The 56503-nt window shown below is 60.1% G+C and carries 53 protein-coding genes, 1 tRNA gene and 1 pseudogene (1 of these 55 only partly in view); 30 read left to right on the plus strand and 25 right to left on the minus strand.

The window, feature by feature from the left end; translation table 11 throughout:
* Both ELH03_RS02310 and ELH03_RS02315 read right to left on the minus strand, forming a co-directional pair.
* On the minus strand, window positions 1-756 hold a 756-nt coding region (locus tag ELH03_RS02310), incomplete at its 3' end, for a tyrosine-type recombinase/integrase (protein WP_130766701.1).
* Complete coding sequence (locus ELH03_RS02315; protein WP_027664907.1) at window positions 753-1994, minus strand: site-specific integrase; 1242 nt, start codon at window positions 1992-1994, stop codon at window positions 753-755. The genes ELH03_RS02315 and ELH03_RS02310, both read right to left, overlap by 4 nt.
* 124 nt (window positions 1995-2118) lie before the next feature.
* Between ELH03_RS02315 and ELH03_RS02320 the strand changes: the two are divergent.
* Window positions 2119-2238, plus strand: a pseudogene (locus ELH03_RS02320) (transposase domain-containing protein); the annotation flags it as partial.
* Window positions 2239-2409: 171 nt separating this feature from the next.
* Here the strand turns inward: ELH03_RS02320 and ELH03_RS02325 are convergent.
* Genes ELH03_RS02325 through ELH03_RS02335 form a run of 3 tightly spaced genes read right to left on the minus strand, consistent with a single transcriptional unit; the run spans window position 2410 to window position 6194 of the window.
* Complete coding sequence (locus ELH03_RS02325) at window positions 2410-4020, minus strand: TylF/MycF/NovP-related O-methyltransferase (protein WP_130765960.1); 1611 nt, start codon at window positions 4018-4020, stop codon at window positions 2410-2412.
* A gap of 14 nt (window positions 4021-4034) precedes the next feature.
* Window positions 4035-5333, minus strand: a complete 1299-nt coding sequence (locus tag ELH03_RS02330) for an ABC transporter ATP-binding protein (protein ID WP_130765961.1) — start codon at window positions 5331-5333, stop codon at window positions 4035-4037.
* Window positions 5334-6194, minus strand: a complete 861-nt coding sequence (locus tag ELH03_RS02335; protein ID WP_130765962.1) for an ABC transporter permease — start codon at window positions 6192-6194, stop codon at window positions 5334-5336. It lies immediately after the preceding gene.
* A gap of 204 nt (window positions 6195-6398) precedes the next feature.
* Here ELH03_RS02335 and ELH03_RS02340 point away from each other — a divergent pair, with 204 nt between their 5' ends.
* From ELH03_RS02340 to ELH03_RS02365, 6 genes are all read left to right on the plus strand, one after another.
* Window positions 6399-7532 (plus strand): glycosyltransferase family protein, encoded by a 1134-nt coding sequence (locus tag ELH03_RS02340; RefSeq protein WP_130765963.1) that lies wholly within the window; start codon window positions 6399-6401, stop codon window positions 7530-7532.
* 58 nt (window positions 7533-7590) lie between these two features.
* The gene (locus ELH03_RS02345) at window positions 7591-10038 is read left to right on the plus strand and encodes a hypothetical protein (RefSeq protein ID WP_130765964.1); all 2448 of its coding nucleotides are present in this window, start codon (window positions 7591-7593) and stop codon (window positions 10036-10038) included.
* Between the two features lie 136 nt (window positions 10039-10174).
* A complete protein-coding gene (locus ELH03_RS02350; protein ID WP_130765965.1) occupies window positions 10175-11137 on the plus strand; it encodes a glycosyltransferase in 963 nt (320 codons plus the stop codon).
* Between the two features lie 38 nt (window positions 11138-11175).
* Window positions 11176-12258: an NAD-dependent epimerase/dehydratase family protein gene (locus tag ELH03_RS02355; RefSeq protein ID WP_197729975.1), complete on the plus strand. Its 1083-nt coding sequence runs from the start codon at window positions 11176-11178 to the stop codon at window positions 12256-12258.
* A 9-nt stretch (window positions 12259-12267) separates the two neighbouring features.
* Complete coding sequence (locus ELH03_RS02360) at window positions 12268-13107, plus strand: glycosyltransferase (RefSeq protein WP_130765966.1); 840 nt, start codon at window positions 12268-12270, stop codon at window positions 13105-13107.
* Window positions 13108-13348: 241 nt separating this feature from the next.
* The gene (locus ELH03_RS02365) at window positions 13349-14344 is read left to right on the plus strand and encodes a KpsF/GutQ family sugar-phosphate isomerase (RefSeq protein WP_128403052.1); all 996 of its coding nucleotides are present in this window, start codon (window positions 13349-13351) and stop codon (window positions 14342-14344) included.
* 115 nt (window positions 14345-14459) lie between these two features.
* Here ELH03_RS02365 and ELH03_RS02370 read toward each other — a convergent pair.
* Window positions 14460-14533 (minus strand) — tRNA-Gln (locus ELH03_RS02370).
* A gap of 242 nt (window positions 14534-14775) precedes the next feature.
* Between ELH03_RS02370 and ELH03_RS02375 the strand changes: the two genes are divergently transcribed.
* From ELH03_RS02375 to ELH03_RS02385, 3 genes are all read left to right on the plus strand, one after another.
* Entirely contained in the window at window positions 14776-16344 is a 1569-nt protein-coding gene (locus ELH03_RS02375; RefSeq protein ID WP_130765967.1) for a Ppx/GppA phosphatase family protein, read from the plus strand.
* A gap of 9 nt (window positions 16345-16353) precedes the next feature.
* The gene (locus ELH03_RS02380; RefSeq protein ID WP_130765968.1) at window positions 16354-17073 is read left to right on the plus strand and encodes an RlmE family RNA methyltransferase; all 720 of its coding nucleotides are present in this window, start codon (window positions 16354-16356) and stop codon (window positions 17071-17073) included.
* 156 nt (window positions 17074-17229) lie between these two features.
* Window positions 17230-17613 (plus strand): VOC family protein, encoded by a 384-nt coding sequence (locus ELH03_RS02385; RefSeq protein ID WP_130658438.1) that lies wholly within the window; start codon window positions 17230-17232, stop codon window positions 17611-17613.
* A 111-nt stretch (window positions 17614-17724) separates the two neighbouring features.
* Here ELH03_RS02385 and ELH03_RS02390 read toward each other — a convergent pair whose 3' ends face one another.
* Entirely contained in the window at window positions 17725-19149 is a 1425-nt protein-coding gene (locus ELH03_RS02390) for a DHA2 family efflux MFS transporter permease subunit (protein ID WP_130765969.1), read from the minus strand.
* Window positions 19150-19399: 250 nt separating this feature from the next.
* Between ELH03_RS02390 and ELH03_RS02395 the strand changes: the two genes are divergently transcribed.
* The 5 genes from ELH03_RS02395 (at window position 19400) to ELH03_RS02415 (ending at window position 24159) form a co-directional block, all read left to right on the plus strand.
* Window positions 19400-20392 (plus strand): MBL fold metallo-hydrolase, encoded by a 993-nt coding sequence (locus ELH03_RS02395; RefSeq protein ID WP_130765970.1) that lies wholly within the window; start codon window positions 19400-19402, stop codon window positions 20390-20392.
* Between the two features lie 278 nt (window positions 20393-20670).
* Window positions 20671-22155: an IMP dehydrogenase gene (guaB, locus tag ELH03_RS02400; protein WP_130765971.1), complete on the plus strand. Its 1485-nt coding sequence runs from the start codon at window positions 20671-20673 to the stop codon at window positions 22153-22155.
* Between the two features lie 2 nt (window positions 22156-22157).
* Complete coding sequence (locus tag ELH03_RS02405; protein ID WP_130765972.1) at window positions 22158-22712, plus strand: hypothetical protein; 555 nt, start codon at window positions 22158-22160, stop codon at window positions 22710-22712.
* Window positions 22713-22875: 163 nt separating this feature from the next.
* Window positions 22876-23292: an MAPEG family protein gene (locus ELH03_RS02410; RefSeq protein WP_130765973.1), complete on the plus strand. Its 417-nt coding sequence runs from the start codon at window positions 22876-22878 to the stop codon at window positions 23290-23292.
* 225 nt (window positions 23293-23517) lie between these two features.
* Complete coding sequence (locus ELH03_RS02415; RefSeq protein WP_075224352.1) at window positions 23518-24159, plus strand: TetR/AcrR family transcriptional regulator; 642 nt, start codon at window positions 23518-23520, stop codon at window positions 24157-24159.
* A 6-nt stretch (window positions 24160-24165) separates the two neighbouring features.
* Here ELH03_RS02415 and ELH03_RS02420 read toward each other — a convergent pair whose 3' ends face one another.
* A complete protein-coding gene (locus ELH03_RS02420) occupies window positions 24166-25122 on the minus strand; it encodes a LysR substrate-binding domain-containing protein (protein WP_032989108.1) in 957 nt (318 codons plus the stop codon).
* Between the two features lie 215 nt (window positions 25123-25337).
* Here ELH03_RS02420 and ELH03_RS02425 point away from each other — a divergent pair, with 215 nt between their 5' ends.
* Window positions 25338-25637, plus strand: coding sequence for a YjiS-like domain-containing protein (locus ELH03_RS02425; RefSeq protein ID WP_128403061.1), 300 nt, complete (start codon window positions 25338-25340; stop codon window positions 25635-25637).
* A gap of 218 nt (window positions 25638-25855) precedes the next feature.
* Here the strand turns inward: ELH03_RS02425 and ELH03_RS02430 are convergent, their stop codons facing one another.
* The 5 genes from ELH03_RS02430 to ELH03_RS02450 all read right to left on the minus strand — a co-directional run bounded on the left by ELH03_RS02430 (window position 25856) and on the right by ELH03_RS02450 (window position 31525).
* Entirely contained in the window at window positions 25856-26722 is an 867-nt protein-coding gene (locus tag ELH03_RS02430; RefSeq protein WP_128403062.1) for a DUF937 domain-containing protein, read from the minus strand.
* A 313-nt stretch (window positions 26723-27035) separates the two neighbouring features.
* Entirely contained in the window at window positions 27036-28409 is a 1374-nt protein-coding gene (locus tag ELH03_RS02435; protein ID WP_130765974.1) for a glutamate--cysteine ligase, read from the minus strand.
* 147 nt (window positions 28410-28556) lie between these two features.
* Window positions 28557-29294: a 16S rRNA (uracil(1498)-N(3))-methyltransferase gene (locus tag ELH03_RS02440; RefSeq protein WP_130765975.1), complete on the minus strand. Its 738-nt coding sequence runs from the start codon at window positions 29292-29294 to the stop codon at window positions 28557-28559.
* 120 nt (window positions 29295-29414) lie between these two features.
* A complete protein-coding gene (locus ELH03_RS02445) occupies window positions 29415-30914 on the minus strand; it encodes an inorganic phosphate transporter (protein WP_130765976.1) in 1500 nt (499 codons plus the stop codon).
* Between the two features lie 62 nt (window positions 30915-30976).
* Window positions 30977-31525: an NUDIX hydrolase gene (locus ELH03_RS02450; protein WP_128403066.1), complete on the minus strand. Its 549-nt coding sequence runs from the start codon at window positions 31523-31525 to the stop codon at window positions 30977-30979.
* Between the two features lie 234 nt (window positions 31526-31759).
* Between ELH03_RS02450 and ELH03_RS02455 the strand changes: the two genes are divergently transcribed.
* Both ELH03_RS02455 and ELH03_RS02460 read left to right on the plus strand, forming a co-directional pair.
* Window positions 31760-32671, plus strand: a complete 912-nt coding sequence (locus ELH03_RS02455) for a LysR substrate-binding domain-containing protein (RefSeq protein WP_130765977.1) — start codon at window positions 31760-31762, stop codon at window positions 32669-32671.
* A gap of 151 nt (window positions 32672-32822) precedes the next feature.
* Complete coding sequence (locus tag ELH03_RS02460; RefSeq protein WP_281035095.1) at window positions 32823-33983, plus strand: adenosylhomocysteinase; 1161 nt, start codon at window positions 32823-32825, stop codon at window positions 33981-33983.
* Window positions 33984-34002: 19 nt separating this feature from the next.
* Here the strand turns inward: ELH03_RS02460 and ELH03_RS02465 are convergent, their stop codons facing one another.
* Window positions 34003-34998, minus strand: a complete 996-nt coding sequence (locus ELH03_RS02465; RefSeq protein ID WP_130765979.1) for a zinc-dependent alcohol dehydrogenase family protein — start codon at window positions 34996-34998, stop codon at window positions 34003-34005.
* 136 nt (window positions 34999-35134) lie between these two features.
* Between ELH03_RS02465 and ELH03_RS02470 the strand changes: the two genes are divergently transcribed.
* On the plus strand, window positions 35135-35986 hold the full coding sequence (locus tag ELH03_RS02470; protein ID WP_130765980.1) for a LysR family transcriptional regulator: 852 nt from the start codon (window positions 35135-35137) through the stop codon (window positions 35984-35986).
* A gap of 13 nt (window positions 35987-35999) precedes the next feature.
* Here the strand turns inward: ELH03_RS02470 and ELH03_RS02475 are convergent, their stop codons facing one another.
* The gene (locus tag ELH03_RS02475) at window positions 36000-36896 is read right to left on the minus strand and encodes a LysR family transcriptional regulator (protein WP_047621919.1); all 897 of its coding nucleotides are present in this window, start codon (window positions 36894-36896) and stop codon (window positions 36000-36002) included.
* A 161-nt stretch (window positions 36897-37057) separates the two neighbouring features.
* On the opposite strand from ELH03_RS02475, the gene ELH03_RS02480 reads away from it, so the two are divergent.
* The 4 genes from ELH03_RS02480 (at window position 37058) to ELH03_RS02495 (ending at window position 41555) form a co-directional block, all read left to right on the plus strand.
* Complete coding sequence (locus ELH03_RS02480; RefSeq protein WP_130765981.1) at window positions 37058-38497, plus strand: FAD-linked oxidase C-terminal domain-containing protein; 1440 nt, start codon at window positions 37058-37060, stop codon at window positions 38495-38497.
* Window positions 38494-39693 carry a glycolate oxidase subunit GlcE gene (gene glcE / locus ELH03_RS02485; RefSeq protein ID WP_130765982.1) on the plus strand — a complete coding sequence of 400 codons (1200 nt, stop codon included), beginning with the start codon at window positions 38494-38496 and terminating at the stop codon, window positions 39691-39693. Before ELH03_RS02480 ends, glcE begins: the two co-directional genes overlap by 4 nt.
* Before the next feature lie 68 nt (window positions 39694-39761).
* The gene (gene glcF, locus ELH03_RS02490) at window positions 39762-41072 is read left to right on the plus strand and encodes a glycolate oxidase subunit GlcF (RefSeq protein ID WP_130765983.1); all 1311 of its coding nucleotides are present in this window, start codon (window positions 39762-39764) and stop codon (window positions 41070-41072) included.
* Window positions 41073-41114: 42 nt separating this feature from the next.
* Entirely contained in the window at window positions 41115-41555 is a 441-nt protein-coding gene (locus tag ELH03_RS02495; protein ID WP_128403074.1) for a hypothetical protein, read from the plus strand.
* A gap of 19 nt (window positions 41556-41574) precedes the next feature.
* Here ELH03_RS02495 and ELH03_RS02500 read toward each other — a convergent pair whose 3' ends face one another.
* The 3 genes from ELH03_RS02500 to ELH03_RS02510 all read right to left on the minus strand — a co-directional run bounded on the left by ELH03_RS02500 (window position 41575) and on the right by ELH03_RS02510 (window position 44051).
* A complete protein-coding gene (locus tag ELH03_RS02500) occupies window positions 41575-42249 on the minus strand; it encodes an outer membrane protein (protein WP_113547258.1) in 675 nt (224 codons plus the stop codon).
* Between the two features lie 120 nt (window positions 42250-42369).
* The gene (locus tag ELH03_RS02505; protein WP_130765984.1) at window positions 42370-43062 is read right to left on the minus strand and encodes a L,D-transpeptidase; all 693 of its coding nucleotides are present in this window, start codon (window positions 43060-43062) and stop codon (window positions 42370-42372) included.
* Window positions 43063-43301: 239 nt separating this feature from the next.
* Window positions 43302-44051: a L,D-transpeptidase gene (locus ELH03_RS02510; RefSeq protein WP_130765985.1), complete on the minus strand. Its 750-nt coding sequence runs from the start codon at window positions 44049-44051 to the stop codon at window positions 43302-43304.
* 230 nt (window positions 44052-44281) lie between these two features.
* On the opposite strand from ELH03_RS02510, the gene ELH03_RS02515 reads away from it, so the two are divergent.
* Both ELH03_RS02515 and ELH03_RS02520 read left to right on the plus strand, forming a co-directional pair.
* Window positions 44282-44911, plus strand: coding sequence for a DNA-3-methyladenine glycosylase I (locus tag ELH03_RS02515; RefSeq protein WP_130765986.1), 630 nt, complete (start codon window positions 44282-44284; stop codon window positions 44909-44911).
* Complete coding sequence (locus ELH03_RS02520; RefSeq protein ID WP_128403078.1) at window positions 44908-45411, plus strand: hypothetical protein; 504 nt, start codon at window positions 44908-44910, stop codon at window positions 45409-45411. The genes ELH03_RS02515 and ELH03_RS02520 overlap by 4 nt, the downstream gene beginning before the upstream one ends.
* Window positions 45412-45432: 21 nt before the next feature.
* Here ELH03_RS02520 and ELH03_RS02525 read toward each other — a convergent pair whose 3' ends face one another.
* Window positions 45433-46137: an HAD family hydrolase gene (locus ELH03_RS02525; RefSeq protein ID WP_027685848.1), complete on the minus strand. Its 705-nt coding sequence runs from the start codon at window positions 46135-46137 to the stop codon at window positions 45433-45435.
* A 351-nt stretch (window positions 46138-46488) separates the two neighbouring features.
* Here ELH03_RS02525 and ELH03_RS02535 point away from each other — a divergent pair, with 351 nt between their 5' ends.
* Window positions 46489-47538, plus strand: a complete 1050-nt coding sequence (locus ELH03_RS02535) for an aldo/keto reductase (RefSeq protein ID WP_130765987.1) — start codon at window positions 46489-46491, stop codon at window positions 47536-47538.
* Between the two features lie 66 nt (window positions 47539-47604).
* Here the strand turns inward: ELH03_RS02535 and copM are convergent, their stop codons facing one another.
* The 3 genes from copM to ELH03_RS02550 form a co-directional block, all read right to left on the minus strand.
* Window positions 47605-47964 carry a CopM family metallochaperone gene (gene copM / locus ELH03_RS02540; protein ID WP_128403081.1) on the minus strand — a complete coding sequence of 120 codons (360 nt, stop codon included), beginning with the start codon at window positions 47962-47964 and terminating at the stop codon, window positions 47605-47607.
* Between the two features lie 73 nt (window positions 47965-48037).
* Window positions 48038-48406, minus strand: a complete 369-nt coding sequence (locus ELH03_RS02545; RefSeq protein ID WP_130765988.1) for a hypothetical protein — start codon at window positions 48404-48406, stop codon at window positions 48038-48040.
* Window positions 48407-48463: 57 nt separating this feature from the next.
* Window positions 48464-49225, minus strand: a complete 762-nt coding sequence (locus tag ELH03_RS02550; RefSeq protein WP_197727698.1) for a hypothetical protein — start codon at window positions 49223-49225, stop codon at window positions 48464-48466.
* 130 nt (window positions 49226-49355) lie between these two features.
* On the opposite strand from ELH03_RS02550, the gene hisS reads away from it, so the two are divergent.
* The 3 genes from hisS (at window position 49356) to hisG (ending at window position 52867) form a co-directional block, all read left to right on the plus strand.
* Window positions 49356-50876, plus strand: coding sequence for a histidine--tRNA ligase (gene hisS / locus ELH03_RS02555; RefSeq protein ID WP_128403083.1), 1521 nt, complete (start codon window positions 49356-49358; stop codon window positions 50874-50876).
* Window positions 50877-51053: 177 nt separating this feature from the next.
* Window positions 51054-52175, plus strand: coding sequence for an ATP phosphoribosyltransferase regulatory subunit (locus ELH03_RS02560; protein WP_128403084.1), 1122 nt, complete (start codon window positions 51054-51056; stop codon window positions 52173-52175).
* A complete protein-coding gene (hisG, locus tag ELH03_RS02565; RefSeq protein WP_003556816.1) occupies window positions 52172-52867 on the plus strand; it encodes an ATP phosphoribosyltransferase in 696 nt (231 codons plus the stop codon). Before ELH03_RS02560 ends, hisG begins: the two co-directional genes overlap by 4 nt.
* A gap of 79 nt (window positions 52868-52946) precedes the next feature.
* Here hisG and ELH03_RS02570 read toward each other — a convergent pair whose 3' ends face one another.
* Window positions 52947-53363, minus strand: coding sequence for a DoxX family protein (locus ELH03_RS02570; protein ID WP_003545783.1), 417 nt, complete (start codon window positions 53361-53363; stop codon window positions 52947-52949).
* 311 nt (window positions 53364-53674) lie between these two features.
* On the opposite strand from ELH03_RS02570, the gene ELH03_RS02575 reads away from it, so the two are divergent.
* Entirely contained in the window at window positions 53675-54385 is a 711-nt protein-coding gene (locus ELH03_RS02575) for a glutathione binding-like protein (protein WP_128403085.1), read from the plus strand.
* Window positions 54386-54487: 102 nt separating this feature from the next.
* On the opposite strand, the gene ELH03_RS02580 is transcribed toward ELH03_RS02575, so the two are convergent.
* Together ELH03_RS02580 and groL are read right to left on the minus strand one after the other, a co-directional pair.
* Window positions 54488-54964 carry a hypothetical protein gene (locus ELH03_RS02580; RefSeq protein ID WP_128403086.1) on the minus strand — a complete coding sequence of 159 codons (477 nt, stop codon included), beginning with the start codon at window positions 54962-54964 and terminating at the stop codon, window positions 54488-54490.
* 637 nt (window positions 54965-55601) lie between these two features.
* On the minus strand, window positions 55602-56503 hold the 3' portion of the coding sequence (gene groL, locus ELH03_RS02590; protein ID WP_130806649.1) for a chaperonin GroEL. 742 nt of this gene lie beyond the right edge of the window; the window shows 902 of its 1644 coding nt (coding positions 743-1644); the start codon falls outside the window, past its right edge; the stop codon is at window positions 55602-55604.

Below are 56503 nucleotides of genomic sequence, written 5' to 3' on the forward strand. Positions count from 1 at the left end.
CAGGGTCTGGACGGCGAAACGGTGACGAAGATCATGAATCCGTGGGCCATCTCGATTCCCCTCCTGTCGTAATCCGATTTGCCGGGATAGTCGCCAGAACACGCGATGCACGTATTGATGCAGCAATCTGCCGCCTTGTTCGGCGACGAAGAAATAGGGACTGCGCGGCGTACCAAGGTGTGCATCGCGTCGGGCGGCGTAGCCCGAAAGGACAGCAATTGTCGTGGCATGCAGCGGGACCAGCCGTGACTTGCCAAACTTTGTCTCTCGGATGGTGAGGACGCCCTGGTCGAGATCGACATCGGCCCGGAGCAGGCTGAGCGCTTCGGAATGGCGCAGTCCGGCCACTGCTATCAGCCCGAACAGGCAGTGATATGTCCAGCGCCGCAGAGCGTTGGCCGGCGGCAACGACAGTGCCGCCGCCAAAAGTGTCTGAATCTCGATCTCGCTATAGATGTAGGGCTTTGTCCGCCGTGCCGGTGCTACAGCGTCGCTTGGTAGCACTTCTGTCAAAGGATCGAAATAACTGAGGTGCTGTGCAAAGCAGCGCACATCAGACAGGCGGATGGACCAGCTTGGCTGCCGGCCCATCGAGGTGACCCACTCCATTGCCAGATCATTCGTGATGGTCTCGGCGCCGCGGGATTCCATGAAAGCGACGAACTCCGACAATCGTTTTGCCGGACCGTCATATTTGTATCCCAGCCCTTGGCGCATGCCGATGTAGCGCTCAAACGCGGTGCCAAGCCGGCTCATTGGACACCTCCCGGCCAGGGTAGGCTCAGTTCACGCAGCTTATCAATATCGAGCTTGGCATAGATTCTTGTACTGTCGATGCTTCGATGGCGGAGCAGTTGGCCGATCTCAGCAAAGCTGGCGCCCGATCGCAAAAGGTCAGTCGCAAGGCTGTGGCGGAAAAGATGGGCGCCGTGATGCGCATAGCCTTCAATGTCGGCCTGTTCGAGTGCTTGCTTAGCGATCCACGTGATGGCGCTGCCAGATGTAAAACCCACGTGCGGGGCGAGTGTTCGTAGGAAAAGTCGTCGACATGCCGAGGCTGGACGCCCATGTCGGATATAAGCGACGAGTGCTGTTCCGACGTCGTGACGCAGCGGCATAGTCGCTTGGCGTCGTCCCTTTCCGTGTACGAGGATCGTGCCCGACTGCCAGTCGATATCGTCAAGATTGAGGTTGGAAACTTCGCTGGCGCGCAAACCGAGCTTGGCGAGGATCATCAGAACCGCGTAGTCCCGACGACCCATTGCCGTCGTCCGATCACAGGCATCGAGAACCTTCTGGACTTTCTCGGGCGGGAGAAATGTTGGAAGGCCGGCAAGTCGCCAGCGGCGGATGGACGGCACACAGCCAGCGAGCGGCATCGAGATGAAACCCTTCAGATGCAAATAGCGCAGGAAGGCACGCACAACCCCGCACATGGCTTTGCCACTGTCGGCGGAACCATCGAGCGCATGTCGCTCGACATAACCGATCACGGTCTGCGGGGTGAGCGCTGCAAACCCGTCTACGCCTAAAGGGCACACCTCCCGGAGAAATCGAAGCGACAGAAGCTTGTGGCTCCCCATAGTCGCGGCGGCGAGCCCTCTCTCAGTCGAGAGATATTGCCCGAATACATCGACGATCTTCTCGTGCTCACTGCGCAGAATCGGAAGTGCGGCTGGTATTAAGCCTTTCTCCCGTAACGCCAAAAGCAAGCGGCGGAGTGCCGATCGATCGCCCGAGTCGGGCTTCCAGTGCTTGAAACGATGCTCAAGAAAGCGGTCGACGTGAACCTCGCTTAAATCCTGCGGAGCATGTCCATTGCCAACATGCCAGTCCATCAGATCCCGAAACAGGCTCAGCGAGCGCCACGTGCAATGCCGACCCAAACCTTCGTTCGACATTTTGGCGGCGTAAACGCCCGCAAACTCCCGATACGGACCATAGACCAGCTTCCGGTATAGGGCGCTGCGATTCAAATAGTCAGTTGCGTTCATGTGTCCTCTCCTTCGCGTCAACTGCGACGGAGAGACCCTAAACTATGCCGACTAGCTGCCCGCTATGATGCCGGAAACGTTGGCAAAAAGTTGATTAATCGGCATAGTTCGACGGTCGGCATAAACAGCAAAGATGAACAACGTCGATCCGCAGGCCTGGCTCACCCAGACCCTCGAGCGCATAGCCAACAGCTGGCCCAGCAGCGAAATCGATGCACTCATGCCGTGGAACTACACAGGCTGAACGGCCTCGGCTTGCCGCTTACCTGCCACCAGCCTTCCGGCGACGATCTTGTTGTCTTCATGCATCGGCATCGTTGTCGACTGTTCACGCAGCGCAGATGACCGCGCGTACGGTGAGAAGAGGCGAGGCAGACGCCAACATCGGCAACCTCGGAGGATTGGCAGAGATTCGTTAGCGTTTTCGCTGAACGGCAATCGAGCGCTTGATCATCACCGGCTCAAACTCAGGTGATTGCGCGAGCCACTGATCCACTGCCTTCCTACATCCGGAATAAGACGAATAGTCGTCAAATATAATGTAACCGCCCTTTACGATATGTGGCGCAATGCGATCGATGCAAGTCTTCACCGAATCGTACCAATCGCCGTCGATATGAGCGATCACGACTGGTTCTGTCAGGTTCATCGTATCCTGGAACAATCCCTTGATGAAATGGATATTGTGCTCCGATGCAGAAAAGCCGAAAGTCTTGAGGTTGTCGGCGACAAGCTGCTTTGTGTCGCCCAGGTAACCGTAATATTGATCCTGGCCAAGGCCGTGGGACTGCCCAGACTCGATTTGAGCATAGCGCTCATGTGCATCTAGCCCGTCTTCCGGCCCAGGAGCTGGGATCTGGTCGTAAACGTCATACAGGTCTAGTGGCCTGTCGTGAGACTTATAATGGCACATGAAGATGGCCGAACCGCCAAGGGCGACCCCCGCCTCAACGAACCGCCCTTCCAGTTTGTTCCGTTCCACATCAACAATACAATCGTGAAGGATGGCCAGTTTGTCATAGCCGCAGTATGTCAAATTGCGAGCGCGCAACTCATCCGAAAGCGTCTTGATTTCGGTGCGTATTTGCTCGCCTTCGTCAGGAGCTTTTCTCTCCGTCGCTATCGCGCCGTTGCTCTCCGGCTGTTGTTCGCCACGTCGGGATTCAGCGTGTCGAATCCGCTCCAGCCGCCAAATTTTAAAGAGCGCCCAGGGCAGAAACGGATAGGCAAGGAATGCAGAGGGCCTAAAGGGCATGGCACGTGCGACCGTGAAATACGGCCCCATATAATGCTTGAGATTACCTTTGAAGTGATACAGCCGACACTTCGTCGCCGGCTTGAGGATGTCATGATCGCTCAATTTCGGGGTAAAATTATATTGTTCGCAGTCCAGCAGAAGGATGTGTCCCAGCCAGTTTTCGATCACTTGAAGGTTACGCATTTTGCTGTGATGTAGGCCCACAAGATCACGGAGCGCGAGCTGGTCGCCGAACCATGTCTTTTCCTCCTCGCTCATAGACGTGTAGCTATCAATCATCTGAGACATCATGCTCACTACGCGCTTGCGCGCTTCGTCACCGCTATTGACGATCAACAAGCCGCCGTTGATCGGTGAGTTGTGGGAGCGTCGGAAAGTCAACGCGAGATCAAAGGTACCGGTCTTCTGTTCAAATAAGTGGGCGAAACTTCTGAGGCAGAGCATGTCGGAGTCGAGCAGGAATACCGGGTGTTCGCTACCGAGGCGCGTGAGTGCATCGCGTTGCCAGACCATGCGCTCATACATTATTCGATCGATGTCGATTTCGCGACGCCAGATCGTAGCACCCGGCAATTTAAATCGGCTGTCTGTATCCGTAAGAATGGTGAGGGTCGTGCCCGGGTGGTAGCGTCGGAATGACGCCCACATGAGGGCAATCATTTTGTGATAATCCCGCGCGCGGAAGTCTCCATATTTGGTTCGATCGATAACAGCGGCGCCTTTATCGACATGAAACACAACAAGTTGCACTGACCTTTCATTCAGCATGCCCGGACGCCTCGTCAAAGATCTTCTGCTCCTTCAAAATCCACGTCCTCCGGATCCGGCGCAGTAACAGCCAAGCCTGCGAGGTCGATGTGCAGCGGCGGTATATAGTGCGAACGAATTATCTTTCCCTCGGGTCGCAGTACTCGGACACTCTTCTCTTCCACGTGACACAGTATGTCCATCATCGATCCCTGCGAGATGTTGACTCTGATCGAGTAAAGGCCAGGCAAATAGATGACAGGATCAAATTTCATGCGAACCGTGTGCCTGCCTTTGGTAATTTGTACCCATCCCAATTCATCTCGTGTCGAGGAGGGATGATAGACCACTGGTTCGACCACCGGCTTAAACATGACGTTGAAAGCACACTCGTCAAGGTCTTCATGAGCTGTCACGGCTACTTCGACGGTCAAATCCTCGCCAGGAAAAATCTGCTCAATTTCGTGGCCGGCATTGTCAAGCAATCGGACGTGGTCGATGGTTATTTTCTTGCCTGTCTCAATTGATGTCGCAGAGGTTGACGGCTTGTCCCGACTGTTTAGCTTTTCTCTTGTTGCTCTGGTTTGATCGGCTTCATAGGCATCGAGAACGGATTTCGAATCTCCCTCTGCCAGCACTTGGCCCTTCTGTAGATAGATTGCTCTGTCCGTCAGGTATTCTATCGAAAGCCGGGAATGGGAGACGAGAATGAGAGATGCCCCTCCCTTGCGGATATCGTTGATTTTGTTGCGGCACTTTACGCGGAAGCTCGCATCCCCGACTGCCAGTACCTCGTCGACGATGAGAAGTTGCGGGTCGGTGTGGACGGCGCATGCAAATCCAAGCCTCATCCTCATGCCCGTAGAATAGGTGCCAAGCGGCGCGTCGATGCTTTCGCCGATCTCCGCAAAATCGACGACCGCGTCGTAGCTCGATCGTATCTCATCCGTCGTCATACCAAGAAGCGACATATTGAGGTAGACGTTCTGAGAGCCACTGAGGCTGGGTTCAAAGCCTGCGCCGAGAGCCAGCATGGGTGCGATCTTGCCACGGGTCTCGATCGTTCCGGAAGTCGGGTTTATGACCCCGGCTATCAGGCGAAGCAGGGTGGTCTTGCCGCTGCCATTGACCCCGACAAGGCCAAGTGACTCGCCTTTCCTAAGCTCCAGATTTATGTTTCGAAGCGCCCAAAATTCGCCAGCCTTCAGCTTGCTGGGGTTCTCTTTAAAGGCACCTCCAATCAGCGTACGAATGCCGGAGGTAAAGGAACCTTTCAGATCGCGATTGAATTTTTTGTTCAAACCGTTGACACGGACGACGGCATTATCTGACATTCATCGCCCTCCCAACAGCATGCGCTCGACGATCAGCGGCTTAGCCTTGATGAAGAAGCGTAGCGCAACAATCAATAGACCCAACACAATGAGACCGAACACAATCGACAGTGGAACGTCAATCGGCGTACCCGCCATCGCCTTGCGAGCTGGTAAAGCTATCGGGGCAATCGGATGAAAATATAAAACAGTCTCCAATGTTGTGCCGGGCCGCGGCTGAAAGAACACCGGGCTAACTAAGAGACCGAACGACAAAAATAGCTGGAAGATACGCTTAACGTCCTCCACCAATAGCGCAAAGGGAGCAATAAAGGCGCCGAGCATTACCCCAAATACCGTCCCGAACAGGATAATCCCGCAGCTAAGTATGACTCTCAACGGGCCAATTCCAAAGGCAAGCGACATCAGGGCGACGAAAAGAATACGGATCAGGCCGTCGACCAGGATTGCAAACAACTGGCTGAGCACGATGCTGAGCATTGGAAAACGGACACGCGCGATGAACGATCGGGAGGCTTCAACCGATCGCACCCCTAACATAAGAGCCTCACCAAAATTCAGCCACGCCACCACTCCAATCATATAGAATATGAAAAACGGGAGATTGATGTCTGGCGCGAACATGATTCCAGATTGATGGGCTCCGTGCGCTGCCACCGTTAGGACAACTATAGGGAAAATGATCCAGAAATAGCCAAGGAATGATCGGCTGAATTTGGCCTTGAGCTGTGGTCGGAACAATTGATAGGCAAGCGCGATACTATGCCGGACCTGTTTGGCCGGCGAAGGCGTGCCATCGAAATCAATGTTTTCAGTCTGCATGCTGAGAAACAAACGTCCTATCTTGGTGGTAAATTGCATGGTCAGCGGGGCACCGATATTCAGCTTTTGGCCGGTGCGCCAGCGAAAACTTCTCCCGCACGCCGTTTTGAGGCGTCTTGCCCCGGCTCCGAACGAACACGATACCTCGGGTTGGGATAATGTTTGCGATTGGGTTTCTCCTGCTATATCTAAAGCGGCAACTCAAGACCTTTACGAGTATTGCTACCGATGAAGTGCCGTTGAATGCTGCGCCGTATCGCCCGTATGTTCCGCCCCACCCCTCAGGGCCAATCGACCTCGAAGATTTCTCCGCTCATATTCGATCGTCATTTTTCCGACGCTCGGCATAGGGTGGTGATAATGGCTGATGGAGCTGGTGCAACTCAGCGAATAAGCTTTGATTTGCCGCTGGCGTTACGCCGGCAGACCGGGGAAGTTGCGCTCGCTCTGTTTGAGGAGTCGGTCTTTTCGACCCCTCAAGATATGCGTGCACTTCTGTCGTCTTTGCATCCGACCGTAGTGGTGGCGAGCCGCTATGGAGGTGTCGGTTCGAAGGAAGTCGTTGCTTACTGTCACAGCGCGGGAATTTCGCTCGTGAGCCATTTCGACGATGACTTGTTTGACGTTCCGCTCTCGCTGGGTAAGGCAAAGTACGATCGGTACCATGATCCTATCCGCCTGCAGAGCATGCGAGCGCTCTGCGAAGGCGCTAGCCTTATTTACCTGTCCACCGAAGAGCTGAAGAGGCGTTTTAACCGCTATGACTTCAGGTCCGAGTCAATCGCCGGCGAGATATATTGCCCCGCCTCAAATGACATAAAGCGAGAACTGTCGGACAAGCTCCTGTTCGGCTACATGGGGACTGCCGGTCACGCGGAGGATCTCGCGCAAGTCCTGCCGTCGATCGAGCATGTGCTGGATCGTCTCCCGGAAGCGCGCTTCGAAACCTTCGGATCGATCAAGATGCCGCCTGAAATGGTTCGGAAATACGGAAGCAGGGTGCGCGCCATTCCGCCGACGACGGACTATAATGGTTTCCTCGCGAGGATGCGTGAGCTTGACTGGAAAGTGGGCTTGGCGCCGCTGGTGCGCAATCCGTTCAATGACTGCAAGGCAAATACCAAGTTCATAGAGTATGCGAGTTCCGGCGTCCTGCCTGTGCTGTCGACAGGACCGGTCTATGCTCGTATTTGCGATATTACGGGCTTGCCCCAAACCGAGAACGAAACCTGGTCAGAACGGATCATCGAGTTGCTTTCGATGCCCCAGAGCCAAGCGGCTTCTTTGTTGCAGAACGTGCAGGATAGGATCGCGGAGTTTTATTCTCTTGCGAGATTGGAGGACCAAGTTGTAAGGGTCCTGCGGTTGCATGTTTGAATGCAAGAGCGGTTCTCGGTGACGCCTTGCGCAGTATGGATCTTTTCCTGGAAGCCACATGAAGATTGCTTGGGTATCGGCAGACATCAGCCCGAACGTTGCCAGTTTTAGGTATCGCGCGCTTTATCCCAGCTTCGCCCTTGCGGACAATGGATTCCAAAATGCCTATTTCTCGGTTCGCGATGCCAAGATCGAGCATTTGAAGGAGTATGATGTCGTCATATTCGTCAAGACGGTAAGCCATGTTTTGACCGCGATTATGCGGGAACTCCGCGAACGGTACGCACGAAAGGTCTTTCTCGATCTATGCGATTACGTCACGCATCCCAGGTACGGCAACAGCTCGGGGGAACTGCGCAGGGTTATCATTCTCTCTCAGGCGCCCTACATCGACGCTATCGTGGTGCCAACGGAGCAGTTGAGGAAGGTTTTATCCGCTTCGCTTTCGGATTCAATTCCCATCGTTGTTATTCCTGATCAAGCGGAGTCTAGTGCGCTCATTGAGCGCACGCGTGTTTTCAGCGTCAAAAAGATTGATGCCTATAGTCTTGTTGAACTTCGCCGACTCGTTCGCCCGCGCGCTCGCTTGATCGCCCTGAAATCCAAAATAGGACGCCTGCAACGACAGGCGCGGGGGTCTTTTCTGGCTCTGCGGATGCTGGTCGCAGAGCTGTCCCGCGCGCCGCGCAGCTTGCCGGCGAGGTTTCATCAGCGGCTTCGTAATTCTTGGGCATCCAGCTCTCGAAGGGTCGCTCCCCTAGCGACTGCAAGTCGCAATAAGATGGGGGATCAGGCGCGGGTCTCGGGTCTCAACGGTGGCAAGAAGCTCATCTGGTTCGGCAACGCGGGTTCGGACAGCTTTCAATCGGGCATACAAACCCTGACGCTCATTGCATCCGATCTGATCCGCCTTGCGCAGACGGTTGATTTCGAACTGGTCGTTATGAGCAACCGATCTGATGCTTATAAGACCCTGATAGAGCCACTCCCATTCCGGTCAAGATTTGAGTTGTGGAGCCAGGAGGGCTGCTTTGAGGCTGTCAGGGCGAGTGATGCCTTCCTTATGCCCCAGATTGAGGATGAATTTTCAGAGTGTAAATCGGCCAATCGCGCCCTTCTGGCGCTGAGCTGCGGTACGCCGGTGATAGCTTCGCGTCTGATGTCTCTCGAGCCGTTGAAGGATTGCATCGTAACCGATGATTGGGACGGCGGATTTCGACGGTATCTTCTCGATGAGGCGGCGACAAAGGCGGACCTAGAGACGGCAAGATCGATTATTGAAAAAGAATTCTCGGCAGAGGCTACTGGCCGGAAATGGCTCGAGCTTATGCGGCTGGAGAAGCCTCGGCCTGCCAAATCTCCGCGGCTTGCTATATTCTTCCATCTTTTACAGGACATTCACGTACTGCTGCCAGTTGTGACGGCTTTGGTCGCCGACGCTGGCGAAGGCAAGGGTGGCAACCGCCATGATGTGGATGTGGTGCTTCTGAAGTCGGTATACCTTCAACAGCCGGATATCGTGCGAGAGATCGTAAACACCGGTGCGCGTCTTCGTCTTCTCACGGAGGACACGGACGAGGACAATCTGCGAGCGCTCGATGTGAAGTCCGCGTCCGTACTTATTGTCGGTGCGGAGACTTCCTTGCGCCCCCATCGATTGGTCCACGCGGCTGTGTTGAAAGCCAATGAACTCGGTATTCCAACAATATCCATGCAGCATGGATTGGAAGCGCCGGGTTTATCCTACTTTGACGATCGCCATACCAGCGATGTGAAAATTGCGTCGTCATCCATATTCACCTACGGCGATCCCGCGCGGCTGCCGAAGGAGGCATCATCCGATCTTCTGCAACGCTGTATTCCCGTAGGACGATTTGCGCCAAGCACGTCGCGGCACCTTGTGACGTTTAAGAGCAGCCTCGAGGCGATCAACCCTCGCGGCCTACCGGTGATTGCGATTTTTGAGAATCTACATTGGCATCGGTATGAAGCCGATGGCTATCGTGGGCACTTCAGCGCGCATATTGAACGACTGGTGGACACGTTCAAGGATGTGTTTTTTGTCATAAAACCACATCCGGCTGGCGTCTGGCTGCAAAAGAATCCTCGCATAACAACCCGGGCCAACACGCTTCTACTGCGGCGGGATGATCCCAAGTTTGCCGGTGTCACCGCCGCCGATTTGCTCTCGGTCTCGCAAGCGGTGATCACAACTCCCTCGACGGTTGCAGTGGATGCCGCACAGCTTTGCCGGCCGGTTCTGGTCTTTGCCAATACGTTGGATTTGCCTCTGTTTGAACCGCTCGAAATCGGTCGTTCCTATGAGGATATAGAGGCTTTTGTAACCCGTGCTCTTGACGGCAGTGCGACTATGGATGCCGTCAGCCGCTTCAAATCGTCCGCATTGGCGGCGGGAAACGTTGCATCCAACATCGCGCGTGAGATTGATCGCCTATTAGAAGATCGCACGCCAAAACCGCCACAAAACAAGCACTTTAGCGAGTGATACCTCGCCCACGGCTCATCATTCTCTGCGGCATCAAAAGCTGTCTATTCCCGCTAATTCCATTTGATCCGATGGCGGGTAAGAATGTATGAGTGAAACACGCAACTTATCGGATCCAGCAGGAAGGCGATTGACGATGCCGACATTCATAACTCAGATCGATGATCTCGCTACCCGCAATCTGGATGATGACACCATCCGCGTATTTGTCGGAACGGACAGCTCGCAGATGCTTGCAGTCAACGTTCTGGAATACTCGATTAAGCGTCATACCAATGCGAAGGTTGAGGTCTTTGGAATGCTGGATTTGCCGGTGCCCGCACCGGTTGATCCGCGTAACGGTCAGCGTACGGGCTTCTCCTTTTCCCGCTTCACCATTCCTGCGCTGAATGGTTATAAGGGCAAGGCGATCTACATGGACGCCGACATGCTCGTCATGAAAGACATCAAGGGGTTGTGGAATATTCCCTTCGACGGCGCGAAGATCATTGTCCAGCAAGAGGTCAAACACGCTGAGGTGACGACGGCGAAAGAGGGGGCTCCTGCCGCCCGTAAGAAGCAATGCGCCGTGATGCTGATCGATTGCGCCTCTTGCGACTGGAAGGTCGAGGAGATCGTCCAGGGGATGGATGATGGCAAATACGATTACGATCAGTTGATGAGCCAATTCTGCATCCTTGAGGAAAATGAGGTCAAGTATGGCGTTCCATTCGAATGGAACTCACTTGAGCATTGGGACGCAAACACGTGCCTGCTGCACTACACCGACGTCTATACCCAGCCGTGGACCTATAGTGGCCATCCACTCGGATACATCTGGTTCAATGAAGTGAACCGAATGGTTGCCGAGGGGCAGTTGGCTATGGATCAGATCAAGAAAGAGGTCGATAGGGGCTATTTCCGGCCCTCTCTGATCGCTGATCTCAAGTATCTCAATAAAATTCCGGGTTTTGCACGCAAGGCCTGGTACAATTATCACAAGGCCAATGATAAGCGCCTGGGATATGTTGCGCATAAGGAAGTGTACGAGGCTAAACGTCTCCGCACCAAGGCCATCAAGGAATATGAGGCGAAACTGGCCGCCGAGAAGGCAGCCTGATTCCGACCCCGTTATGATGCCCAAGGAGATTCTTGGTAGTGAAGCAAGACACAGTATTGGTCACCGGTGGCATGGGCTTCATCGGCAGGCGGCTCATTGCACGCCTGGCGCAACGGCCAGACATTAAGTCCGTCGTCGCGCTCGACAACTTTCATCCCCAAGTCCACGGCGAGAAACCGGCTAAATCTATCGAGGGGGCGATTGTTGAAGAAGGATCGGTGTCAGACAGGGCTTTCTTTGAAGGGGTGCTTGAACGACACGATCCCGATCTGATTTTCCATCTCGCGGCCGAAACCGGGACGGGTCAGAGTTATCACGAAATTTCTCGATATTGTGATACCAACATCAATGGAACCGCCTATCTGATTGAAGGGTTGCGCAAGCTTCCCGACAAGACGAGACGGCTCGTTCTCGCCTCTTCCAGGGCAGTCTACGGGGAGGGCGCCTACAAATCGAGGCTCGGCGAAATCTTCACGCCGAAGCCGCGTCCAAGCGAGACTATGTCTAAGGGGATTTTTGATCTCTACGACAGCGTTGGTGAAGCGGCTACCCCTGTCGCTACTCCCGAAGGCATTACTCTGCGTCCATCAAGCATCTATGCTTCCACAAAGCTGATGCAGGAATACATATGCGTCCAAGGCCTCGACAACACGCGCATCCAACCCGTAATTCTCAGATTTCAGAATGTTTACGGGCCCGGGCAGAGTAGCAGGAATCCCTATACCGGTGTGCTCTCGATTTTTGGCCAGCAGATTTTAGACGGCAAGATTCTGAACATCTATGAGGATGGCGAGATCGTCCGCGATTTCGTTTACGTCGATGACATCGTCGAGGCGCTGATGCTTGCTGCCGTTGCTGGCAGCGCTGACAGTGAGCCGATAAATGTGGGAAGCGGCATTAGCACAACAATTCGTTATGCTGCTGAGTGCTTGCTCACCGAACTGGGCGCCAGCAAAGAAAACCTTCGCATTTCTGGCGATTTCCGGCCAGGGGATGTCCGTTTTGCGCTTGCCGATAATACCCGGGCTCGGACTTTGTTAGGGTACGAACCGAAAGTGAGCCTGGAAACGGGCATCGCGCAGCTTGCCCGCCACATAAAATCAGAACGCACCCAAAGATAGGCCAACCATATGGCGAACTTGGACCCAATCCAGATATTTATAGGCACCGATGAATACCAGATGATTGGCGCGAAGGTGCTGGCTCACAGCATCACTTCGCGTACAAGTGCTCCGGTGAAGATTCACTATCTCAGCGATTATGCCGCTCCTTCGCCTCAGAATCCGGCACTAAGGTCCAAGACTGGCTTCAGTTTCACACGTTTCATGATTCCGCAAATCTGCGGTTATGAGGGCCGGGCAATCTATCTGGATGCGGATATGTTGGTCTTTACCGACATCGCCGAATTATGGAATTGGCCGATGCCTGACGGGGTATCGCTTTTGTATGCCGAACAGCCGCCTGAACGCGGCCGTCGACCGCAATACAGCGTTTTCTTGGTAGACTGCGCCAAAGCGCGCTGGGATGCCAAGGAGCTAATGCAAAAGCTCGATACTGGTGTCTATGACTATCATTCTCTGGTCTACGAATTCTCTCATATGTCTGCCGACGAAAAGGCGATGATCTTGCCGTTCCGCTGGAATGCGCTCGAATATTACAATAGGAACGAGACGAGCCTTATCCACTTCACCGACATGAATCGCCAGCCATGGGTAGAGCCGACCAATCCCAATCGAAGCGTATTTTATGCGGCGGTGAACGCTGCGCTGGACGCAGGTGCTGTTACACTGGCGGATATTAATCAAGCTATCGACAAAGGTTACATCCATCCCGCCTTCCTGAAATGGATCGGCCGTTCGAAATCTTCAAGTTTCTTCCGCGATTTGTTCTGGCCTGCCCCCTATCTGCGCCTGCTGCCCGTTCAACATCGCATTCTTGCCCGTCTTAAGCGGTTACCGTCCTTGCTCTGAAGTGTTCAATCGCGGTTGGGCGCTGCATTCGTAAGGTTCGCTGCTTGTTTGGCGCATACAAAGCCCATTTCACTGGCGGAGCGAAAGAGTGGGGGCGAGGAACGGCACGAGTACTCATCTTTCTGCTATTTGACCTCTTCTCAAGCCGGCAAAAGGCGGCCCCTTTTCTCATTCCTCCCACAGATGCCAACCGAAAGCGTGCGGGGTGGACTTGGAAAGTGAAAAGGTCTAACGCAATTTCATGAACAGAAGAGCGATCAACCTCGTCGAAAACAGTGTGCTTGAGTCGGCAAAACGCACGATAGAGACTGAAAGACGCGGTCTCGAAGCGCTCGAACAGGCTTTTGACGATGGATTGGCCGGTCCTTTCACCCGCGCCGTCGAAGTCATCGGCGACATCTCCGGACGCGTCATCGTCACTGGCGTCGGCAAGAGCGGGCATATCGGCGCCAAGCTCGCGGCGACATTCGCGTCAACCGGAACGCCCGCCTTTTTCGTGCATGCGGCGGAGGCCAATCACGGCGATCTCGGCATGATCGCGCGCGACGACGTCGTGCTGGCGATTTCCAAAGGCGGCGAGAGCGCCGAGCTCAAGAGCATCATTTCCTTCACGCGGCGCTTCTCCATTCCGCTGATCGCCATCACCTGCAGCGACCGTTCTTCGCTGGCGACCGCCGCCGATATCGTCCTCCTGATACCGAACGAGCAGGAGGCCTGCCCGAATGGGCTGGCGCCGACGACCTCGACGCTGATGCAGCTTGCAATCGGCGACGCGCTGGCGGTGGCGCTTCTGGAGGCGCGCGGCTTTACCGCCACGGATTTCCACGTCTTCCACCCCGGCGGCAAACTCGGTGCGAGCCTGATGCATGTCGCCGATGTCATGCATACCGGCGAGCGGCTGCCACTCGTTGCCAAGGGCACACCGATGCCGGAGGCGATCACCGTGCTGTCGCGCAAGCATTTCGGCTGCGTCGGGGTGCTTGATGAAGATGGGCGGCTCTGCGGCATCGTCACCGAAGGCGACATGGCGCGCAACCTGACACGCAATCTTTCAGAGCTTGCCGTCGACGACATCATGACGCGGACGCCGAAGACGGTGAAGCCGACGGTGCTGGCGACCGCGGCCCTGGCGCTGCTCAACCAGCATCACATCGGGGCATTGATCGTTATCGACGATGACCGCCGGCCAGTCGGGCTGGTGCATTTCCACGACCTGCTGCGGATCGGCGTCGCCTGATCAGGCTCGTTCGATCAGACGGGCTCGACCGTCATTGCAAGCACCCGCAACATCAAACGGGCAAGCTTGCCGCCCTATGTCTGGTTGTCGCATTGATTTATATGAGAAAATTTTTTGGCTGGGGAACCTGGATTCGAACCAAGATTAACGGAGTCAGAGTCCGTCGTTCTACCATTGAACTATTCCCCAGCAGTTGCCGCCGAAGCATGGCTTGGCTGCTGTGCGGCGCTTATAACCAAAAGCGGGCAGATTGCAAATAGCCGTTTTGAAAAAATTCGTGCGGTGCGGAAGACGTGAAACCATCCTCAAATCCCCCGTCCAAAAAAGAATTTGGCGATTTCGGCGGGCGCTGATATTCTTGCCGCAACGCAAAAATCGAATGAGCGCCTGCTGCATATCTCAAGACTTGCGCGGCGCGGTGGAAAAACAACGTGGAAGACCCCGAAGGCGGCGCAAAGCCGCAATTTGACGGGGCGTCGGCGGCAGGGCGCAAGGACGGCAAGAAGTCCAGGCGCCGCAAGGGCAAACGTGGCGGGCAATCCCGCAACGCGGCTCATCCCGCTTCGCATGAGCCTTCCGGCGGTGCCGGACAGCCTGCGCGCCCAATGGAAGATGCAGCCGGTAATCCGGCCCGCAAGCGCAAGCGTCGCCGTCGTGGCGGCCATGGTGCTGCGCAGGATGGTTCACTTCAACCTCATGTGATGGAACAGGCCGGAGCGGCAGATGACGCCACCCGGTCCGATGGCGATTCGGCGCCGAGCCGTCGCAACCGCCGCAAGCATCGCGGCAAGCGCGGTCTTCAGGGCCGGCCGCTGACATCGGCAAAACCATCTGCTGTCTCGCAACAGGAACGCCGCGCGGAAGAGACGGCGCTCGGTGCCGAACTGCGTGAAACGCTGAATGGCGCGAGCGCCAACCGCAGGGGCCGCCAGGACAGCCATGCCCATCCCGGTCACCAGGGGGGGGATCGCCAGGGCGGCGAGCATGCTTGGCCGGAGGAGCTCTATGCCGCTCTCGATCTCGGCACCAACAATTGCCGTCTCCTTATTGCCCAGCCGACCCGTCCGGGACAATTTCGCGTCGTCGATGCTTTTTCCCGCATCGTGCGCCTCGGCGAAGGCCTTGCGGCCAGCGGCCGTCTGTCCGACGAGGCGATGGAGAGGGCGATCGAGGCTTTGAGGATCTGCGCCTCCAAGCTCAGGAACCGGGAGATCCGCCGCATGCGGCTGATCGCCACCGAAGCCTGCCGCCAGGCCGTCAATGGCGAGGAATTCCTCAGCCGGGTCGTTGCCGAAACCGGCCTCGCGCTCGAGATCATCGATCGCGAAACCGAAGCGCGGCTTGCCGTCTCCGGCTGCTCCTCGCTGGTCGGTCGCGAGACGCGCTCCGTCGTGCTGTTCGATATCGGCGGCGGTTCGTCGGAGATTGCCGTCATCCGTATCGGCGACAATCGCTTCAGCCGCCTCGCCAATCACATCACCCACTGGACCTCGCTGCCGGTCGGCGTCGTGACGCTGTCGGAGCGCCATGGCGGGCACGACGTCACGCCGGAGGCTTTCGAAGGCATGGTGCGCGAAGTCGAAGGCATGCTCGGACGCTTCGATTGCCCGGAGATCGAGGTCGCCCAGACCGGCGACTTCCATCTGATCGGCACATCGGGCACGGTGACGACGCTTGCCGGCGTCCATCTCGACCTGCCGCGTTATGACCGGCGCAAGGTCGATGGCATCTGGCTGTCTGATGACGAGGTCTCCGCCATGCAGGCAAAGCTTCTCTCCTGGGATTTCGCCAGCCGCGCTGCCAATCCCTGCATCGGGCCTGATCGGGCCGATCTGGTGCTCGCCGGCTGCGCCATTCTCGAGGCGATCCGCCGCCGCTGGCCAAGCCCGCGCATGCGCGTTGCCGATCGCGGCTTGAGGGAAGGCCTGCTCACAGACATGATGGCCGATGACGGCGTGTGGCGGCGCCACCGCAACCGCCGCGGCCAGCGCGCAAGATAGGAAGAAGGCATGACCAAGGCACCGATCGCGGGAAACCGCACCGGCCGCAAGCTCGGCCAGCGCGTCAAGAACAAGAAGATGAAGGCCTCCTCCCGCCAATGGCTGGAGCGCCACCTCAACGATCCCTATGTGCAGCGCGCCCAGCTCGAAGGCTATCGCGCCCGTGCCGCCTTCAAGCTGCTGGAGATCGACGAGAAACATCATATCCTGCGCGGCGCCAGGCGCATCATCGATCTCGGCGCTGCTCCCGGCAGCTGGTCGCAGATCGCAGCCAAGGTCACCGGCTCGACGGATGATGATATTCGTGTGGCGGCGATCGATTTCCTTGAAATGACCCAGCTGCCGGGGGTCAAGATCCTGCAGCTCGATTTCCTCGATCCGACCGCGCCGGAAAAGCTGCTGGAGGCCGTCGGCGGCACGCCCGATCTTGTCATCTCAGACATGGCGGCGCCGACCACCGGGCACCACCGCACCGACCATCTGCGCACCATGCATCTCTGCGAAGTCGCGGCGCATTTCGCCGTCGAAGTGCTCCAGGAAGGCGGGCACTTCCTCACCAAGACCTTCCAGGGCGGCACCGAGCGTGAGCTGCTCGCCATGCTGAAGCAGAACTTCCGCCAGGTCGTCCATGTCAAGCCGAACTCGTCGCGCGCCGAATCGGTCGAGATGTTCCTGCTGGCCAAGGGGTTCAAGGGGCGCAAGTCCGAAGGCGACGCAGAGGAAGCTTGATCTTCGGGCCGGTCCTGACGGATGATGGCGATCGACTGCATAGCTCCTTAAAACGGTATCGATTTAAGGATGAGATATGCAGCAATGGAAAGCGTTACGGCGTCCTTTGCGCATCTCAAAGGACGCGGCGCTGTCAGGATTTGAACCGCTGATCCAATGCTTCTCTACGTCACGCTCGGAACCAACGACCTTTATCGCGCAGGGCATTTTTATGATGCCGTGCTGCCGGTGCTCGGCTATCGCCGCCAGCGCTCTTCCGAAGAGGAAATCGGTTATGCCGCCGAGGGCGATACGCGCTGCCGCTTCTGGGTGGTGACGCCCTTCAATCGCCGCCGGGCGACCGCAGGCAATGGCGCCATGATCGCGCTTGCAGCCGAAACACGGGCGGATGTCGACGCCTTCCATGCGGCGGCGATCGCGGCAGGCGCCGTGGATGAAGGCAAGCCCGGCCTGCGCTCCTACCATGCCCATTTCTACGCTGCCTATGTGCGTGATCTCGACGGCCACAAGCTCTCTGCGGTCTGCGAAAACCCGGGGTAACGGCGGCCTAAAGTGTGTCGCAATCTTTCAGATTCGCTCTTCGCGCTTTAGGTCTTTGGTTCCACGCATGTCGTTACCGCAAAACCGCTACACACTTTTGCGCGACATGCTTTATTTCACCGCGTGCTGTTCGGCTTCAACAGTTGCTGCCGTCATCGTCTTCAAGCGGTGGCCGGAAACGAGCGCACCGGCATTGCGGTCCATCCGGATAAAGGGAATGGTCGCAATCACCGTCAGTCCGGCAATGATATAGAAGGCAAGGTGGAAATCGGCCACCTGTAGCGCTTCGCCGCTGATATAGATCGAGCTCTCCAGGATCGCGGCGGCGACCGCAACACCGAGCGCCAGGCTGACCTGCTGCATCACCGAGCTCATCGATGTCGCCTGGCTGGCTTCGGCATCATCGATATCGGCGAAGGCAAGCGCATTCACCCCGGTGAACATGAAGGAGCGGGAGAAGCCGCCGAGTAGCAGCACGCCGATGATGACGAGGTGCGGCGTCGACGGCGTGAACAGGCCGGTGATGACAGTCACCAAGGTGGTTACCCCGGCGGCGCCGAGAAGCGTGGTGCGGAAGCCGGCGGCGGCGAAGACGCGCTTTGCCATGAACTTGGTGGTGATCGCGCCGATCGCGCCAGCAAAGGTGATGAGGCCGGATTGGAACGGCGTCAGCCCGAAGCCGAGCTGCAGCATCAACGGCGTCAGGAAGGGCATGGCGCCGACGCAAATGCGAAACAGCGTGCCGCCCAAGGTCGAGGCCCGGAACGTCGGGTTCTTGAACAGGTTGAGGTTGAGGATAGGCGCCGGGTGCCGCTTGGCATGGCGCACGTAGAGGAAGCCGCAGGTGAGGCCGATCAAGGTGGCGGTGACGCCGATGATCGGGGGCAGGGCCGGCAGACTGACCACCGACAGGCCGAAGACGACACCAGCAGCCGAAAGCGAGGTCAGCACGAAACCAGTGAAATCGAGCCGCGGCGGCGCCGTCGCTTCCACCTCCGGCAGGAAGATCGTCGCAAGCCAGATGCCGATAATGCCGACCGGCACGTTGATCAGGAAGATCCAGTGCCAGCTGAAATAGGTGGTGATGAAGCCGCCGAGCGGCGGTCCTGTGAGCGGGCCGACAAGTGCCGGGATGGTGAGCAGCGCCATGGCCGAGACCAGATCGCTGCGCTTCGTGGTACGCACCAGCACGAGGCGGCCGACCGGCGTCATCATCGCGCCGCCCATGCCCTGCAGGAAGCGGGCAAACACGAATTCGACGAGGTTGGACGAGATGGCGCAGAAGATCGAGCCGATGACGAAGACGGAGATGGCAAGCCGGAAGATCTTCTTGGCGCCGAACCTGTCGGCCATCCAGCCGCTCACCGGGATGAACACCGCAAGCGCCACCATGTAGGAGGTCAGCGCCAGCTTCAGCGTGATCGGCCCGACATGCAAATCCGCCGCGATTGCCGGCAGCGCCGTCGCAATGACGGTTGAATCCATCTGTTCCATGAAGAGGGCGACGGCAAGGATCAGCGGGACGATGCGATTCATAGGCGGGAGCCTTGATGGGGCAGCGGATGGAGCTGGGAAGGCCAGTGCTGTTTAGTCCCAGTTCCCAGCCATGCCAATCCCCAAATCCGGGTCGACGACACGTTTGCTTCACGTCTGCGTGAGACGGCTTGCGCATCAACGTCGCCTGTCAAGATTGACATATGTTTACTCGGCCGAGGCAAGAAATCCGGCCGGAAACATCATCGGGGGCCGTGCGGCGACGCACCGCACGTCATAGGAGGATGGACATATGGCAAATTCGTCGGGAATAAAGCGGCGCACCCTTTTTGCCGCAGGCCTTGGCCTGCTCGCAGCGCCGGCAATTTTTAGAGAGAAAGCCGAAGCGGCCGCAACTGGAGAAAGCAATCATATGGATGGAACGCCTTTGCCCGAGATCAATCAATTCAAGCTCGGTTCCTATAAGTTCACCGTCGTTCGCGATGGCACCAGCATTGTCGAAAAGCCCTATGAAACCTTCGGCACCAATCAGGACCCCGAAACCGTCAAGGCGTTGCTGACCGCAAACTTCCTGCCGGCCGACAAATTCATGAATGGCTATACGCCGGCCCTTATCGATACCGGTTCGGATGTCATCCTCGTTGATACCGGCTTCGGCGCCAGCGGCCGTGCACGTGGGGCCGGCCAACTGACCGAAGGCCTGAAGGCGGCAGGATATTCGGCCGACGACGTCACGCTGGTGGCGCTGACCCATCTGCACGGTGATCATATCGGCGGTCTGATGGAAGACGGCGCGGCGGCCTTCAAGAATGCCCGCTATGTCGTCGGCCAGGCCGAATATGATTTCTGGTCGGACAAGGCGCGTGAGGGCACGCCGGCCGAGAGCGGCCACAAGGCGGTGCTCGCCAATGTGATGCCGCTCGCCGAAAAGACCACCTTCGTCAAGGAAGGTGATAGCGTCGCGCTGGGCATAACGGCGATGCTGGCGGCCGGCCACTCACCGGGGCATATGGTGTTCCACGTCGAATCCGAGGGCAAGCGCCTTGTGCTGACCGGCGATACGGCCAATCACTATATCCTGTCGCTGCTGCGGCCGGATTGGGAGGTGCGCTTCGACATGGACAAGACGCAGGCTGCGGCCACGCGCCGCAAGGTTTTCGAGATGATTGCGAGCGAGAAGATCGCCTTCCTTGGCTATCACATGCCATTCCCGGCAGTCGGCTTCGTCGAGAGGCAGGATGGCGGTTATCGCTTCGTGCCGAAGACCTATCAGTTCGACATCTGATCTGGAGCGGTTCAGCCTTTCACGGAAGCGCTGGACCGCTCTACCTTCTTGTTTTTACACAATTCCGAACGGAACAGCGCTGACCGCTATTCCCGGAATGCTCCTGGCGCATGGCACCCATGACGAGCCTGGCGGGCATGCCGGGCTTTTTGCTATTTCCTTCCTGTCATAGACGTGTTACCAGCCCTCGCCAACTTCCAAGCAACCCATGCAGACCGCCGGGGCGGACGATTCGTTTCCGGACAGGTCGCATTTTTATTAAATGAAGGAATTTGGCCATGGCACGCATCATTGAAACGGCAACCGGCGCAGACGCACTTACCTTCGACGACGTGCTGCTGCAGCCGGGACATTCCGAGGTCATGCCCGGCCAGACGAATATCTCCACCCGCATCGCCCGGGATTTCGAACTCAACATCCCGATCATCTCATCAGCCATGGATACCGTTACCGAGAGCCGCCTGGCGATCGCTATGGCCCAGGCCGGCGGCCTCGGCGTCATTCATCGCAACCTGACGCCGATCGAGCAGGCCGAGCAGGTCCGGCAAGTGAAGAAGTTTGAAAGCGGTATGGTCGTCAATCCGGTGACGATCGGCCCCGATGCGACGCTTGCCGATGCGCTCGGGCTCATGAAGTCCTACAGCATTTCCGGCATCCCTGTCGTGGAGAAGTCCGGCCGCCTCGTCGGGATCCTGACCAACCGCGACGTCCGCTTCGCTTCCGATCAGGAACAGAAGATCCATGAGCTGATGACCAAGGACAATCTGGTCACCGTCAAGGAAAACGTCGATCAGCAGGAGGCCAAGCGCCTGCTGCATTCACATCGCATCGAGAAGCTGCTGGTGGTCGATACCGAAGGCCGTTGCGTCGGCCTCATCACCGTCAAGGATATCGAGAAGTCGCAATTGAACCCGAACGCTTCCAAGGATGCGCAGGGCAGGCTTCGCGCTGCCGCCGCCATCAGCGTCGGCGATGACGGCTTCGAGCGTGCCGAGCGGCTGATCGAGGCCGGCGTCGATCTTCTGGTCGTCGATACCGCCCATGGCCACTCGCAGCGCGTCCTCGATGCCGTCAGCCGGGTCAAGAAACTTTCCAACTCGGTGCGCATCATGGCTGGCAACGTCGCCACTTATGACGGCACCAGGGCGCTGATCGATGCCGGTGCAGATGCCGTCAAGGTCGGTATCGGTCCAGGTTCGATCTGCACGACGCGCATCGTCGCAGGCGTCGGCGTGCCGCAGCTCGCCGCCATCATGTCGGCGGTGCAGGCCGCGAATGATCAGGACGTGCCCGTCATCGCCGATGGCGGCATCAAGTTCTCCGGCGATCTTGCCAAGGCGATCGCCGCCGGCGCTTCCGCCGTCATGATCGGCTCGCTGCTTGCCGGTACCGATGAAAGCCCGGGCGAGGTCTATCTCTACCAGGGACGCTCCTTCAAGGCTTATCGCGGCATGGGCTCCGTCGGCGCCATGGCCCGTGGTTCGGCCGACCGTTACTTCCAGGCCGAGGTGCGCGACACGCTGAAGCTTGTGCCGGAGGGCATCGAAGGCCAGGTTCCGTATAAGGGGCCGGTCTCGGGCGTCATCCACCAGCTCGCCGGCGGTCTCAAGGCGGCCATGGGTTATGTCGGCGGCAAGGATTTGAAGGATTTCCAGGAGCGGGCCACTTTCGTGCGCATCTCCGGTGCCGGTCTTCGCGAAAGCCACGCCCATGACGTGACGATCACCCGCGAGAGCCCGAATTATCCGGGCGCCGGCCTCTGACCATGAAGGCGGGCAGCGGGATTCCTCTCTGGATCGTCGCGCTGCTCGCAGCCCTCTGTCTTGCCGTGCTCGCCTGGACGACCTTCGGCTTCGTCGTTCCGTTCAAGCACGAAACCGGCCAGGCGGTGCTCGATACCTATTTCGCTGGTTACGACGAGTCGGCGGTCTTCCACATGCAGAAGCTGCTCGATGAGAACGAGACGGCGACCAGATTGCTGCGCGCCATGTATTTCGGGCCGGAGCTGATCTTTCCGGCATTGCTGACGGCGCTGCTGTTTCTCGCCTTCCTCAAGCTTGGTCCCGGCGGCGCATGGTTCGGCCGATCGGCGCATCCGCTCGTTGGCAAGGCAGTCTACCTGCTGCCGTTCATCTACGGCATCGCCGACTATGGCGAGAACATCTCGAGCCTGATCGCCTTCGGCGATGGTGGGTCTGCAAGTCTTGCAACACAGCTGCTGCCGTGGATGACGCGGCTGAAATTCGCAAGCCTTGCCATCTGCTTCATCCTCATCGCTCGGCTCGCCATCGCCCGCTGGCTCTCACCGCGCCGGGACTGAAGCGCCGTGTAATCCATCGAGCACCGTGACGGATTGCAAAACCGGCACACCTGGGCGGCATGCATTGGCATCGCCGGTGCCGATGGGGGCCTGCGCTGGCATCCGGCTTTCCTTTCAGCTAATGCTCGCGTCGAAAGCGGAAGCGGAAAGGAAACGGCCACACATGACCGGCTATCAAATCTTCTGGCCACTCCTCGCCCATATGGCCCTGGTCTATGGCCTTTATGCGCTTCTTGGGCTTCGGCGCGCAAGAATGGTCCGCGCCGGCGGCATCGCGAAATCGGATTATCGCGAAAATCGCGGCGAGCCGGCCGAAAGCCTTGTCGTCAAGAACTGCCTCGCCAACCAGTTCGAACTGCCTGTGCTCTTCTACGCCTGCTGCATTCTTCTCTATGTCACCGAGGCCGACAATCTCGTCGCCCTCGGCCTCGCCTGGGCCTTCGTCGCCCTGCGCTACGCCCACGCCGCCATCCATGTCACCAGCAACGACCTGCGTTATCGCAGCCCGATCTTCGCCGCCGGTTACTTGACCCTGGCCGCCATGTGGGTCTGGCTCGGCGCATGGATGGTGATGAGCTGAGGTAGCGGGCGGGGTTTGCCTATCAACGATCGTGCGGACGAGACCGCTTGGATCTGGTTGTGAGGCGATAAAACCGCAGCCTGAAATCGCGATTACACACGCTTTTACCGGCCGTTAAAATGCGAACGTTTCCATTTACGGCGGATGAAGACCTGCATGTCATATCGGCCCGACGCGGTGGTTTGGCACATGCCTTCCGCCGCGAACAAAAAGAATGGGAACGACATGGGCGCGGAAAGCATGGATCGGATAGGCCTGCGAAGGAAGCCGAAGCAGGAGCGCAGCATCCAGAGGCTGGACCTCATTCTCGCCGCCGCCGCCAAGATCATCGCCGAAAAGGGCGTCAGCGCCATGCGGATGACGGAGCTCGCCGCCGCCGCCAAGGTGCCGATCGGTTCGGTTTACCAGTATTTCCCGGAGAAGGCGGCGATCGTCAAAGCCCTGTTCGACCAGCACGCCTCGGCGATCCAGGCGAAGATGGCGGCGATGTTCACCAACGTACAGTCACTCGACCAGGCGCTCGACGTCGTCTGCGCTACCATCGACTGGTATTACGATTCCTACCACAACGATCCCGTTTATCTCGGCGTCTGGATGGGAACGGAGACCGATCAGGATCTGTTGCAGCTGAATATTGAGCATAGCGGTCGCGTCGCCGGCATCTTCCATGACGCCGTGCGCCGGCTGGCTCCCGACCTTTGCGATGAAGAAATGTATGCGCGCACTTACCTATTCAGCCACCTGATCGGCGCTGTCATCCGGCTTGCCGCCGTGAGCGAGGAGGCCCTAGCGCGGCGTATGCTCGATGAGTGGAAGCGCGTCATCCGCGCCTCCCTTTTCACCACGACCGTGTCGCGCGCCGCCTGAGAACTCTTACCAGCTTGGGACCATATTGGCCGCCTTCAGCCGCGGATAAAGGCGCGCCTGGGCGGATTTGACGTCGGCCTCGAGGCTGTCGTCGGCGACAGTGGGCGTGATGTTGTCGAGGCAGGCGGTGATATGCGCCGTGATCGCGTTCATCAGTGAGAGCGAAACGCCCGGTCGCTTCATGATGCCGATCTGCACCGGCGGCAGTGCCGGAAACCCGTCCGCCTGGCTCAACACCTTCATGCCCGTCCGCAGCGCCGATTCCGGCATCACCGAAACCGCCATGCCGGCAAGCACGGCGGCGGCAACGACGGTGCAGGACCAGCTGGTGAACAGGATCTGGTGCTCGCGTCCGACAGCATCGAGCGCCGAGCAGGCGAGCTGGCGCCACTGGCAGTCGCGCCGGCCAACGGCAAGCGGCACTGGCGCGTCGTCGCGGATCGGATGGTTGGCCGAGCCCACCCAGCAGAGCGGCTCGGTTCTCACCACATCGGACATGCGCTCGCGCGGATTGTGGGTTACGAGCGCGATGTCGAGCTCGCCCTTATGCATGCGTTCGGCAAGATCCACCGAGGGCTCGCAGACGATATAGAGTTCGACATTCGGATGCGTCTTGGCGAAGCGGCCGATGATTTCGGGCATGTAGCGGTCGGCATAATCGTCCGGCGTGCCGATGCGCAGCGTCCCCTCCAGCCTGTTGTCGTCGAAAGCCGCGATCGCCTCGTTGTTGAGGCGGATGATGCGCCGGGCATAGTTGAGCAGCTTTTCGCCCTCGACCGTCAGCCGGTTGCCGCGCCCGTCCTTGATGAACAGCTGCTTGCCGATGCGTTCCTCGAGACGGCGCATCTGCATGGAGACGGCCGATTGGGTCTTGTAGACCCTGTCGGCGGCCTTGGTGAAGCTGCCGGAATCGACGATGGCGATGAAAGTCTGCAATTGGTCGAGATCAAGAGGCGCGGACATGTTGTCACCCATAAAGATAGCTGATGATAATCATTAGAAACATTCGTTGGACTGATCAATAGGTCTTTGGCATCTTCGGGATGCAAATCAAGCAAAGTGAAGGACAGACACCCTGCCTGTCCGAGCCCAATTCAGCCTTGCTCCCTCCCGTGCGACCTCGCGGGAGGGGTGGGTTGTTGCGCGCCTAAAAGAAAATCGAAAGAAAGGAGAGTCCCATGCGGATGACAGACAGAACAATAGAACTCGACTGCGGCAAGCTCACCCCGACGTTTTCCCAGCGTCTGGTAGCAGGCCTCGCACCGTTGACCTCCCTCTTTCGCGGGTTCCGCAATCGCATCGAGATCAACGGTCTACACGATCTGAACGACACTCAGCTGAGGGATATCGGCCTTAGCAGGGCCGACCTGACCTCTGCGTTCCTGGCGTCGACCTTCTTCGAGGACCCGTCGGAACATCTGACGCGCTCAGCGCGCAATCGCTGGCGCCTGTCGCTCTTCCGCTCCCACGAAGAGTAGGAGCGTCGAGTTTCCCCGCAGGGTGATAGCCAATAGCCCTGCCGCTTGACCCGGTGATCGGCTTTCCCAAGCCATCTCCGGGTTTTTTTATGCCGCAGCGCATCGGCCCGAAAATCGGAATCGATTGTCGGAAAGCACGATGCGAGGATTGAAAGAGTTAGAGCGTCCGTTGTGCGTCCGAAAGGACGCACAGCGCTCTAATGCGCCGCTTTTCGGGGTTATTCGCTGGTCTCAGAGGACGGCTTCGGCCGATAGGTTTCGAAGATCGCTTCCAGGTTCCTCTGGTAGTTCTTCTGCACTTCCAGTCCGCTGTCGAACATGGCGTTCAGCATTTCGGTGTAGCTGTCGGCATTGACCTTCGCCTCTTCCTTCGGCGCCTCCGGCGTCTTGGTCGCAGTCTTGGCCGCCGGTTGCTGGCCAAGCCCGCCCATCATCTCCTGAAAGGCCTTGGCGAAGGGATTGTCGAGGAAGGGGTTCGGCTGAGATGTCGCTTCCGGCTTCGGCACCGAAAACATCAGCTGCATCGCTTGCGTGAAGGGATTGTCGAAGATGCTGGGTTCCGGAGTTGTCTTCGGCTTCGGCGCAAAGCCGGTGCTTTCCAGCCACTTCTGGATGGTCTCGTTCATCGCGGTGTTGACGAAGGGGTTGACCGGGGAGGCCATCTGGCCGGTCGTCTGTTTGAAGAGCCCGCCCATCAGCGTATCGGCCAGCACCGGCAGCATCCGTTTGTAGATATCCTGGCCGATGCCGGTCATCTGTGCGGCCTGGGCGGCGACCGCGCGCGAAACCTCCTTCGAGCCGAAGAGTTGGGCAAGGATATTGTTGCCGTCGGAAATACCCTCCGGCGTGAACGCCCGGTTCATATCCTCGAAATATCGCGCGTAATTGCCGGAGGAGACCGCCTGCATCAGCCCGACGAAATCATAGGGATTGCTGGTGCTGCGCTTCAGCCCGGCGGAAAAGGCCGGCATCAGCGCCGCCATTGCCTTCGTCGCCTGTTCCTGCGCGAGGTTGAATTGCCGGGCGATCGCCTCCATCGCCGCGCCATTCTGCGCCTGCATCATCATGTCGAAGAGTGGCAGCATGGAAGTCCCTTTCCCCGGGTCGTGACGCGTTGTAACGCCACTATAACCGGAAATGGCAATGAGCAAACTGCTTTTTGCCATAAGAACTTAGGGAGGAATTTAGCGAGAGCATGCGGCCGAGGCTTCAGCGGCGGGCGGTGGAGCACTGGAGCGCCGTGCGTGCTTTCTGACGCACAAAGGACGCTCCAACTCTTTCAATCCTCGGATAGCACGATGGCTAGGTCGCCGGCCTTCACTTCCGCTGCCCGGAAACAGGCGAAAATAGGGGCTGTCAGAGCGATTCCGGGAAGAGGGGAACCGCTTTGGGTCGGACTCAGTACTGATAGTCCTCAAAGACGGGCTCCACAGAGCCGTGCCAGCGGCCGTGATAGAGCGAAAGCAGATCCTCGGCGAGCGTCGCCTTCTTGGCGAGCACCTCGTCGAGCGGCGCCAGGAAGATCGTCTCGTCCTGGCCTTCCCGGTTGAGCTTGCCGCGCGCCTTGAGGCCGGCCCTTGATATGCCGACCACCTCGCGCGCCATGTCAAAGAGCGGATGTCCGCGAAATTGCGCCTTCAAACCTTCCGCGGGAACGGCATTGCGCAGGGCGCTGATCTCGGCAAAGGTCCAATCCTTCGTCAACTCGTCGGCAGCATCGAGTGCCGCATCATCGTAGAGCAGGCCGACCCAGAAGGCCGGCAGCGCACAGATGCGGCGCCACGGGCCACCGTCGGCGCCGCGCATTTCGAGGAAACGCTTCAGCCGCACGTCGGGGAAAAGTGTCGAAAGATGGTTCGTCCAGTCACCCATCGTCGGCGCCGGATCGGCGACCTCGCCCTTCAATGCGCCGTTCATGAACTGGCGGAAGGTGACATGGGTACAGTCGTGATAGCGGCCGTCGCGGACGATGAAATACATCGGCGCGTCGAGCGCCCATTCGGCATAGTCGCGGAAGCCGAAATCGTCGCGGAAGGTGAAGTCGAGCAGGCCGGCGCGCCGGTTGTCGACGTCGCGCCAGATATCGCCGCGCCAGGAGAGCAGCCCGTTCGGCTTGCCCTCGGTGAAAGGCGAGGATGCAAACAGAGCGGTCGCCAGCGACTGCAGCTTCATCGAGACACGCATTTTCTTGCGCATGTCGGCTTCCGAGGAGAAGTCGAGATTCACCTGAATCGTGCAGGTACGGTACATCATGTCGAGACCCTGGGTGCCGACCTTCGGCATATAGCGGGTCATGATCTCGTAGCGTGATTTCGGCATCTGCGGGGTTTCCGCATAGGTCCATTTCGGACTGCCGCCGATGCCGAGGAAGCGGATGCCCATCGGCTCGGCGATTTCGCGTAGCGTCGCCAGATGCTGGTTCGATTCCTTGCAGGTCTCGTGGATCGTCTCCAGCGGTGCGCCGGAGAGTTCGAACTGACCGCCGGGCTCGATCGAGATCGCGCCCATGCCGTGCTGCTCGGCAAGCCCGATGATGTTGCCGCCGTCGGTGATCGGCTCCCAGCCGCTCTTTTTCTGCAGGCCCGTCAAAAGGGCCGAAATGCTGGCATCGCCGAAATAGGGCACCGGGCTGTTGTCGGCGCGGAAGAAAGCGAATTTCTCGTGCTCGGTGCCGATCCGAAAGCGCTCCCGCGGCTTGTTGCCGGCGGCGATATAGTCGGTCAAATCCTGGACCGAAGAGATCGGTGTCTGGTCGGTGGTGTCGCGGGCCATGCGGGATACCTGTATTCAAAAAGGCGCCCAGGGGGCCGGGCAGTTGGAAGGGTGATTAGGACCCAAGCCACCCATGTTGCAAGTGAAATTCTTTCAACGACGCATCAAAAAAATAACAGCGATTTCCATGTCAACCCGTTTTCGACCTTAGTTCCAGTCGCCGATCGCGGCCTGGACCACCGCCAGCGCCGCAACGGCTGCCGTATCGGCCCGCAGGATGCGCGGTCCGAGCGGAATGGCGGTGACAAAATCGAGGCTTCGAAGCCGCGCCCGTTCTTCTTCCGAAAAGCCGCCTTCCGGCCCAACGAGCAGAGCGAGATGTCTTTCCTTGATCGCTGACAGCACCGGTAGCGGGTTCTGTCCGGCATCGCCCTCGTCGCAATAGATGATGCGGCGCTCGCTCGGCCAGCGGTCGAGCAGCTCGAGAAGCCTCACCGGCTCGGCCACATCGGGAATGCCGAGAATGCCGCATTGCTCCGCCGCTTCGACGACATTGGCGCGCATCTTGTCGAGATTGGTGATCTTGCCTTGGACGTGCTGGGTCATGACCGGCTGCAGCAGGCCGGCTCCCATTTCGACCGCCTTCTGCACGAGATAATCCATGCGGCCGACCTTGAGTGGCGCAAAGAGATAATGCAGGTCGCAAGGTTGCGGCTGCGGCCGCGTCTCTTCAATTGCCGCGAGCTGAATGCGTTTGCGCGTGGGGAAGGAGAGGCTAGCCTTCCACTCGCCGTCGCGGCCGTTGAAGAGCAGGATCTCCCCACCTTCCTCCATCCTCAGCACATTGGCGAGATAGTTGAACTGATCGGCATTCGCCTCCACGACGGCACCGCTGGAAAGCGGCGCCTCGACGAAAAGCCGTTGCATACGGAAATTGGCGCGCATTTAAAAACTCGAGGTCTTGAAGCATGTCTCGCAAAACTGCGCAGCGGTTTTGCGACGAAGACATGCTAGAAAATAAAGACCTAAAGCACGGCACGCGGATCTGAAAGATCGCGACGCGCTTTAGACGAAGAGCGCGAACATAACCCAATAAATCATTGCCGCAAGCACTGCCGAAACCGGCACGGTGACGATCCAGGCGGCAATGATCGTCATGAAATGCGAGCGGCGCACGAGATAGCGCCGCCGTGTCTCGTGGATATTCGGCTCCTCCGGCTCGTCGATATCAAAGCTCTCGGCCTTGCGCCTGATATAGGCGATGCGGCGCTTCGAATGGCGCGTGTACCATTCGCGGAAGAATCCGACGCCGAAGACGGAGCCGACGGCGATATGTGTGGTGCTGACCGGCAGGCCGAGCCAGGAGGCGACGATGACGGTGAAGGCGGTCGACAGCGCGACGCAATAGGCCCGCATCGGATTGAGCTTGGTAATCTCCTCGCCGACCAGGCGGATGAGGCGCGGCCCGAAGAGCAGCAGGCCGACGGAGATGCCGAACGCGCCGATCAGCATCACCCAGAGCGGTGGATGTCCGACACCGCCGTCGCCGCCGATGCCGACCGAATTGACGATCGCCGACAGTGGTCCGACCGCGTTCGAAACGTCGTTTGCGCCATGTGCGAAGGACAGCAGCGCCGCAGAGCCGATCAGCGGCAGCCGGAACAGCGTCCGCAGCGAGCTGTTGCGGTTTTCGAGATCTCGCGCTTGGGCAAGAACGAGCGGCCGGGCGGCAAGCCAGCTTACCAGCCCGATGCCGATCCCGATGAGGAGGACGGTCAGCGGCGGGAACCTGCCCGGGGGCGACAGCTGCAGCACCATATAAGCCATGAAGCCGCCGGCCATCACCGCGACCAGCACCGGCACCCAGCGCTCGGCGGCCGCGATCTTGTCGTCGCGATAGATGATCAGCGTCTTGACGAGATAAAGCAGCCCGGCGGCAATCAGCCCGCCGATCAGCGGCGAGGTGATCCAGCTCGACGTGATTTCCAGCATCACTCGCCAATTCACCGGCTCCGGCCCGACGGCTGAGATGCCGGCCCCGATCACCGCCCCGACGATCGCGTGGGTGGTGGAAACCGGCGCGTTCATCCAGGTTGCGAGGTTGATCCAGAGGGCCGCCGCCATCAGCGCCGCCATCATAATCCAGCCAAGCAGCGCCGGCGGCACCTGGACCGCGTCGACGATGTTTGAGGAAATCGTCCTGACGACCTCGCCACCGGCGATCGTGGCGCCAAGAACTTCGAAAATCGCCGCGATGACGAGTGCCTGGCCCATCGTCATGGCGCGCGCGCCGACGGCAGCACCAACATTGTTGGTCACGTCATTGGCGCCGATATTCATCGCCATGTAGCCGGCAAGGGCTGCCGCCGCCACGACGAGCATTGCTCCCGGCCGGTCGAACACATAGACACCGGCAAAAAGCATGGCGAGACCGACGAAAATCAGCCCGAGACCAGGCGCCACCAGCCGCCGCAAAACATGCTTCGCCACGTCCTCGGCATGGGTGATCTTGTCGAGGTCCTTGTCGAGCGTGCGTTTCGTGAGGACTGCGGGACGTGGCGGCATTCTTGTTCCTGAGAATGAATCTGCTTCTACGCTGCTTTTCTAGCAGTGCAAGATGGCAGGAATCATTCCGCCGGAATTTGCTTGGCCGCCGGAATTTGGTTGTCCGTTGAAACTTGCTTCGCCGCCTTGGCCGAAAGCCTGTCGGTCATCTTTTTCTTGAAAGCAAGGAAGAGGTGACGGAGCTCCGGTTCGCGCACCCGCCCGGCCGCTTCGTCGAATGAAACCCATTCGATGCGGCGCTCGCCTTTTTCCTTGAAGTTCTTCGCCATGTCGGTGACTTCGAGCGCATAGACCTGCACCTTGCAGATCACCTGCACCCCGTCGCGCAGCACCTTCGAATAGGTGTAGGCACCAAGCGTTTCCGTTTCGACTACGCCGCGGACGCCGGCTTCCTCGAAGGCCTCCTGCATCGCGACCTCATGGGCGCATTTGCGCGTCATCGGCCAGCCCTTGGGAATGACCCAGCGGCCGGTGTCGCGGCTCGTCATCAACAGCACCTCGACCTCGCCGCTCTTCTTCTTAACCCGGTAGCAGAGCGCACCATATTGCTGTCGCGGCGGGCGCCGGAACATCAGTTGCACATCGGAAGCCAGTCGGGCGAAAAGAGTCAATGGTCGGGTCACCTTCGCAGTCGTCGTTAGGAATCACTCATATACGTATATCACGGAAAGCTTACGCAATTCAAAAAGGCGCAGCACGACTCGAAACGCGAATTGATCGCCGTTCATAGGGGAAATCGAGGTGGGACAGGTTCGGAAAATCCGTCACACCCTGTCTCGAATGCGTCACATTGCACAGCTGTACAATATGGCGTGATCTTGCCTTTCGTTCAATGGCGAGATCTAGTGATCCACTATGATCTTGTGAATGTCGTCCTCATGCGTCTTCCATCGCTCAATGCCATCCGCGCCTTCGAGGCCGTCTGCCGTCATGGCAGCATTCTGAAGGCTGCCGAAGAGCTGAATGTGGTGCGCGGCGCGGTACGCCAGCAGATCGCCACGCTGGAGAATCACTTCGGCCGCAAGCTCTTCACGCGTGACGGCCGCAGGCTGGTCCCGACCCTGCAGGCCCGGGCTTTTGCCGAAGCTTCGGGTGCGGCTTTCGACATCCTGCAGCGTGCTGCTTCCGAGCTCGAAGGGACTGCGGCGAACCGCATCCGTCTCGGCGTGCCCTCCGCCTTCGCAGTCTGGTGGCTGATGCCGCGTGTCGCCGCGATGCAGGCAAGTCTCGGCGACACGGCGGTCGACATCGTGCCGATGACCATCGTCGAACCGTTGCAAATGCACCCAGAATTGGACGCTGTGATCATGGGCGGCGAATATCGGCCGGCCGCGGGCATCTCCGCCCTGCGGTTCATGGCGGACGAGTTCGGCCCGGTCGCGACGCCTTCGCTTGCCGCGACACTGTCGCGCGACCCGGCGGCAATGGGTGCGCTGACGATGCTCGCCAGCCGCAGCGTTCCCAAGCTCTGGGACGAATGGTTTGCCGAAAGCGGCACGCCGCCAGTCGTCTTTTCCCGCGCCCAGGAATTCGAGGATCTGCTGCTGGCGCTGGCTGCTGCCCGCTCCGGGCTTGGCATGGCGCTTGCCCCGCGCGCCTCGATCGAGGACGATCTTAAGCGCGGGCATCTGGTCGCGCCCTATGGCTTCATCTCCCGGCCATCGGGCTACAGCTTCTGCTGCCGCACGCCGGATGCGAAACGGCCGGCCTTTGCCGCCTTGTCCGGTTGGTTGCTTCGTTGTGGGACACTGGCCTGAAGGAGCAGATTTTCTGCCCCTTCGCCAGAATTACTTCCATATCAGCAGCCTCGTCGCTCCGCTAAAGCAATTCCAGCAAAAGTGTGCAGTGGTTTTGCGTCCGGAATTGCGCAAACTCTAGAAACGGCACCAACACCGACGTAGGAAAGAGATGATGGAGAAGAGCGCAACCCGCATCGACTGGATCGGCAATAGCTGCCGGCTGCTCAAGGCGACGGCCGCCGAATTCGAGCGGACGCTCCCCTTCGAGGGCCTGTCGATCGGCACCGGCATTCATCTCGAGCCGAAGACGGTGGCGCTGCTGATGACGCTTCGCGCCGGCGGCGCGCGTCTCGTCTGCACCGGCAATCTCAACAGCACCCAGGCTTCGACGGTCGAGTTCCTGCGCTCGCAGGGCATCACGGTCTTCGCGACGCAGACGACCGATCCCGCCGCGCATCATCAGAACCTCGAAGCGGTGATTGCCGAAAAGCCGGATCTGCTGCTCGACAATGGCGGTGATCTCTTCGCCATCGCGGCGGAAAAACCCTACGCCAATCTCCGCGGCGGCACTGAGGAGACCACCTCGGGCCGTACGCGCCTGCTGCCGCTGCGTGCGCGCCTGAACCTGCCGATCCTCGTCATCAACGACAGCCCGATCAAGCAGTTCGCCGAAAACAGGCATGCCGTCGGCCAGAGCCTGTTCGAAAGCTATCTGCGCTTCACCAACCGCTCCACCAACGGCAAACGCGTGACGGTGTTCGGCTACGGCGCCTGCGGCAAGGGCACGGCCGCCTGTTTCCGCAATGGCTTTTCTACCGTCAGTGTCGTCGATATCGATCCGGTGACGACGCTCGAAGCTCATCTCGATGGTTTCGGCACGCCGCTGCGCGACGCGGCGATCCGCTCGGCCGATATAATCGTCACCGTCACGGGTTTTGCCGGTATCGTGACGGCAGCCGACCTGCCGCTCGTCAAGGACGGCGCGATCCTGATGAACGGCGGCCATTTCCCGCATGAGATCGATGTCGAAGCCTTCCGTCGCCATCCCGATGTCATCGGCATCGACCGCTACGAGGCCGACCATATCGAGACCTTCCATCTCAGCGAGGGCCGCTCTTTCCATGTGCTGGGTGGCGGCCACATGGTCAATCTCGCCGGCCCGCGGCCGCTCGGCAATACGGTCGAGTCGATGGATCTCGGCTTCACCCTTCAGGCCCGCTGCCTGGAACGCATCGCCAAGGGCGAGGCCGGCTTCCAGTCCTGTGTCGTGCCTGTGCCCGCTGATATTGATGCGATGGTGGCGAACGCCTACCTCGATCTGGCGCGCTAATTCCGCCGACGGATTAAGATCAGTCGATCTCGACGACGAGCTTCCCGTCTGCCTGCCGGTCTTCGATCAGCCGATGCGCCTCATCTGTATCGGCAAGGGTGAAGCGGCGCGGGTCGAGCTTCGGCATCACCTTGCCGGCTTCGACGAGCTTCGTCATCTCCCGCATGATCTCACCATGATGGGCGCGTCCTTCGCCGGTCAGAAGCGGCACCAGCGTGAAGACGCCGGAATAGGTGGCGGCTTTGAAGGAGAGCGGCGCCAGCGCATGGCTTCCCCAGCCAAGGCAGCTCACGACGTGGCCGAACTGGCTGACGGCTCGGAATGCCGTATCGAGCCCCTGGCCGCCGACCGTATCGTAGACCAGATCGAAACCCTTGCCGCCGGTGTGTCTTGCGACATAGGTTTCAACCGTGTCCACGTCACGATCGATCGGTGTAGCGCCAAGGCCGGCGAGGTAGTCCGCTTTCGAAGCGCCGTCGACCACATAGACCTCGGCTCCGGCAGCCTTGGCGATCTGCGCGACGATATGGCCGACACCGCCGCCGCCAATCACGAGAACCTTCTGGCCGGCCTTGACCCCGGCGCGGTCGACAAGCCCCTCCCAGGCGGTGATCGAGATCAGCGGCAGAGCGGCTGCCTCGCGCATCGACAGATTCTGGGGCTTTGGTGCCAGCAGCACGGCCTCGACAGCTGCAAATTCGGCAAGCGATCCCTGAATGCCGCCGACTCCGCCGGTCATGCCGTAGACCGCGTCGCCGCGGCGGAAACCGCTGACGCCAGTTCCGATCTCTTCGATAACACCGGCCATGTCGATACCAACAATGGCGGGAAGCGGATGGCGGGCATGGGCCGCATTGCCGGCCCGGATCTTGAGGTCGAGCGGATTGACGCCGCTTGCCATGATGCGCACCAGAACCTGGCCTTCGCCGGGCACCGGTTTTGCAACATCGGCGGTGCGCAATGGCGAATTCGGCGCTTCAGCCAACAGCGCTTTCATCGTTGATTCTACAGGCATGGAACTCTCCTTCGTTCGCGGTGCGGCGTCTGCAGGGGCACCGCAACTGGCATGGAAGTAAGATGGTTCATTGAAACGCGAATGAAAATGAAAGATAACGACTGAAGGTCATGCATTTTTGTTTGGCGGATGAGCGATGGAATGGAGCGACCTCAAGCTGTTTCTGGCGATCGCGCGGTTCGGCACGCTGGGGGCAGCAGCCCGCAGCCTCGGGCTGACACAGCCGACGATGGGCAGGCGGCTGCGCGCCCTTGAAACCTCTCTCGGCCAGACGCTTTTTCAGCGCACGACCGATGGCTTCGTCTTGACCGACGAAGGCACGGCCGTGTTCGCCGGCGCTGAACGCATCGAGGAGGAGGCGCTCGCCATGGAGCGCGTCCTTGCCGGCGGCAGCGGTCAGCTCGATGGTTTTCTCAGGCTGTCCTCATCCGACTGGTTCGGCGCGCACGTGCTTTCGCCGGTGCTGGCGGAATTCTCGCAAGTCCATCCGAAGGTGGTGGTCGAATTGCTGACCGACAGCCGGCTTCTCAGCCTGTCGCGACGCGAAGCCGACCTCGTCTTCCGCATTCAGCCCTTCACGGAAGCGGAGATCATATCGCGCAAGCTTATCCATATCGAATACGGCTTTTACATCAGCCGCGGCACACCGCACCCCGAAGCCGGTGACGGCGCAGGCGCCCGCCTCGTCACCATGGACGAGGCTTTTGGCGACATGCCGGATGTCGGCTGGCTGCAGCGCCTGTTGCCGCGGGCCGACATCGTCATGCGCAGCAACAGCCGCGACGTGCAGGCGGCGCTCTGTGCCAATGGAGCCGGGCTCGCCGTCCTGCCGCGGCCGCTCGGCGATTCCCTTGCGGCCATCGAACTGGTCGATCTCGGTGAACCGCCGCCCGGCCGCGACACCTGGGTCGGCTATCACCGCGACATGAAGCGCCTGGCGCGGCTGCGCGCCCTGCTGGATCTCGTCATCGAGAGATTGGCGCGCTGAACCGGCGCTGCCATCAGCGCTCCCAATAAGGGACCGGCCCATAAAGCTCTGCCAGATAGTCGATGAACAGCCGCACCTTGGCCGGCAGGAACTGCCGGCTGGGATAGACGGCCGAGAGCGCGACATTGTGCGAGCCTTCATAGGCCGGCAGCACCTGCACCAGCCGGCCGGCCTTGAGCTCTTCGCCGATATCCCAGGTGGAACGTAGCGCGATCCCGAGGCCGGCGATGACAGCCTCGCGGATCACTTCGCTGGAATTGGTGATCAGCATGCCTTCCGGCCTGAGACTCAGCGCCCCGTCCGGCCCGTTCAGCCGCCAGGTGTCGTTGTTGTGGGCCGGCAGGCAGCGGTGGTGTTTCAGCTCGTCAATGTGCTTCGGCTCGCCATGCGCTGCAAGGTAGTCCGGCGAGGCGCAGAGCAGCCGGCGTACCGGCGCCAGACGGCGGGCGACGAGGCTCGAATCGGTGAGTTCGGCGATGCGGATCGCCAGATCGAAGCCGCCGCCGACGATGTCGCTGAATTCGTCGGTCAGCACCAGGTTGATCGCCAGTTCCGGATGCGCCTCCATGAAATCCTTCAGATGCGGCGCGATATGCATGCGTCCGAAGGACGTCGGGGCCGAGATCTTTAGCGTGCCGTGCATCTGCGCCGAGCGGCCGGAAATGTAGAATTCTGCCTCCTCCAACCCGGCGAGAATGCCGAGAACGCGGTCGTAGAAGCCCTGTCCGGCTTCCGTCAGCGAGATTTGCCGCGTCGTGCGCTGTAAAAGCCGGGTGCCGAGCCGGTCCTCCAGCCGCTTGATCCGTTTGGAGACGACGGCCGGGGAAAAGCCGAGCGCCCGCCCGGCGAGCGACATGCTTCCCGTTGAAACGACCTTGGCAAAGATTTCGAGATCACCCAGATTGGTCATAAGGTTTTGTGACTTTTTCCCCTTTTGGCATAAGTGCTTAGCATTTGCGCCACTTTCGGGAAAGTGCTAAGCCGGTCTATCGGCGGCAGGGAGGTTCGCGGCCGGTTTCCGCTGTCATCTTCCCGCTGTCATTCCCCCTCGTCAGGGCCAGGGAGAACGCCATGTCCGACGCCATTTCGTTTCTCAGCCCTCGTGCCGACGTGCTGGCGCGCCGAGCCCAGATCGTTGCCGATCTCACCGATCTTTTGCCGCCGGAATGTCTGGTGCATGAGGCGCGCGAGCTGGTGCCGTTCGAGACCGATGCCTTCGTATCCTACCGCCGCCTGCCGCTCGCCGTCGCCCTGCCGCGCACCACGGCTGAGGTTTCGGCCGTCATGCGCTATTGCAATCGCTACGGCATTCCCGTCGTGCCGCGCGGCGCCGGCACCTCGCTCTCCGGCGGCGCCATTCCGCAGGAGGATGCCGTCGTACTCGGCCTGTCGAAGATGAACAGCATCCTCGAAATCGATCTGTCGAACCGCGTCGCCGTGGTCCAGGCCGGCGTCACCAATCTCAATATTTCCGAATCCGTCTCCGCGGACGGCTTTTTCTATGCACCTGACCCGAGTTCGCAGCTTGCCTGCACGATCGGCGGCAATATCGGCATGAATTCCGGCGGCGCCCACTGTCTGAAATACGGCGTTACCACCAACAACCTGCTCGGCGTCAAGATGGTGCTGGTCGACGGCACCGTGATCGAGCTTGGCGGCAAGGCACTGGATGCGGCAGGTTATGATCTGCTCGGCCTCGTTTGCGGCCATGAAGGCCAGCTCGGCATCGTCACTGAGGCGACGGTGCGGTTGATCGCCAAGCCGGAAGGTGCGCGCCCGGTGCTCTTCGGCTTCGAGAGCTCGGAAGAGGCTGGCGCCTGCGTTGCTGATATCATTGCCGCCGGCATTATCCCGGTCGCGATCGAATTCATGGACAAGCCGGCGATCGAGATCTGCGAGGCCTTCGCCCATGCCGGATACCCCCTCGATGTCGGCGCGCTGTTGATCGTCGAGGTCGAAGGGTCGGAAGCGGAGATGGACGCCGCGCTGAAGGACATTGTCGAGATTGCCCGGCGACACGCTGTGAAGACCGTGCGCGAATGCCAGTCGGCGACCGAGGCGGCGCTGATCTGGAAGGGCCGCAAATCCGCCTTTGGCGCCACCGGCCGCATCGCCGACTATATCTGCATGGACGGCACCGTGCCGCTCAGCCAGCTCTCCCACGTGCTGAAGAGGACTGCCGAGATCGTCGATCATTACGGCCTGCGCGTCGCCAACGTCTTCCATGCCGGCGATGGCAATATGCACCCGCTGATCCTCTTCAACGCCAACGATCCCGAGGATGCCGCCCGTGCCGAGGCGGCCGGCAACGATATCCTTCGGCTCTGCGTCGATGCCGGCGGCTGCCTCACCGGCGAACATGGCGTCGGCATCGAGAAGCGCGACCTGATGCGCCACCAATATTCCGAGGCTGATCTCGCCCAGCAGATGGCGGCGCGTGCCGCCTTCGATCCCGGCTGGCTCCTCAACCCGTCGAAGGTCTTCCCGCTCGAAGGGCGTCCCGCCGCATGATCGATCTGATGCCGAGGAGCGAGGAAGAGGCAGCAGCGATCGTCCGCGCCCATGCGGAAAGCGGCCAACCGCTCGCGATCTGCGGCGGCAATAGCCGCTCGGGCTTCGGCAATACCGTTGCCGCCGAGGACCGGCTGCGCTCGACCGGGCTTGCCGGCATTGTCGCCTATAATCCCGGCGAAATGGTCATGACCGTCCGGTCGGGCACGCCGCTTGCCGAGGTCGAGGCGGCACTTCAGGAGAGCGGTCAGATGCTCGCCTTCGAGCCGATGGATCATCGCCCTGTGATGGGGACATCCGGCGAGCCGACCATCGGCGGCGTCTTCGCTGCCAATGTCTCCGGTCCGCGTCGGCTGATCGCGGGTGCTGCCCGCGACAGCCTGCTCGGGGTGCGCTTCGTCAACGGCAAGGGTGAGATCATCAAGGCCGGCGGCCGGGTGATGAAGAATGTTACCGGCCTCGATCTCGTCAAGCTGGCCGCCGGCTCGCATGGCACGCTGGGTTTCCTCACCGAAGTCACCTTCCGTGTGCCGCCACGCCCGAAGACGGAGCGGACGGTGGTACTATCGGGCCTCAACGACGCCGAGGCGGCAAACGCCATGGCGGCGGCGATGGCGCTGCCGGTCGAAGTCTCGGGTGCTGCCCATCTGCCCTTGACGGTGACGTGGAAATTCCTTGCCGGCAAATTGCCCGAGGGTGAGGCGACCGCTCTGCGCATCGAAGGCCTGCCGGGCTCGGTCGACGTGCGCATCGAAAAGCTTGCCGCGGCAATGTCGGCCTTCGCCACGGTCACGCGGCTGGAGCAGCCGGAAAGCCAAAAGGTCTGGCAGGAAATTCGCGACGTGCTGCCTTATGCCGACGGCACGGCGCGGCCGGTCTGGCGCGTCTCGGTCGCCCCCGGCACCGGCCATCAGCTGGTCGCAGCACTCCGCCTCGAAGCCGCCGTCGACGCCTTCTACGACTGGCAGGGCGGTCTCGTCTGGATGCGCATGGAGGCAGGCCCAGAAGCCGAACTGGTTCGTCGCTATATCAAGGCGCTCGGTGGCGGCCACGCGACGCTGATCCGTGCATCTGCTGAGGCGAGGGCGGTTACCGCTGCCTTCCACCCCGAACCCGAGGCGGTGGCGATGCTGTCGCGGCGGGTAAAGGAAAAATTCGATCCGGCCGGCATATTCAATCCGGGGAAGATGGGGTGAGGGACAAGATGGATCCGTGTCTGCGTATCTCCGGCAAAACCTCCAATACCCATGGGGGATCCCGCTAGATGCAAACCAACTTCACCCTGACCCAGCTCCTCGATCCCGATGTCGCCGAATCCGAGCAGATCCTGCGCAAATGTGTCCATTGCGGTTTCTGCACGGCCACCTGTCCCACGTATGTGACGCTCGGCAACGAGCTCGACAGCCCGCGCGGCCGCATCTACCTGATCAAGGATATGCTGGAAAACGGCCGCCCCGCCGATACCGAGGTCGTCACCCATATCGATCGCTGTCTTTCCTGCCTTGCCTGCGTCACCACCTGTCCCTCCGGCGTCGATTACATGCATCTGGTCGATCATGCCCGCGCCCATATCGAAAAGACCTACAAGCGCCCGTTCATGAACCGGCTGACGCGCGCCATCCTTGCCGCCGTGCTGCCCTATCCCGGCCGCTTCCGCCTGGCGCTCAATCTCGCCCGCCTCGGCCGGCCCTTCGCCGGTCTGATGCGGGGTGGCGCGCTGAAACCCTTCGCCGCCATGCTGGCACTTGCGCCGCGCCGCATCCCCGCCGCTTCGGACTTCGCAAAACCCGGCACGCATCGGCCCGAAACGGAACGGCGCGGACGAGTGGCGATCCTTTCCGGCTGCGCCCAGCCGGTGCTCGATCCCGGCATCAACGCGGCGGCGATCCGGCTGTTGACGCGGCTCGGCGTCGAGGTCGTGGTGCCGGAAGGAGAGGTCTGCTGCGGCTCGCTGGTCCATCATATGGGTCGCGCCGAACAGGCGCTCGCCAGTGCACGCGCCAATGTCGATATCTGGACGCGCGAGATCGAGGGGCAGGGCCTCGATGCGATCATCATCACCGCTTCGGGCTGCGGCACGACGATCAAGGATTATGGCCACATGCTGCGCCTCGATCCCGCCTATGCTGCAAAGGCGGCCAGGGTCTCGGCACTGGCCAAGGACGTCACCGAATATCTCGCAACCCTCGACCTGCCGGCACACATGCCGAAGGGCATCACGGTCGCCTATCATTCCGCCTGTTCCATGCAGCACGGCCAGCGGATCACCCTGGCGCCGAAGCAATTGCTGAAAGCGGCGGGCTTTACGGTGCGCGATCCGGCCGAAGGCCATCTTTGCTGCGGCTCTGCCGGCACCTACAACATCATGCAGCGGGAGATCTCGGCGGCGCTGAAGGCGCGCAAGGTCAAGAACATCGAGGCCACCAAGGCCGACGTCATCGCCACCGGCAATATCGGCTGCATCACCCAGATCGCTACCGGCACCAGCATTCCAATCCTGCACACGGTCGAACTGCTCGATTGGGCCTACGGCGGCGCTGTGCCGGAAAAATTAACAGGTTTGCCGTTAGGCTGAAGCTTGCGAAGGCCCGTCGGGCCGGTCTCGGGAGTTTAGACGATGTGGCGGGGAATGATTGTGCTTGCGGGACTGCTCGGTGCGGCAAGCACCGCCCATGCAAATAGCCGTTATTTCTGTTCCGCCGATGACAAGGAAGCACGCTTCACGCTCGAAAGCGGTTTCGAAAGCGATGCCGGCCACAAGCTCAATCATTTCCGCGGCGCACTGATCGTCAAGGATGAGGCTCAATCGACTGTATTCGGAAAGCGTGTTTTCGAATCGCAGCACCTGACCAATCACTGGTCGCGCGACGGCGAACTGCTTATGGAGGTCTTTGACGGCGGCGGTGATGACACCGACGGAGCAACGCTGGATTTGGTGGTCGTCGCCGGTGAGCGCGGCAAGCCGTCGGCAAATTTCAGCGGCAGCTATTCCCTAACAATCGAAGGCGGTGAAAAACCCTATGCCGTCGAGGGCAAGGTCAGCTGCGGCACCAAATAGCACCGCAGCTGAAATTTATTTACCAGTGGAACGATACGCCGACGTTGACGGCATTCGTGAAGATGTTGGTCTTCAGGTCCACGCCGCTGTCGATCGGAACGTCGATGCGCGAATAGGTGCCCTTGTATTCGACGAAGGTCGACCAGCGCTCGGTCACCTTGAAGTCGACGCCGGCCTGGGCCTGCAGCGTCACGCCGCCGAATTCATAAGCCCAGGTCTTGCCCTCAGGGCGAATCACTTCGACATGCGGAATGTTCACGCCGATGCCGGCGCCGAGATAGGGCGTCCAGCGGCGGGTCGGATCCTGGAAGCGGTAGAGACCGTTCACCGTGATGAGGTTCAGGCCGTCGGTGAATTCGAAATGCGACCAGCCGGCCTTGGCCAGCGTATCGTCGTCGGCATAGACCTTGTCATGGGTATAATCGAGCGAGATACCCCAGTTCGGCTTGTTGAAGTTCTCGAGCCACCAGGTGACGCGGCCGCCGTAATAAGGCGGGCTGCCAAAGGACTTACCTTCCCAGCCGGCGGTGAAATGCGTGCCGTCGGAAAGATCGACGCCGCTATGCGGGGCGGTCTGATAGCCGCCGTAGATGGAGAATTGCAAATCTTCCGCCGAGGCGGAAACTGCCGAACAGATTGTCAAAAACGCGATGCCCGCAAGCAGAGAAGCGGAGGAACGCAGCGCATATGTCATTGAATAGCCCCGATATAAATATGTCGACTCTTAGGCAGGTTTGCCAGCTTTTGGCCGCAAAGTCTAAGCAAAACAACAGGCGCGTCAAAATGCGCCTTTCGTTTTTTTCGCAAGTGTTGCTCAACCGCCAAACATCGTGCGCAGCACGTCGATACCCCTGTCCTCGAAAGCGACCTTGCCCTGCTTGTTGCCGGGGCCGATGACGATCACCTTGGTGCCGACAGGCGCGCGATCGTAGAGATGCGACACATCCTCATTCATCATGCGGATGCAGCCGGAAGACATGTTGAGGCCGATCGTCCAGGGCTGGTTGGTGCCGTGGATGCGGAAGATCGTATCGCGGCCACCCTGGTAAAGATACATGGCGCGGGCGCCGAGCGGATTATCCTCGCCGCCTTCCTGGAAAGCAGGAATCATGTGTCCCTTGGCGGCTTCGCGGCGGCGCATCTCGGCCGGCGGCGTCCAGGCCGGCCATTCAGCCTTGCGGCCGATCTTGACGACCCCCGACCAGCCGAAGCCGTCGCGGCCGACGCCGATGCCGTAGCGGGTGGCCCGGTTGTTGCCTTCGACGAGGTAGAGATATTTGTTGTTGGTATCGATGATGACGGTGCCGGCGGCTTCCGTTGTTGCCAGGCGCACTTTCTTGCGCTTGAACTGCGGCTTCACGTATTTCGGCATCTGCGCCACGCGCACGATCTGCGCCGGGCGTCGTGCATTGTCGGACGCGGAGCCCGCAGGCGCTGCAAAGGCGGATGTAGACATCAAGGACAGGACAAGTCCGGCAGCAGCCAGACCCGGCATTAGTTTGATCATGATCGATTCCCCTCAAGCAAATCCGCTCGAAGCTACATGAACTTCTGCCCGATTCAAGATCGGCGTGGCCGGATACAGCAATTTGGAGAAGGGGAGCGGGCTGTTCTTGCGGCTCCTACTGCAGAATTTATCCTCAAATCGGAATCGACTTAAGGAAGAATTATGCAGCAATTTAAAGGTTTACAGCGCCGTTTGCGGTTCTCGAAAAGACGCTCGGCGCTGTAAGTATTGCGCCGCCGTTACATGACGATAACGCGGGTTCCCACACTGACGCGGTCGTAGAGGTCGACGACGTCTTCGTTGCGCAGGCGAATGCAGCCGGAGGAGACGGCGCTGCCGATCGACCAGGGCGCGTTGGTACCGTGGATGCGATAAAGCGTCGAGCCGAGATACATGGCGCGGGCGCCGAGCGGGTTTTCCGCCCCGCCGTCCATGCGCGCCGGCAGGTAATGACCCTTGGCGGCTTCGCGGCTGATCATCTCGGAAGGCGGCGTCCAGTCCGGCCATTCGGTCTTGCGGGTGATCTTGTGGGCGCCTGCCCATTCGAAGCCCGGCTTGCCGACGCCGACGCCGTAGCGCCGCGCCTTGCCGCCTTGCATCACCAGATAGAGGAAGCGGTTGTTGGTATCGATGACGATCGTGCCGGGCTTTTCCTGCGTGTCGTAATCGACCATCTGCGGCAGGTATTGCGGTTCGATCGGATGGCGGATCGACGGGATGCCGGGATTGATCGCCGAAACGGTCTGCGGTGCGGCCTGCGGCGCCTGGCGCAGCACGCGGCGCTGGAAAAGGCCGCGCTGCTGCTGGCGGACGACCGGCCGCTGATAGACGACGGGACGAACCCTGCCGCCGCCCAGTTGGTTGATCCAGGGCGCAGTCAGATCAGGGCTGAGTACGACGGGCGGGCGAGTGGCGTAGCGGTCGTCTGCAAGGGCGGCCGTGGAGAAAATGCCGAAGAGGGCTGCGGCAAGAACAAGCTGTTTCATCATCGGACGAACTCTCTACAAATGACCGAAAATGCGCTGGCGGGACATGTCCGCCCGGGAAAGACGCTGCCATTCAATCCGCCAGCGAATGGTAAAGATGGATTCGTGAAAAGCTGACCGACCGGATAAACTTTTCGTCAGGGTTACCGTTCGGTTTGGAAAGACGGTTTGCAAATGGTAAAGCCGGAATCAAAGACCGGAGAACGAAGCGGACCCCCGCAGAATGAAGGATCATGAGCGCGACAGGCATCATCATCGGCGAGGACGGCAGGAGCCGCTGCCACTGGCACGCCAATCTGCCCGACTATCTCCGGTATCATGACGAGGAATGGGGCCGCCCTGTCACCGATGACATCCGCCTCTTCGAGAAGATCTGCCTCGAAGGTTTCCAGTCCGGCCTTTCCTGGCTGACCATCCTGCGCAAGCGGGAGAATTTCCGCGCCGCCTTCGCAGGTTTCGATTTCCACAAGGTCGCCCTCTTCGGCGAGGCGGATGTCGCACGCTGCCTTGCCGATGCCGGCATCATCCGCCATCGCGGCAAGATCGTCTCGACCATCAACAATGCCAAGCGCGCAATCGAGCTCCGGGACGAATTCGACTCGCTCGCCCATTATTTCTGGCGCTACGAACCCGGCCATAACGAGCGGCCGGCGGTGGTCGACCGCGATCACATCGTCGCCAATCCGACGACGCCGACATCCGTGGTCATTTCGAAGGATCTGAAGAAGCGCGGCTGGACCTTTGTCGGCCCGACCACAGTTTATGCTTTCATGCAGGCGATGGGTCTCGTCAACGATCATCTGGAAGGTTGCTTCTGCCGGCCCGAGGTCGAGGCGATGCGCACCGCTCTGGTCCGCCCATGAAAGATCTATCCGTGAGAACAATAATCGCCGCCGCTGCCCTTTTCCTCCTGACCGTCTCCGCCATGGCGCAGACGCCGCAGCTCGATCCCGGCGAGAAGCTGGAGAAGCTGCAGTTCCCGGCCGTCACCATGCAGTTGAAGGGCTGGACGAAGTTCGGCAACAGCCACGTCTATACGCTGCCGGTGCGCGCCGGCCAGCATATGAAGATCAGTTTTTCCAGTAAGAGCAAATTTGCTTTTCTGGCGATTTTCGACCTGTCGAAACCGGATGACGAGGCCTTCTTCGGCACTGACGAGGACGGCATGAGCTTCGAGACGACGGTCAAGGAGAACGCCACCTGGCTGCTGCGCCCCTATTATTCCAAGGTCTCGCCGCGTCGTGGCCTCGGCGCTCCCTTCAGCATCCTGATCGAGCCGTTGGCGGCTGCTCCGCAACAGCCGAAACCGCCGGCCGAGCCGGAGCGCCCGTCGCTGTTTCCGAAGGCGCCTGCCAAGCAATGAGATAAGAGCTGCAAGCGCAGCTTATGAAAGGCGGTCGATCAGGTCGCGCAATTCGCCGAGGTGGCCGATCTTGCGGAAGCGCGGCGCCTCTTTCGGCTCGTCCACATGTTCCAGCACCCAAGTCAGTTCGTGCGGTACGAAGACGCCGTAGCTGCCGGCGGCAATTGCCGGCACGATGTCCGATTTCAGCGAATTGCCGACCATCATCGCCCGCTCCGGCCCGTCGCCGACCTTGGCGAAGATGCGGCGATAAGTGACGGCCGTCTTGTCGGAGACGATCTCGACGGCATCGAAGAAGTCGCCGAGCCCGGATTGGGCAAGCTTGCGCTCCTGATCGAAGAGATCGCCCTTGGTGATCATGACAAGCAGGTACTTGCCGGCAAGCGCCTCCAGCGTGTCGCGCACATGCGGCATGGTCTCTACGGGATGGGAGAGCAGCTCGCGGCCGGTATCGAGGATCTTGGCGATCACGCCAGCCGGAATCTTGCCCTCGGTGATTTCGATCGCCGTCTCGATCATCGACAGCGTGAAACCCTTGATGCCGAAGCCGTAGTGGCGAAGGTTGCGTTTCTCGGCTTCCAGCAGCCGTTCGGAAATCTTCGGTCCTTCGGCGAAATCGGCAAGAAGCCCGGTGAAATGCGCTTCCGTCAGTCGGTAATATTGTTCGTTCTGCCAGAGTGTATCATCGGCATCGAAGCCGATCGTGGTCAGTGGTCGCGTCGCCATATGCGCACCTCGAGAGCATGATGCCGAAAAGTGTGAGCGGTTTTCGGACGACATCATGCTCTTGCTAATAAAATTAGAACAGGATTCAGATTTTGGGCCGACCCGGCCTAAAATCATCCTGTTCTGGAAATATGGCCGGCAATCTATCGGATGCCTGTGTCGAGACAAGGGCATCCGCCTTTACAGCGCCGCGCGTCGGCGTTGAAAAGCGCCGCCGCCGCACTACATGAAAATCGCCTCACCTTGCAGCCAGCCACGGCTGTGCCTGTCATATGCAGGCCAATAATCAAAAAATGAAGTTCAGCAGTTCGCAAGCCCCTCTTGCGGCAGACACAAAGGAATTTTTCCACCATGCGTTACAATCAACTCGGAAATACGGGGCTTTTCGTCTCGGAAATCTGCCTGGGCACGATGACCTTCGGTGAAGCCAAACAGGGCAGTATGTGGGGCGCCATCGCCGACGTCGACCAGAATGCCGCCGACCGGATCGTTGAGCGGTCGCTTGCATCAGGCGTCAATTTCATCGACACGGCCGACGTCTATTCATCCGGCGAGTCCGAAAGGTTGCTCGGCCAGGCGCTGAAGAACCTCGACATCCAGCGCAAGGACGTCGTCATTGCCACCAAGGTCTACGGCGTCATGGGCGACAAGCCGAACGACCGCGGCGCCTCGCGCGGTCACATCATGGATTCCGTCGAGGCGAGCCTCGAGCGCCTGCAGACCGATCATATCGACCTCTATCAGATCCACGCGACCGATACAGTGACGCCGATCGAGGAGACGCTGCGCGCCTTCGACGATCTCGTTTCCCGCGGTCTCGTGCGCTATATCGGCGTCTCCAACTGGCAGGCCTGGCGCATTTCCAAGGCGCTCGGCGTGTCGGAACGCCGCGGCTTTTCCCGCTTCGAGACGGTGCAGGCCTACTATTCCATCGCCGGCCGCGATCTCGAGCGTGACATCGTGCCGATGATGCAGGAGGAAAAGCTCGGCCTGATGGTCTGGTCGCCGCTCGCCGGCGGTCTGCTCTCCGGCAAATACGGTCCCGGCGCCCCCGGCAACGGCGAAGGCCGCCGCGCCAGTTTCGACTTCCCGCCCGTCGACAAGGACAAGGCCTGGGCCTGCGTCGCCGTCATGCGCGAAGTCGCCGAAAAGCACTGCGTCAGCGTCGCCACCGTGGCGCTCGCCTATATCCTCGCCAAGCCCTTCGTCACCACTGTCATCATCGGCGCCAAGCGGGTCGATCAGCTCGACCAGAACCTTGCCGCCGTCAAGCTGAAGCTCGATGAAGACGATATGAAAAAGCTCGACGAGGTGAGCGCGCTTGCTCCGGAATATCCGGGCTGGATGCTGGCGCGACAGGGCGCCGGCCGCCGGCCGGCCGATTTCGAGGCGAAGGACTGACCTCGCCAACATAAGTCTTGGGGAACGCCTGACATTTCCGGCGTTCCCCTTTTCATCAACGATCGATTATTTGCCGTGGGCTTTGAGCCAGGCGTTCATCTCGGCGATCTCGGCTTCCTGCGCCTTGATGACGGCTTCGGCGAGCTTGCGGATATCGGGATCTTTTCCATATTGAAGCTCGATCCTGGCCATATCGATCGCGCCCTGATGGTGCGGGATCATGCCGCGGACGAAATCCGCATCGGCATTGCCGCTATACTCGATCATCATATCCTTGTGCATCTTGGCATTCGCCTCGCTGAAGGCGTGGCTTGCCGCATCGTGGTTGCCCATCGGCTTGCTCATATCCATCGGCTTGTCTTCGGCAAGGACCGGAGCGGCGACGATGGCGAGCATTGCGGTGAGGGCGATGATTTTCAAAGACATGAGAGTTCCTTCCTCTGTCTGACATAGGTCTCCAGGCGGCCAAGCCTCCTGATTGGCATGGATATTCGTGGTGTCAGAACAGTCGGGGAGGCGGCGGCTGCGGTGTCGGTTTGTTGTCATCGAGGGCGCGGGCAAGCGCCGGGGCGGGATAGCCGAAGATGGACTTTCCGCTGGCCATGACCGTCACCGCCGGTGGCAGCAGCAGACAGGCGGCGCAAAGCGGCATATGCGCGGCGTTGCCGCTGGCGCAGGGGTCTTTTTTCGAGGGAGTGGCCTTTTCCGCCACCTGAGGCATATCCATGCCTGCCATCTTATGATGCATGCCGGTTTCGATGGCGGCGGGTGCATTCATCGATGCACATGTCGGACAGCCTGCCCATGCGGACATGGCGCTGTAGACCAGCCAGCCGAGAAACATCGTGATGAGAGCGAGCGTGCGCATGCTGTTTTATAGGCGAAGGCCGGATAGAAGCCAAGCCGAACGACGGTCACATCCTGATCACCAGGCGGCAATGACCTTGTGCTCGATCCTATAATCCTTGCTCTCTTCGCCGAGCGGCGCCACCGGCCACGTCCAGGTAGCTTTTGCCGGCGGCGGCAAAACGCCATGCAGCAGGTCGGCCTCCTCATGCGTCCTCTCGTTGCGGTCGATGACGGCATAGGCGATGTCGGTCACCAGGCAGCTGCGGCAGGAGAGCCCGGAAAGCCCGGTCAGATGTGCCGCGATCAACCTTTCCACCGTGTCTTCAGGCATTCGCCCGGCGTCAGCTTCATGGCGCCGTTTCACACCGCGACCGATCTGTGACAAGAGGTTGGCGGAAACCACCAGATCGAGATAGGGCACAGAACGCAGGAAGCCGAGCGGTTCGGGCTCGCGGCCGGCGGCGAGATCGTCGTAGCCGGAGAGATCGCGCTCGATCAGCCGGACATTGCGATAGCCTTTGGCCGACAGCCACAGGCGCACCGAGGCGAGATGAACGAGATCGACCAGAACGACGGTGTCGAAATCTCGCGCCAGCGCCCCGATCGGCACATCGCGCAACAGGCCGGAACCGAGCACGACGGCGGTCCGCTTCTGCCTGAGATCGGCGGCCGCGGCCAGGATCGCCTTCCGGCTCATCTCCTCATGTTCGGCCCAATCCCCGGCGCAGCGCCCGGCCCGCGACCAGAGATTGACGGAATAGCGGATGAACTTTCGATGCGGCTTGCCGGTCAGCGGCAAGGTCGCGGCATAGAGAAGCGCCTCAGTGATCATGAGCATATCCGCATTTCTGATGGCTGCCTCTTCGTTCAATCGATTCTCGCAGCCACATCAAGACCCTTCGCCCTTGCCGCTCCCCGCCCAATCCGCTAGGAAACCGCCACTGTCACAGTCAGTGGAATCCCCGGAAATGAACGACAAGCAGAAGAAACCGCAAAAGCTCAAGGCCCGCCTGCCGCGCGGCTTCGTCGACCGGACGGCCGGCGATATCCGCGCCGTCAACGAGATGACGGCAAAGATCAGGGAAGTCTATGAGCATTATGGTTTCGATCCGCTCGAAACGCCGCTGTTCGAATATACCGATGCGCTCGGCAAGTTCCTGCCCGACAGCGACCGGCCGAACGAGGGCGTCTTCTCCCTGCAGGACGATGACGAGCAGTGGATGTCGCTGCGTTACGATCTGACGGCGCCGCTTGCCCGTCATGTCGCCGAGAATTTCAACGAGATCCAGCTGCCCTACCGCACCTATCGCGCCGGTTACGTCTTCCGCAACGAGAAGCCCGGCCCCGGCCGCTTCCGCCAGTTCATGCAGTTCGATGCCGATACCGTCGGCGCGCCCGGTGTCCAGGCCGATGCCGAAATGTGCATGATGATGGCCGATACGCTGGAAGCCCTCGGCATCAAGCGCGGCGACTATGTCATCCGCGTCAACAACCGCAAGGTTCTGGATGGTGTGCTCGAGGCGATTGGTCTCGGCGGCGACGACAAGGCCGGCCAGCGGCTCAACGTGCTGCGCGCCATCGACAAGCTCGATAAGTTCGGCCCGGAGGGCGTGGCATTGCTGCTCGGTCCCGGCCGCAAGGATGAATCCGGCGACTTCACCAAGGGCGCCGGGCTTAACCAGGAGCAGATCGACAAGGTGCTGTTCTTCGTCGGCATCAAGGATTATGCCGAAAGCGCTCAACGCCTCGCGGAGCTGGTTGCGGGAACCGCCAGGGGTGGCGAAGGCGTCGAGGAGCTGAATTTCATCGCAGCACTCGTCACCAGCGCCGGCTATGGCCCTGACCGCATCAAGATCGATCCCTCCGTCGTCCGTGGTCTCGAATATTATACCGGCCCGGTCTATGAGGCCGAACTCACCTTTGACGTCACCAATGAAAAGGGCGAAAAGGTCGTCTTCGGTTCGGTCGGCGGCGGCGGTCGTTATGATGGCCTCGTCTCCCGCTTCATGGGCCAGCCGGTTCCGGCGACCGGCTTTTCGATCGGCGTCTCCAGGCTGATGACGGCGCTGAAGAACCTCGGCAAGCTCGGCGCGAGTGAAGTCATCGAGCCGGTGCTGGTGACCGTCATGGACGGCGATGTCGAGGCGATGGGCCGTTATCAGAGGATGACGCAGGAACTGCGCGCCGCCGGCATCCGCGCCGAGATGTTCCAGGGCAATTGGAAGAAGTTCGGCAACCAGCTGAAATATGCCGATCGCCGCGGCTGCCCCGTCGCCATCATCCAGGGCGGCGACGAGCGCGCCGAAGGCGTCGTGCAGATCAAGGATCTGATCGAAGGCAAGCGGCTCTCCGGCGAGATCGAGGACAATGCCAGCTGGCGCGAAGCGCGCGTGGCGCAGGAGACGGCCCCGGAAGCCGACCTCGTCGCCAAGGTGAAGGAAATCCTTGCCGCGCAGGCCGAGGATCGGAAGCGAGCGGCGAATGCGTAATAAACCCCTCCCCAACCCCTCCCCACAAGGGGGAGGGGCTTCAAGTGGCGCCGCTGTGCCCAACTCGGCGGTTGCTTCATCGAGAGCGCTCTCAATTAATTTCGGCGACCACCGCGGGTTAGTCCCTCCCCCTTGTGGGGAGGGGTTGGGGAGGGGTCTTTTCTCAGGAGCGACACGATGCCCCTGATCAACCTCCCCGAATTTGCCAACGACCTGCTTGCCGAATTCGACGCGCGCAACGCCGAGCGCATCGATACGCCTGTCATTCAGCCGGCCGAACCTTTCCTTGACATCGCCGGCGAGGATCTGCGCCGCCGCATCTTCATGACGGAGAGCGAAACCGGCGCCAGCCTCTGCCTGCGTCCCGAGTTCACCATTCCCGTCTGCCTGCGCCACATCGAGACGGCGACCGGCACACCGAAGCGCTATGCCTATCTCGGCGAGGTTTTCCGCCAGCGTCGCGACGGCGCCAATGAATTCTATCAGGCCGGCATCGAGGATCTTGGTGATATCGACCTGTCAAACGCCGACGCCCGCGCCATCGGCGATGCCACCGGCATTCTCGCCCGCCTGCTGCCGGGCCGCCGCCTGTCGGTGACATTGGGCGACCAGGCAGTGTTCGAGGCTGTCGTCCAGGCGCTCGGCCTGCCGCTCGGCTGGCAGAAGCGCCTGATCCACGCCTTCGGCAATATGACGCAGCTGGAAGCACTGCTTGCCAGCCTCGTCAGCCCGCAATTCGTCACCGGGCTGGACGACGATATCGCCAGGCTCGTCGCATCGGGCGACGAGCAGGCGCTGGTCGCCTATCTCGAGCGGGAGATGCAGAAGACGGGCTATTCGACGAATGCCGGCCGCTCGGCCCTGGAGATCGCCAGAAGGCTCAAGGAAAAGCTCATCCTGTCCGAAACGCGCCTCGACGATGCGGCCTTCCATGTGCTGGAAGAGTTCCTGTCGCTCGACGTGCCGCTCGTCAATGCTTCCGCGGCCCTTTCCGGTTTCGCTGATGCTGCCGGCCTGAAACTCGGCAACGCGCTCGCCCGCTTCAATGGCCGCGTCGCAGCACTTTCCAATGCCGGCGTCGATCTTTCCTGCCTCGACTACCGCGCCGCCTTCGGGCGGCCGCTCGACTATTACACCGGCCTCGTCTTCGAGGTGACCGTGGAAGGTTCGACCGCGGTGCTCGCCGGCGGCGGCCGCTTCGACCGGCTCCTGACCTTCCTCGGTGCGACGGACCGCATCCCGGCCGTCGGCTTCTCCTTCTGGCTCGACCGCATCGAAACCGAAAGGGCAGCCGCATGACCATCACCATCGCGCTTCCCTCCAAGGGCCGGATGAAGGAGGACGCTTCGGCGATCTTCGAGCGGGCCGGCATGACGATCTCGGCTGTTGGCAACGATCGCTCCTATCGCGGTCGCGTCGAAGGCTGGGATGATGTGGAAATCGCCTTCCTCTCGGCTTCCGAAATCTCCCGTGAAATCGGTAACGGCACCGTCGACTTCGGCGTTACCGGCGAGGATCTGATGCGGGAAGGTTTTGCCGAGGTCGACAAGCGTGTCGAATTCTGCGCCCGGCTCGGATTCGGCCACGCCGATGTCGTCGTTGCCGTGCCGGAGATCTGGCTCGATGTCGACACCATGGCCGATCTCGTCGATGTCGCCGCCGATTTCCGCGCCCGTCACTCCAGGCGCCTTGCCATCGCCACCAAATACTGGCGGCTGACCCAGCAGTTCTTTTCGAGCCAGCACGGCATTCAGCTTTATCGCATCGTCGAAAGCCTGGGCGCCACCGAGGGCGCTCCCGCGTCCGGCTCGGCCGATATCATCGTCGATATCACCTCCACCGGCTCGACGTTGCGCGCCAACCACCTGAAGGTGCTCCAGGACGGCGTCATCCTGCATTCGCAGGCCTGCCTCGTGCGCGCCCGCAAGGAAAGCCATGCCGGCGAACCCGCTGTGCAGGCAATCATCGAGGCAGTGCGCGCCGCCCTCTGATCTCAGTCATGAAGGCATAGAAAAACCCGCCGTCGGATGACGGCGGGTTTCTCTGTTTCTGGGAGGATGTCTGCTGGTGTCAGGCAGCTGCGTAAGCGCCGCGGCGGGCGTCGAGCGAGTAGGCGCCTGCGCCGACGGTGGCGAGCAGTATGTACGCGCCGGCCAGCGTGATATTCTTCATGACCATGATCTGGTTGAGAATGTTCACGAGTTCCGTGCCACTCGCGTAGGGCAGGTGGAAGGCAATGCCCGTGAAGACACAGAAGGCGGCGAGCAGCCAGCCGGCAATGCGGACCTGGAAGCCTGTGAGAACCGCAAGGCCGGCCAGCAGTTCGAAAAGGCCTGCGACATAGGCCAGCAGGGTTGCTGCCGGCAGGCCGGCACCGGCGATCATGCCCGCAGTACCGGCAGGATCGGTGAGCTTCATGAAGCCGGAAAGGATGAACATGAAGGAAAGAAGAATACGGGCTATCAGGATGATGACGTTGTTCGACATGGACGTTGTCTCCGTTTGAATGACTCTGGAGATCTTGGTGCCCCGGCACCGGTTCGACCTCGGATGCCTCTATGTCGCTCTTTTCTTGCGTTGTGGAAAGATAAACGAAAGGGGACACTTCGTTCACTAATATGGAACGATCTCCAAAGCGCGTCGCGTTCGCATTCATGCGACGCGCTTGGATCTTTTGTGGTCATGCATATCGTTGGCCCAAAACCGCCGCACACTTTTGGGCGACATGCATTGGCTGTCCCCCGCTTGCCTTTGCCAAGCCCGGTCTTTTATGGTCGGCGCCCAACATGGAGAATCCGATGGCAGATCTTTCCGCATTTCCGATCACGACGCGCTGGCCGGCTAGAAATCCCGATATCATCCAGCTCTATTCCCTGCAGACGCCGAATGGGGTGAAGGTCTCCGTCGCCCTCGAAGAGCTCGCTCTCGCCTATGAGCCGCATTATATTTCCTTCGCCGCCAACGAGCAGAAGTCGCCGGAATTCGAATCTCTCAATCCGAACGGCCGCATTCCGGCGATCATCGATCCAAACGGTCCGGACGGGAAGCCGATCGGTCTTTTCGAATCCGGCGCCATCCTGCTTTATCTCGCGGAAAAAACCGGCAAGTTGATCCCTGCTGATGCCGCCGGTCGCTACGAAACCATCCAGTGGGTGTTTTTCCAGATGGCGGGTATCGGCCCGATGTTCGGCCAGTTCGGACATTTCCACAAATTCGCTGCCGACAAGGTCGCCAACAACTCCTACCCGGTGGAGCGCTATCGCGATGAATCCAAACGGCTGCTCGGCGTGCTCGAGGACCGGCTGAAGGGTCGTCAGTGGATCATGGGCGATCAGTATACGATCGCCGACATCACCACCTTCACCTGGGTTCGCGGCGCCGATATCTTCTATGGCGGCCGCGAGGTGCTCGAATATGCGAAATTCCCCGCCGTTGCCGACTGGCTGGAGCGCTGCATCGCCCGTCCGGCAAGTGCCAAGGGCCTCAACATCCCGGTCAAGCCGGAGTAACCAACGGATCGCTGGAAAGTAGAAAGGCCGCCCTCGAAGACGTCGGGAGCGGCCGTTGATTTTGCTCTTCCGGCCTATCGCCGACTCCTGCGCAACGAGGGGCTACAGCGTCCTTTGGGCGTCTGAAAAGACGCGCGGCGCTGTCGTGATCTGGCTTGCGCCTTCCAGCTTGAAGCGCGGAAAGATGAAGACGCCGACCATGCTGCCGCTGTATTTCTGCTCAAGTCCGTTCGACTCGCCCATGCAGAACAGCGGCTGGCGGAAGCCGTTCGGCATGACGATCGTCGTCGAAAAACAGAAGGAGGAGCAGAGCGTCGCCGCCTGCTCAAACAGCTCCAATATGTGGCTGCGCTCCTTGGCGTCATAGCAGCGGACCAGGCTTAGGAGTCCGCATTCCTGTGCGGCAAGGCCGTGCAGCATCGCGCTCCATTCGCCGAGACGGAGCATGCCGCTCGAAAAATCTCCAGTCCAGGCTTCGGAAACGGAAAACTGCGCCAACATCTCGTGATTTTGATTGGCGTCATCAAGCGAGCCGGGCGTCAAGGGTACGGCTGCATTGGCTCTGGCGATCTTAAACAAGGCGTTCCCCAGTTCGGATGCGGCTCTTCCGCCGCACGCTCGGCAAACACAAAGAAACAGGATCACGCAGCAGCGGGCATGATGCCCGCGCTTACCTCCGGCGACTATTGCCACGGCCATCTGGCCTCCGTAACCGGAGCCCTTCGAGGCCGAATGTTCACGCATCGCCTTCCGCGCTCCGGCCTCGTCTATTGGCGAAAAATTATCGCCGGGCGCGCTTTAATTGCAGCGCGGATTTATAGGGGCTTTTGGACAAACGGCAACGGCTTTTTAAGGGGTATTCGGATCGGCCTCATTTCTTGAGATGCCCGCATCTTCCGCCTATTTCGCGAGAATTGGCATGGAAGGATCATCTTTGAGAGCTTTGCAAACGTTTTCACTCCACGTCAGGCCGGAAATATTGCAGCAGCACTGCGATTTCTCACATGTCGCCGGGCTGAGAAATACGCAGGCAGCGCAAGCTTGACGCAAGCTTCGTACCCGGGGCCTGCAAGAGGGAACTGGGTAAACGTTTCGTCGGCTATGCCAATCAGTGTACCGCGCTCCGAATCGCTTTTGGGCAAAAGAAAAGGGCGACCCGAGGGCCGCCCTTCCTGTTCCGGATGCCGGAATGGTGGTCAGTGATGGCTTTCGCCTATCACATCATGTCCATTCCGCCCATTCCACCCATGCCGCCCGGCATGCCGCCGCCAGCCGATTCTTTCTTCGGCAGTTCGGCGATCATGGCTTCGGTGGTGATCAGCAGCGATGCGACAGAAGCAGCGTTCTGCAGCGCCGTGCGAACGACCTTGAGCGGGTCGACGATACCCATGGCGATCATGTCGCCATATTCGGATGTCTGGGCGTTGTAGCCGAAGTTGTCTTCGTTCTTGTCGAGGACCTTGCCGACAACGATCGAGGCTTCGTCGCCTGCGTTTTCAGCGATCTGACGAACGAGCGACTGCAGGGCGCGGCGAACGATGTTGATGCCGGCTTCCTGGTCGTCGTTTGCACCCTTGACGGTGATCTTCGTGGAGGAGCGGAGCAGAGCGATACCGCCGCCGGGGACGATGCCTTCCTGAACAGCAGCGCGGGTCGCGTTGAGCGCGTCGTCGATGCGGTCCTTCTTTTCCTTCACTTCGACTTCCGTCGAACCGCCGACGCGGATGACGGCAACGCCGCCAGCGAGCTTGGCAAGACGTTCCTGCAGCTTTTCGCGGTCGTAGTCGGAGGTGGTTTCTTCGATCTGGGCCTTGATCTGGGCAACACGGCCTTCGATGTCGGTCTTGGCGCCCGAACCGTCGACGATCGTGGTGTTTTCCTTCGAGATCGAAACCTTCTTGGCACGGCCGAGCATGTCGAGCGTGACGGATTCGAGCTTGATGCCGAGATCTTCGGAAATGACAGTGCCGCCGGTCAGGATGGCGATGTCTTCGAGCATGGCCTTGCGGCGATCGCCGAAGCCAGGAGCCTTGACGGCAGCGATCTTGAGGCCGCCACGCAGCTTGTTGACGACGAGCGTTGCGAGGGCTTCGCCTTCGACGTCTTCAGCGACGACGA

It is taken from the genome of Rhizobium beringeri (assembly GCF_004306515.1).
In the GTDB taxonomy this organism is placed as follows: domain Bacteria; phylum Pseudomonadota; class Alphaproteobacteria; order Rhizobiales; family Rhizobiaceae; genus Rhizobium; species Rhizobium beringeri.

Bases quoted from the DNA above. Each gene is read 5' to 3' on its own strand.
- guaB (WP_130765971.1), top strand. From the start codon at position 20,671: ATGGCACGCATCATTGAAACGGCAACCGGCGCAGACGCACTTACCTTC.
- ELH03_RS02360 (WP_130765966.1), top strand. From the start codon at position 12,268: ATGGCGAACTTGGACCCAATCCAGATATTTATAGGCACCGATGAATAC.
- ELH03_RS02335 (WP_130765962.1), bottom strand. From the start codon at position 6,194: ATGCAATTTACCACCAAGATAGGACGTTTGTTTCTCAGCATGCAGACT.
- ELH03_RS02575 (WP_128403085.1), top strand. From the start codon at position 53,675: ATGGCAGATCTTTCCGCATTTCCGATCACGACGCGCTGGCCGGCTAGA.
- ELH03_RS02340 (WP_130765963.1), top strand. From the start codon at position 6,399: ATGCTGCGCCGTATCGCCCGTATGTTCCGCCCCACCCCTCAGGGCCAA.
- copM (WP_128403081.1), bottom strand. From the start codon at position 47,964: ATGTCTTTGAAAATCATCGCCCTCACCGCAATGCTCGCCATCGTCGCC.
- ELH03_RS02445 (WP_130765976.1), bottom strand. From the start codon at position 30,914: ATGCCGCCACGTCCCGCAGTCCTCACGAAACGCACGCTCGACAAGGAC.
- ELH03_RS02390 (WP_130765969.1), bottom strand. From the start codon at position 19,149: ATGAATCGCATCGTCCCGCTGATCCTTGCCGTCGCCCTCTTCATGGAA.
- ELH03_RS02550 (WP_197727698.1), bottom strand. From the start codon at position 49,225: ATGCTCATGATCACTGAGGCGCTTCTCTATGCCGCGACCTTGCCGCTG.
- ELH03_RS02505 (WP_130765984.1), bottom strand. From the start codon at position 43,062: ATGATCAAACTAATGCCGGGTCTGGCTGCTGCCGGACTTGTCCTGTCC.
- ELH03_RS02465 (WP_130765979.1), bottom strand. From the start codon at position 34,998: ATGCCTGTAGAATCAACGATGAAAGCGCTGTTGGCTGAAGCGCCGAAT.
- ELH03_RS02420 (WP_032989108.1), bottom strand. From the start codon at position 25,122: ATGTCCGCGCCTCTTGATCTCGACCAATTGCAGACTTTCATCGCCATC.
- ELH03_RS02440 (WP_130765975.1), bottom strand. From the start codon at position 29,294: ATGCGCGCCAATTTCCGTATGCAACGGCTTTTCGTCGAGGCGCCGCTT.
- ELH03_RS02415 (WP_075224352.1), top strand. From the start codon at position 23,518: ATGGGCGCGGAAAGCATGGATCGGATAGGCCTGCGAAGGAAGCCGAAG.
- ELH03_RS02500 (WP_113547258.1), bottom strand. From the start codon at position 42,249: ATGACATATGCGCTGCGTTCCTCCGCTTCTCTGCTTGCGGGCATCGCG.
- ELH03_RS02475 (WP_047621919.1), bottom strand. From the start codon at position 36,896: ATGACCAATCTGGGTGATCTCGAAATCTTTGCCAAGGTCGTTTCAACG.
- ELH03_RS02515 (WP_130765986.1), top strand. From the start codon at position 44,282: ATGAGCGCGACAGGCATCATCATCGGCGAGGACGGCAGGAGCCGCTGC.
- ELH03_RS02380 (WP_130765968.1), top strand. From the start codon at position 16,354: ATGACCAAGGCACCGATCGCGGGAAACCGCACCGGCCGCAAGCTCGGC.
- ELH03_RS02525 (WP_027685848.1), bottom strand. From the start codon at position 46,137: ATGGCGACGCGACCACTGACCACGATCGGCTTCGATGCCGATGATACA.
- ELH03_RS02365 (WP_128403052.1), top strand. From the start codon at position 13,349: ATGAACAGAAGAGCGATCAACCTCGTCGAAAACAGTGTGCTTGAGTCG.
- ELH03_RS02510 (WP_130765985.1), bottom strand. From the start codon at position 44,051: ATGATGAAACAGCTTGTTCTTGCCGCAGCCCTCTTCGGCATTTTCTCC.
- ELH03_RS02495 (WP_128403074.1), top strand. From the start codon at position 41,115: ATGTGGCGGGGAATGATTGTGCTTGCGGGACTGCTCGGTGCGGCAAGC.
- ELH03_RS02410 (WP_130765973.1), top strand. From the start codon at position 22,876: ATGACCGGCTATCAAATCTTCTGGCCACTCCTCGCCCATATGGCCCTG.
- ELH03_RS02345 (WP_130765964.1), top strand. From the start codon at position 7,591: ATGAAGATTGCTTGGGTATCGGCAGACATCAGCCCGAACGTTGCCAGT.
- ELH03_RS02560 (WP_128403084.1), top strand. From the start codon at position 51,054: ATGCCCCTGATCAACCTCCCCGAATTTGCCAACGACCTGCTTGCCGAA.
- ELH03_RS02385 (WP_130658438.1), top strand. From the start codon at position 17,230: ATGCTTCTCTACGTCACGCTCGGAACCAACGACCTTTATCGCGCAGGG.
- glcE (WP_130765982.1), top strand. From the start codon at position 38,494: ATGATCGATCTGATGCCGAGGAGCGAGGAAGAGGCAGCAGCGATCGTC.
- ELH03_RS02405 (WP_130765972.1), top strand. From the start codon at position 22,158: ATGAAGGCGGGCAGCGGGATTCCTCTCTGGATCGTCGCGCTGCTCGCA.
- ELH03_RS02325 (WP_130765960.1), bottom strand. From the start codon at position 4,020: ATGCTGAATGAAAGGTCAGTGCAACTTGTTGTGTTTCATGTCGATAAA.
- glcF (WP_130765983.1), top strand. From the start codon at position 39,762: ATGCAAACCAACTTCACCCTGACCCAGCTCCTCGATCCCGATGTCGCC.
- ELH03_RS02425 (WP_128403061.1), top strand. From the start codon at position 25,338: ATGCGGATGACAGACAGAACAATAGAACTCGACTGCGGCAAGCTCACC.
- ELH03_RS02430 (WP_128403062.1), bottom strand. From the start codon at position 26,722: ATGCTGCCACTCTTCGACATGATGATGCAGGCGCAGAATGGCGCGGCG.
- ELH03_RS02435 (WP_130765974.1), bottom strand. From the start codon at position 28,409: ATGGCCCGCGACACCACCGACCAGACACCGATCTCTTCGGTCCAGGAT.
- ELH03_RS02330 (WP_130765961.1), bottom strand. From the start codon at position 5,333: ATGTCAGATAATGCCGTCGTCCGTGTCAACGGTTTGAACAAAAAATTC.
- hisG (WP_003556816.1), top strand. From the start codon at position 52,172: ATGACCATCACCATCGCGCTTCCCTCCAAGGGCCGGATGAAGGAGGAC.
- ELH03_RS02460 (WP_281035095.1), top strand. From the start codon at position 32,823: ATGATGGAGAAGAGCGCAACCCGCATCGACTGGATCGGCAATAGCTGC.
- ELH03_RS02480 (WP_130765981.1), top strand. From the start codon at position 37,058: ATGTCCGACGCCATTTCGTTTCTCAGCCCTCGTGCCGACGTGCTGGCG.
- hisS (WP_128403083.1), top strand. From the start codon at position 49,356: ATGAACGACAAGCAGAAGAAACCGCAAAAGCTCAAGGCCCGCCTGCCG.
- ELH03_RS02315 (WP_027664907.1), bottom strand. From the start codon at position 1,994: ATGAACGCAACTGACTATTTGAATCGCAGCGCCCTATACCGGAAGCTG.
- ELH03_RS02395 (WP_130765970.1), top strand. From the start codon at position 19,400: ATGGCAAATTCGTCGGGAATAAAGCGGCGCACCCTTTTTGCCGCAGGC.
- ELH03_RS02470 (WP_130765980.1), top strand. From the start codon at position 35,135: ATGGAATGGAGCGACCTCAAGCTGTTTCTGGCGATCGCGCGGTTCGGC.
- ELH03_RS02535 (WP_130765987.1), top strand. From the start codon at position 46,489: ATGCGTTACAATCAACTCGGAAATACGGGGCTTTTCGTCTCGGAAATC.
- ELH03_RS02545 (WP_130765988.1), bottom strand. From the start codon at position 48,406: ATGCGCACGCTCGCTCTCATCACGATGTTTCTCGGCTGGCTGGTCTAC.
- ELH03_RS02520 (WP_128403078.1), top strand. From the start codon at position 44,908: ATGAAAGATCTATCCGTGAGAACAATAATCGCCGCCGCTGCCCTTTTC.
- ELH03_RS02350 (WP_130765965.1), top strand. From the start codon at position 10,175: ATGCCGACATTCATAACTCAGATCGATGATCTCGCTACCCGCAATCTG.
- ELH03_RS02570 (WP_003545783.1), bottom strand. From the start codon at position 53,363: ATGTCGAACAACGTCATCATCCTGATAGCCCGTATTCTTCTTTCCTTC.